The sequence below is a fragment of the Acidobacteriota bacterium genome (genome assembly GCA_018268895.1).
Lineage (GTDB): Bacteria > Acidobacteriota > Terriglobia > Terriglobales > Acidobacteriaceae > Edaphobacter.
Genome location: JAFDVP010000009.1, coordinates 57,672 through 115,342 on the forward strand (window position 1 = coordinate 57,672; position 57,671 = coordinate 115,342).

Genomic DNA, 57,671 nt, shown 5'->3' on the forward strand with positions numbered 1-57,671 from the left:
ATCGAAGGTCAACAAAGTGCCCGCCCAGATACAGCTTGTCAATAACAGCGCCAGGCCGATCCGGGTCTTCTGGATGGATACGGAAGGGAAGAGCAGGGAGGTCGGCGAGCTGGGCCCGTTCAACCGGACGATCCGGGACACATCGTTGTCGCAGGTTTGGATCGTTGAGGACGAGCGCGGGGTGGAGATGGACCGCTTTATCGTGGAAGATCCTGTGAGTGAATATATCGCTGCGGACTGATGCAGGTGAGCGGACGGTATTGTCCCGGCGGCTGCCGCGCCTTTTGCGATTAGAGGCGCCTGGCAGCGATGACCATGCAGAAAATACCCACTGCCTGTAGAAATAAGAGCAGGCGACAAAAAGACTTGTCAGCCGTAGTGTTTTTGTAATAATTTGCAGGGCAGAAATAAAAAGCGTTTTTCATGGTGCGTATGTTGAGACCGGCGTTTTTCTCCAAGCGGCTGGCTTTGAAGGTTCTGTTGCCTTCGGCCTGTGTTTTGATTCTCGTGGGTGTGGCGTATGGGCAGAATCAGGCCCCGGCCAGGCCGAAGGCTACAGTGGGGAGCCAGGGACCTTTGCCTGTGCACGAGGCCTTTTCGGCGGCGGCGATTGATGCTGGCGGTTCGCTGTTTCAGCAGCACTGCGCGTTCTGTCACGGACGCGATGCGGGCGGCGGCGAGACCGGGCCCGACCTGACGCGGTCGAAGATGGTCTTCGACGACAAGAAGGGCGAGAACATCGGGGCCATCATTCGGAACGGGCGCATGGAGAAAGGGATGCCAAAGTTCACGCTCGGCGATACCGAGGTGATGGACCTGGTGGCGTTCGTTCACTCGCAGCAGGACAAGGCGATGTCGCAGACGGGGAACAGGAAGGGCGTCGACACTGCGGACTTGCAGACGGGAAATGTCGACGAGGGCAGGAAGTACTTCAACGGCGCGGGGACGTGCGCGAAGTGCCACTCGGCGACGGGCGACCTGGCCGGGATTGCGTCACGGTATGAGGGGTTGAAGCTGGAGCAGCAGATGCTGTATCCGCGCAACGTGAAGGCGAAGGCGAGCGTGACGACGCGCGACGGAAAGACGAGCACGGGAACGCTGGCGTTTCAGGATGAGTTCACGATCGCTCTGACCGGCGACGACGGCGTGTACCGCTCGTGGCACAAGCGCGATGTGAGCTACAAGGTGGACGCTCCGGCGGAGGCGCACGTGGAGCTGTTCGACAAGTACACGGACGCCGACATTCACAACCTGATGGCTTATATCCAGACACTCCGCTAGCAAGACGTACTGCCGTGAAAGGCCGAGATCGCTATGAAGCTGCTTTATCGTTCGATGATTCGTTTTGGATTTGTTGTTGGCGCTTTGGCATCGGCCCCGGCGCTTGTGGCGCAGGGGGTGAGCACGGAGACGCTGCTGCATCCGCCGAAGGACAGTTGGCCGATCTATCACGGTGACTACTCGGGGAAGCGCCATAGCAGCCTGACGCAGATTACGCCGCAGAATGTGAAGAACATGACGCTGGCGTGGGCGTTTCAGACCAACCAGGCGGCGCAGGTGAAGTCCGCGCCGCTGCTGGTGGATGGCATTCTGTACTTCACGGTGCCGGACAACATATGGGCCGTGGACGCGCGTTCGGGGCGGATGGTGTGGCACCATAACGTTCCGACGACGAAGGGGCTTCACATCGGCCATCGTGGCGTGGCTGTGTACAAGGACAAGCTCTACTACACAACGACGGACGCGCATCTTCAGTGTCTGGATGCGCGCGACGGCAAGGTGAAGTGGGACGTTGAAATCGCCGATGCGAGCAAGGGGCAGTGGGCGACGATGTCTCCGCTGATCGTGGGCAATCACGTGATGGTGGGGGCTTCGGGAGACTTCGACAACTTGCAGGGCTTTATACGGTCGGTCGATCCGGAGACGGGCGCGACGCAGTGGCAGTGGGATGCGACGCCGCCGGTGGGGACTCCGAAGACGACGACGGGAGGCAATGCCTGGCTGACGGGCACCTACGATCCGGAGCTGAACCTGGTGTATTGGGGGACGGGAAATCCGACGCCGGTGCTGAATGGCAAGGTGCGGCCGGGGGACAACCTTTACACGTGCAGCATCGTTGCGTTGAACCCGGAGACGGGCAAGCTGGTGTGGGCGTTTCAGCCTTCGCCGCACGACACGCACGACTGGGACGCGGTGGAGATTCCGGTACTGGTCGATGGCGACTTCCACGGCAAGCCGCGCAAGATGCTGATGCAGGCCTCGCGCAATGGCTACTTCTTCGTGCTGGACCGCACCAACGGCAAGAGCCTGCTGACGACGACGTTCGGGCCGGTGAACTGGACGCTTGGCGTGGATAAGGATGGCCGTCCGATTCCGAATCCCGATAAGGAGCCCGCGCCGGATGGACGTTTGATTGCGCCTGACGAGGGGGGCATGACGAACTATCGCTCGCCGAGCTTCGACCCGAAGACGGGGCTGTTTATCGTGAGCGCGGCTCCGAGCTACAGCCTGTACTTCGCGAAGCCCGCGGATGGAACGTATGGATGGGCCGGTGCGGACTATGGGTTGTGGAAGAAGGGCGTGCTGGAGGCGATCGACTATCAGACGGGAAAGATCCGCTGGTCGCATGAGCTGGGCGAGGGTGGGCCGGGGTCGGGCGTGCTGACGACGGCCTCGGGGCTGGTGTTTTCGGGTGACACTGCCGGAAACTTTCTGGCGCTGGATACGGCGAACGGGAAGACGCTGTGGCACGCGTACTCCGGTAGCGGCATCAACGGCGGGCCCGAGACCTACGAGCTCGACGGCAGGCAGTATGTGCTGATGACGAGCGGCAGCGTGTTGTTTGCGTGGAGTCTGCCCGAGGCGGAGCACGCAGGAGCGGCGCGCGCGGCGAAGTAGCGACGGCTGAAGCTCGATGGCGGGAGTGAGGAGGATTGCGACGATGTTTCGACGATGGTTGTCTGGCACGGCGTTGGTGGCAACGCTTTCCTTGTTGATGGCCGCCGCGCCCGCGATGGCGGCTGAGCGCATCCACGTGATGATTCTGGACGGCGAGAGCGCGGCCTCGTATCACAACTGGAAGGCGGTTACGCCGATCCTGAAGAAGGAGCTGGACGAGACGGGACTGTTTGACGTGGAGGTGGTAACGGCTCCTGTTGCGGGCGCAGACTTCAGCTCGTTCAAGCCGGAGTGGAAGAAGTATCGCGTGGTTGTGTTCAACTACGACGCTCCTGCGGACCGCTGGCCTGCGGAGTTGAAGGAGTCGTTTGAGAGCTACATGAAGGGCGGCGGCGGCATGGTGACGGTCCACGCGGCCGACAATGCCTTCAACGGGTGGACCGCCTTCAACGAGATGATCGGCGTGGGAGGGTGGCGCGGCCGCAACGAGACGTCGGGGCCGCACTGGTACTACAAGGACGGCAAGCTGGTCTCGGACGCCGGCCCCGGCAGAGCGGGATCGCATGGGATGCGGATTCCGTACAAGGTCGCGCTGCAGAATACGGAGCATCCGATCGTGAAGGGTTTGCCGAAGACGTGGATGCACCAGGGCGATGAGCTGTATGCGAACCTGCGCGGGCCGGGAAAGAACATGACGGTGCTGGCGACGGCGTACTCGGACCCCGCGAACCATGGGACGGGATTCGATGAGCCGCAGTTGATGGTTCTCAATTACGGCAAGGGACGGGTGTTCCACATGACGCAGGGGCATGATGGAGATGCGCTGAGTTCGGTCGATAGCGTCGTTGTCTTTCAGCGGGGCGTGGAGTGGGCCGCTACGGGAAAGGTGACGCAGCGCGTGCCGGCGGATTTTCCAACCGCGAATACGGTCAGCTATCGCTCAGACCTTGCGGCGATGGACCCGAACGCCGTGAAGGGGCAGAATCCTTTAGACTTTGCTCTACCGGCTCCGCCTGTGCGGGGAGCGGCGGGGACGCCTCGCCGATAGGACGTTGGTCTTCTGTTGGCGTATTGATTCGTTGAAAGCGAAGGGTAGTGTCGCCACGAGAGAAATACAGGGATTCTTCGCCTTCGGCTCAGAATGACGGCTCGGTTGAAGACCTACGGATCAGAACGACGACCGTTAACATTGATGGCTAGTAGATGTTTGGAAGAAGGTAGAGCAACGATGAAGACGATTAAGGGGCCGGGGATCTTTCTGGCGCAGTTTGCCGGTGATGCGGCTCCGTTCAACAGCCTGGACACGATTGCAGCTTGGGCGGCGGAGCTTGGGTACAAGGGCGTGCAGATTCCTACGTGGGACGCGCGGCTGTTCGACCTGAAGCTTGCTGCCGAGAGCAAGACGTACTGCGACGAGTTGCAAGGAACGCTTGCACGGCATGGGCTGGTGGTGACGGAGCTTTCGACGCACCTACAGGGGCAGTTGGTTGCGGTGCATCCGGCATATGACTCGCTGTTCGACAGCTTTGCTCCGGCGAGCGTGCATGGGAACGCTTCGGCGAGGCAGGCGTGGGCGACCGAGCAGCTACACTTTGCGGCGAAGGCGTCAAAGAACCTTGGACTGAAGGCGCACGCGACGTTTTCGGGCGCGCTGGCGTGGCCTTATCTTTACCCGTGGCCGCAGCGGCCGAACGGACTGGTGGAGGCCGCCTTCACAGAGCTTGCGGCGCGGTGGAGGCCGATCCTCGACGTCTTCGACGAGAACGGCGTCGACGCCTGCTTCGAGGTGCATCCGGGCGAGGACATTCACGATGGCGCGTCCTTTGAGATGTTTCTCGACCGGCTGAAGGAGCATCCGCGCTGCAACCTGCTGTATGATCCGAGCCACTTTGTCTTGCAGCAACTGGACTACCTCGCGTACATCGATCTCTACCATTCGCGTATCAAGATGTTTCACGTGAAGGACGCGGAGTTCAACCCGACGGGCAGGCAGGGAGTTTACGGCGGGTTTCAGTCGTGGGTGAATCGCGCGGGGAGGTTCCGCTCGCTGGGCGATGGACAGGTGGACTTCGGAGGGATCTTCTCGAAGCTGACGCAGTATGGGTACGACGGCTGGGCGGTGATGGAGTGGGAGTGCTGCATCAAGAGCTCGGAGCAGGGCGCGGAGGAGGGAGCGCCGTTCATTGCGTCGCATATTATTCGCGCGGCGGAGCGGGCGTTCGACGACTTTGCGGGAGCGGGAACGGACCAGGAGGCGATCCAGCGGCTGCTTGGCTTGAAGCGCTGAGGCGGATTTGCGCGTTGTGTAGAGGCTGAACAGCAGGAGTATAGAGCGGGCTTTCAGCCCTTGGTTTCATATCGAAACGTGACCTGGGGCTGCGCCCCAGGCTGATATAGTGCGGGCCTTCGGCCCTCGGTGGCTGTCCTCTACACCTTTGTGAAAACAGCTTTAATATACGGCTTAAGGAGAGACGGAATGAGTGAAGCAGTGAAGCTGAAGCGGCGTGTGCGGCTGGGCATGGTGGGCGGCGGTCCGGGCGCGTTTATTGGCGCGGTGCATCGTGCGGCGGCGCGGCTTGACGACCGGTACGAACTGGTGGCGGCGTCGCTGTCGTCGGACCCGGCGAAGTCGATGAAGGCCGCGGAGGAGCTGTTGATTCCGCGCTCGTATTCGAGCTATGCGGAGATGGCGAAGGCCGAGGCAGCACGCGAGGACGGCATCGACGCGGTTGCGATTGTCACCCCGAACCATCTGCACTATCCGATTGCGAAGGCGTTTCTCGAGGCCGGGATCCATGTCATCTGCGACAAGCCGATGACGACGAACGTCGAGGATGCAGTCGAGCTTGCCGCGCTGGTGGAGCGCACGGGCCTGGTCTTTGGGCTCACGCATACGTACACCGGCTATCCGATGATCCGGCAGATGCGCGAGATGGTGCTTGGCGGGGAGCTTGGGCCGGTGCGGATGATCCAGTCGGAGTATGCGCAGGACTGGCTGGCGACTCCACTGGAGGCGAGTGGAGCGAAGCAGGCGGACTGGAGGACAGACCCGGCGCGCAGCGGGCCCGGCGGTTGTCTGGGAGACATCGGCACACACGCGTTCCAGCTTGCGTGCTTTACGACGGGGCTGAGCTGCGAGGCGCTGGCGGCGGAGGTGACGACGTTCGTGCCTGGACGGCGCGTCGACGACAACGTGCAGGTGATGCTGCGGCTTTCGGGCGGGGCGAAGGCCGGCCTGTGGGCCTCGCAGATTGCTGTGGGCAACGAGAACAGCCTTACGCTGCGCATCTACGGTGAGAAGGGCGGTTTGGCGTGGTCGCAGGAGAACCCGAACTATCTCACCTATACGCGCCTGAAGGAGCAGCCACGCACGATCACGCGCGGCGGTCCGGGGGTTGGCGCGGCAGCCGCGCACGCGTCGCGTGTACCTTCGGGGCATCCTGAGGGGTACTTCGAGGCGTTTGCGCAGCTCTACACCGATCTCGCAGACCAGATTGCGGCGCGCATTCTGAAGCAGGATGCTCCGGCGGCGGCGAACCTGGTGCCTGGTGTTGCGGATGGCGTCGAAGGGATGCGTTTTATCGATGCGGTGCTGCGGTCGTCGCGGAATGGGTCGGCGTGGACTTCGCTGCGTCGTTGAGTTGATTTCCTGAGTTTGCGACATTGTTCTATAGAGCAGCAGAAAGGGCGGACCCAAACTTCGGGTCCGCCCTTTCTGCTGCTTCTTGTTTAGAAGTGGAGCCGGAGAACGAACTCCATGGTGCGCGGATCGGTTGCAGCCGTCACCTGACCGAAGGGGTTCTTGAATAATCCGCCTATGTAGTTGGGTTGATAGGTACCGTCGGTCCCTGCGGAACCGAGCGTATTACCGATAGTGAAGGGTGACAGGTGATTGGGAGCGTTGAACATTTCTGCTCGGAACTCCGCCCCGATCTGTTCGTGAATGGTGATGTTCTTTTGCAACGCCACGTCCCAGTTGTTGAATAGAGGTCCCCGAATCGCGTCGTAACCAAGATTTCCGTATGTGCCAGGTGCAGGTACCTGGAAGGCCGCATAGTTCAGATACTGCTTGCCGTCGCCGGTGTGGGCATAGGGATTGCCGACCAGGTTCGGGCGTTGTGGAACATTGTTTGTTGTAACCAGGTTACCGGCGACCGACTGGGCGGAGGGTTGAACAACGTTGATCGGAATGCCACTCGATATACGAGTGATACCTGAGAGTTGCCAGCCACCGATAACCTGCTTATACCATTCGTGCTCATGCTGCCAGAATGGAATGGGATAGACATAGCTGGCTACGAATATCTTTGGTTGGGTATAGTTGGCTGGACCGTAATCAGCGGCGAGGTTGGTGCTGTCCTGCGGCTGATAATCGAAGGTAGAGCCCATGGTCAACGACTTTGCCCACGTGTAGGACACCGTAGCGAGGCCGCCGTTGCTGAAGCGGGTCTGCATGCGCGCCTGCAGCGAGTTGTAGTTAGCATGCGCTCCGTTTGTGTACTGGTAGATTTCGCCATAGCCACGGTAGGGGCGAAGGGCGTTGCGTTGCGTGATCGTCGGGTTCGCCTGCTCGGTGCCTGCCGCCGCCTGGTTCAGGTTCTTGCGATAGGTGAGGTTGGTGGAACGCGAGCCTACATAGTTCACCTCGACTGAGGTGTTGTTGAACAGCTTCTGCTGCACGCCGAAGCTGTAGTTGTGAATCCGCGGTGGCGCAAGGTTCATAGCTGCTGAGTTGCCGATGTTAGTTGGTGTAGCGGCAGTGCCGATGCTGCCCAGACTATCTACATTACCCGCACTGGCGAGCGAAGCCACTGCGACGAACGGCAACTGTGAAGCCGCGCCATAGATGTAGTTACCCTCGACGCGTTCATAGGACATGCCATAGCCGCCATGGAGCACAGTCTCCTGTCGTCCGGTCAGGTCATAGGCGAATCCAACGCGGGGGGCGAAGGTGTTGTAGACGGTCTGAACGATGCCGGGGGGCAAATTCTGGAACAGTGCCTGTACCTGTGGGTTGTTATAGACAGACGGAGCGACGACCTGCTTCGCCTTGTCGGAGAAGCCAGTACCGGGCAGTACAAGGCCATTGAACGGCGATGGGTTGGAGGTGATGGATCCGTTTGAGCCGATCGTCGCGGCCTTCGATTGATCGAACCGCGTTGGATCGAAGAAGGCCGTATTGTTCGGCCAACTTGAGATCGGCGGCATGTACTGCCAGCGCAACCCCAGATTGAGGGTCAACCGACGGTTTACGGTCCAGTCGTCCTGCACGTAGGTTTCGAACTGAAGGAAACGAGCTTGAATCTGCGGGATGTTGCTGCCCTCGGTGTATTGGGAGAAGTTACCCAGCATAAGGTTTGCCAGATTGCTGAATGTGAATTGACCATTCAAAGCAGGCGGAGCAGTCTGGTTTTTGCGCGCGCGCCAGAAGTACGCTCCTGTCTTGATGGAGTGATTGCCAATGACGCGGGAGAAATCGTCTTTCATGGCGTAAATGCGCTGGTAGTTATCGAACGATCTCGGCGTCGCTGAAGGATTGCCGTAGCCCGAGATCGTTATCTGTGGGATGAGCGGCGAAGCGTTATACAAGGTCGCGTAGGTCAGGCCGTAGTCGGAACGGTTGATCTTCCTGCCTACGAATTGTGGGTTTGCACGGATGTTTCCGCCCTCGTTGATGATGTTTCCAGAGTAGGAGGCCGTCGCGGTGTTCACGGTCTTGGAGTTGAAGGTGTGTGTCCAGGACAGGGCACTTGTAAGGCCGGGGATCGTCCGGTCGAAGATGATGTAGTTGGTCGGACTGCCGACATTCAACGTGTTGTCATGCACGAAGTGTCCGCTGATCGTGTTCTTCTCATTCATGTTGTAGTCAATCTTGACCAGGTACTCGGACTGGTTGTTGTTCCCCAGGCTCAGGTAGGAGTAGTTGCCGCTCGGGTCGGTCAAGATTGATGCTGCCAAAGCACGGCCAGTTGCGGTTGACGGAAGGGCTGCAATGTCCGACGGTCTCGGAACCGTCACGTTCGTTTGTGTAGAAGTGCGCAGACGTTTGAACTCCTGGGCGGCAAAGAAGAAGAGCTTTTCACGGTTCTGGTTGAAGACCCCAGGAATCCAGATGGGACCACCGATGGTGTACCCGAAGTCGTTATATCTCAAGGGGGGCTTTACGATCGTTGCGGGCAATCCGGGTGGTGGATAGCTGCTGAGGGCCCGGAACGGGTATGCCTGAATCGCATCGTTGCGGATGTATTCGTAGGCGCTGCCATGGAAGTCGCGTCCACCGCTCTTGATGGCGACAGAGACGGTCGCACCCGAGGTGCCGCCGTAGCTGGCGTCGTAGCTGGAGGCGACGTTACGGAACTGCTGCAACGAGTCCGGCGAGATGTTGACGAAGTTGTTGCCGCCACCGCCGTTGTCCTTGTTGTCGACGCCGTCAATGAAGTAGTTTGCCGAATCTGTGCGGATACCATTGACCGACTGCGAGCTTCCGCTCACGCCATAGGTGCCGAAGAGAGCGAAGCCGCTGGCGATCGTTTGCGAGACACCAGGCTGCAGCGTCAGGAGTTGAATGTAGTTGCGGCCGTTCAACTGGATCTGCGTGGCCTCCTGACTGGTGATGACGCCGCCGATCTCGGCGCTGGTGGTCTGGATGGCAACCACGCCTGCCTGCACTTCGACGGATTCGCTGGCCTGGCCGACGGAGAGCTGTATGGGGACCTCAGGCTTGCCGCCGATATCGACGTGGACCCCTGCAAGGACAAATTTTTTGAAGCCGGGAACCGCTGTCGTAATGGTGTAGACGCCTACCGGAACGTTGAGGACCGTATAGTTGCCGTCCGCATTCGACTTCAGCGTCCGGGTGACGCCGGTGGCCTGGTTGGTGACGACGATATCGGCCTGCGGCACGGCGGCCCCAGTTGAATCGGTGACGGTGCCTGTGATCTGCTGCCTGTCTACTGCCTGAGCGAAGATCAGGCCTGTCGATGAGAGCAAAAAGAGAAGAGCTAAAACTGCACGCCGCATACGACCTCCTTAAAACCTCAAAAAATCTTTCAATCGCGCCACACCTAAGGGCTTGCCGTCTCATGGTTGATATGGGACAAGCCACGTTCCAACGTTAACAGTATTTAATGCGCGACGTGAAATATATGAACGTCAAGGCAGGGCTGTCAACAGGAAAAGTCTTCCTGCGTCGCGATCCTCCTCCGCTTTTCGCGGCATCCGCGCGTAAAAGGCCCTGCGTTCGACGTCATTTGGGGTTTTAGACGGATTTATCCTGCGTGGAGAGCTTATAAGGTGTCGCAGCGGCGGTCTTGTATCTGCCGTATTTCTACAGGTGCCGGACGGTGCAGAGAGGGCTGGATATGTATATGTAAAACATAAGTTCGATAGAGCAAAATATATGGAGAAGTGGAGTTCAGGAGTGCGAGATGGTGCCGGTGCATTCACCGAACCCGATCCGGGGCAGCCCGGGGCTTTGCGTGTAGGCGCGAAAGATGATTTGGTCGCCGTCCTCCAGAAAAATCCGGGTTTCGCCTGTGGGCAGGTTGAGGGGTGACCGGTTGAGCTTCACCTCGAGCAGGCAGCCTTCGGAGCCTGTGTCCGGGCCGGAGATGGTGCCGGTTGCGAGCAGGTCGCCGGGGCGCAGGTTGCAGCCGTTGCTGGCGTGATGGGTGAGCATCTGCGGGAGTGTCCAGTAGAGATTGCGCAGGTTGCCCTGGCTGAGCCGCATGGGTGCGTGCCCGGCCTGGCGCATCGTTGCGGATTGGAGGAAGACCTCGAGGGTGAGGTCGATCGCATCGTGTGCAGCGTGTGGCGTTGCGAGGTAGGGAAGGGGAGCGGGGTCGGTGTCGGGGCGTGGTGGCGCGGGGATGCGGTAGGGGGCGAGCGCTTCGAGCGGGACGATCCACGGAGAGATGGTGGTGGCAAAGTTTTTTGCGAGGAAGGGCCCGAGCGGCTGGTACTCCCACGACTGGATGTCGCGCGCAGACCAGTCGTTGAGCAGGCAGAGGCCGAAGATGTGCTGCTCGGCTTCGGCGATGGGGATGCTGTTGCCGAGGCGGTTGCCGGGGCCGACGAAGACGCCGACCTCGAGCTCATAGTCGAGCGAACGTGTCGGCCCGAAGGCAGGCGATGCTGTTTCGGCCGGCTTGATCTGTCCAGACGGGCGGCGGATCTCTTCTCCGCTTACGACGATGGAGGAGGCGCGGCCGTGGTAGCCGATGGGCAGGTGCTTGTAGTTCGGGAGCAGAGGGCTTTCGGGGCGAAAGAGCTGGCCGACTCGAGTGGCGTGATGGATGGAGGCATAGAAGTCGGTGTAGTCGCCGATATGAGCGGGTAGCTGCATCACTGCTTCGCGCATGGGGACGAGGTGTGGCTCGACGCGGTGTTTCTCTGCGGAGCCGGCAGCGAGAAGAGCGGTGACTTGATGGCGTAGCTGAGTCCATGCGGTTGGGCCGAGGGACATAAGCGGATTCAGCTGATCGGCGCGGCAGGCATCCCTGATCTCTTCGGGGAGCGAAGACAGGAGACTGCTCTCGGCGCAGGTATGGAGGTCGAGGATTCGATCGCCTATGGCGATGCCGATGTGCGTTGCCTCGCGGTGTCGAAAGACCCCGTATGGAAGGTTCTGAAGAGGGAAGTCGCAGGAGGGGTGATTGGCGGACGCGATCCAGCTCTGCTTTGCAGTGGCCATCTACAGCGCCTCCGAGGAGCGAGAATATCGGCTGGACGGCACTCTCATTTGCTCTTCGATCCAGAATTAAAGTGTCGTTTAAGGCCTTGCCAGCACTCGTAGTACTCGTGTTGCAGAATGCTCGTGTTCATGGCGAACTCGGTCGGTCTTACGACGAGTTGGGTCTCGAACATGAAGGCGAGCGTGTTGTCGAGGTATTGAGGTTTCAGTTCGGCTGCCGTGGCGCGCTCAAAGGATTCCGCGTCGGGGCCGTGGCCAGCCATGCAGTTGTGCAGGCTTGCGCCGCCGGGGAGAAAGCCTTCGGCTTTGGCGTCGTAGGCTCCGCGGACGAGACCCATGAACTCGTTCATCAGGTTGCGATGAAACCACGGCGGACGGAAGGTGTGCTCGGCGACCATCCACCGTGGGGGGAAGATGGCGAAGTCGCAGTTTGCCGTACCTGGTATCGCGGACGGCGAGCTGAGTACGGTGTAGATCGATGGGTCGGGGTGGTCGAAGGAGACGGTGTTGATGCAATTGAAGAGCGCGAGGTCGTACTTGTACGGAGTGTAGTTGCCGTGCCAGGCGACGACGTCGAGTGGAGAGTGATCGATGGCGGCGGACCAGAGATGGCCCAGGAACTTTGCGGTGATGTGGAACTCGCCCTCGCGATCGTCGTAAGCCGCGGTGGGGGCTTTGAAGTCGCGCGGGTTGGCGAGTCCGTTTGCGCCGATGGCTCCCAGCTCTGGCAGGCGGAAGGGCTGGCCGTAGTTTTCGCAGATGTAGCCGCGGGCCTGCGCGTCCAGTAACTCCACGCGGAACTTGAGGCCCCTGGGGATGAGGCAGATCTCGCCGGGAGCAGCTTCGAGTATGCCCAGCTCTGTGTGAAGGCGAAGCGAGCCGAGTTGGGGAACAATAAGCAGTTCGCCATCTGCGTTGTAGAAGAAGCGGTCGTTCATCGACGTGTTGGCGCCGTAGAGGTGAATGGCGACGCCGGTCTGCATGGCGGGGTCGCCGTTACCGCCGAGCGTGATGGTGCCATCGACGAAGTCAGTGGGCTGCTCGGAGATGGGCAGCGGGTTCCAGCGCAGCTGATTCGGCGTGGTGACGGGCGAGGTGAACGGCCCGCTGCGTATCAGCCGCGAGGGCTCCGGCTGGTAGGGGTGGTGGGTGACGGAGGGGCGGATGCGGTAGGTCCATGTACGTCGATTGGTCGCGCGCGGCGCGGTGAAGGCGGTTCCGCTGAACTGCTCGGTGTACAGGCCGAGCGGATGTTTTTGCGGCGCGTTCTGACCGGCGGGCAGTGCTCCGGCAACGGCTTCGGTGGCGAACTCGTTACCGAAGCCGGACTGGTATTTGATGTCAGCAGACATGAATCTCCCTTTCTACAAACGGCCGCTTGCAGCCCGACGTTCCGCTTCGTGCATTGCGTCGTATATCTGATTGAAGCTGCTTACGGCGAACAAGAGTTTGTGAAGCTCATCCACTTTGACGGCGGTGTTGAGCACCTCGTCGAGGGTGAAGTCGTGCACGGCGCAGTGGCCGTCGATGACGTTGCGGCATTCGCCGTGAGAGCTGATGAGTCCGCTGCCGTAGACCTTGATGGCCCCGTTCTGGCGGATCAGGCCGAACTCGACGGTGTACCAGAAGATGCGGCCGAGTTTTTCGAGAATCGCCGGGTCGGAGATGGAAACGCAGACACGGCCATAGTGCTCCAGGAAGTTGGCGAAGACAGGATGGGCGTGCATGGGCACATGGCCGAAGACATCGTGAAAGATGTCCGGCTCTGGCGTGTATTCGAGCGAGTCGCGGCTGCGCAGCCAGGTCGTCGTTGGAAAGCGGCGGGTGCCGAGCATCCCAAAAAAGGCCGGGGCTGGAAGGAAGCCGCTTACGGGGGTAGAACTCCAGCCTGTTCTTAGAGCAAGCCGCGCGCTGATCGAGGCAAGGTTCGGCAGCCGGTCGCGCTGGAGACCGATGATCTCGAAGCCGTCGAGGTACTCCTGGGCGGCATGGTTTTCCAGCTCAGGAAGGACGCGGCCGACGAGCTCGGCCCAGGTGTGGTGCTGATCTTCGGTGTAGGCAGCGTAGTCCTGCTGAATGATGTATGGCGCGGCGGCAGAGAGTGTTCCGGTAGCCATGATCGCCCTCCAGGTTACATGTTGCCGCGCGCCTGTTGTTCGCGCTCAATCGCCTCGAAGAGCGCCTTGAAGTTGCCTTTGCCGAAGCTGCGGCTTCCCTTGCGTTGAATGATCTCAAAGAACAGCGTCGGGCGGTCTTCGACGGGGCGGGTGAAGATCTGCAGCATGTAGCCTTCGTCGTCACGGTCGACGAGGATGCCGAGCTTCTCCAGTTCTTCGAGTGGCTCGTCGATCAGGCCGATGCGTTTTTGCAGCTCGGTGTAATACGTGTGCGGAACGTGCAGAAACTCGATGCCCTGTTCGTGAAGCTTGCTCACGGTGTGGAGGATGTCTTTAGTAGCCAGTGCGATGTGCTGCACACCGGGGCCGGCGTAGAAATCGAGATACTCCTCGATCTGCGATTTGCGCTTTCCTTCGGCCGGCTCGTTGATCGGGAATTTGACGTAGCCGTTTCCGTTGGACATGACCTTGGACATGAGCGCGGAGTATTCGGTCGAGATGTCCTTGTCGTCGAAGTGCTGATAAAGGGAGAAGCCCATGACGTTTGAGTAGAACTTCACCCATTCGTCCATCTGGTGCCAGCCTACGTTACCGACCATGTGGTCGATGTGAAGGAGGCCGGTGGGGCGGGCAATGGCGTCGTGTGGCGTGCTGCGAAAGCCGGGTAGAAACGGGCCGTTGTAGGCGCTGCGTTCGACGAAGGTGTGGATGGTGTCGCCGTAGGTGCGGATGCTTGCGAGGACGGCGCGGCCATGCTCGTCGGAGACGACCTGGGGCTCCATGACGCTGGCGGCCCCGCGTTGCACGGTTTCTCGCCAGGCCTGGCGTGCATCGTCGACCCAGAGAGCGATCACGCGCACGGCATCGCCGTGGCGGTGGATGTGTTCGGCGATCGGGTTTCCGCTGCGCAGGGGAGTGGTGAGGACGAAACGTATCTTGCCCTGCTGGACGACATAGGAGGCGCGGTCGCGCTGGCCAGTCTCCGGGCCGGAGTAGGCAACGAGCGACATGCCAAAGGCGGCTCGGTAGAAGTAAGCAGCCTGTTGCGCGTTGCCCACGTAGAACTCAACGTGGTCGGTCCCTTTCAAAGGGAGAAAGTCCGTGGGAGGATGTGTGTTTGCAGGCGCGGGTTCGTGGACGGTACCCATGAGAAGCCCTCATTTCGCCGGAGCGGTACAGGGCCGCATCGACGGCAGGAAGCAGGATAGGCTTCCTGTGCGAAACAGGGAATAGGCGAGCCGATGAAATGAACAAGACTCGACCCCTGGCGGTCCAGTGTTGCTGTATCTATATGTTTATCAATAGATTGCGAAATTGATATCAGCCAGCGAGGAGGGTGTGACTGCGGTTGGTTGCGTGAAGAGAGTACTGCCCGGGGGTGATGCCGAGGATACGTTTGAACTGCCGGGTCAGATGGCTCTGATCGACGAAGCCCGCCCGGACGGCGACTTCGACGACCGGTATGCCAGCGCGCAAGAGGGAGGCAGCGTGTTCGATGCGTAGCTGAGTGATGTAAGCATGAGGCGTGAGCCCGACGGTCTCCCTGAATGTCCTTAGAAAGTGGGAGGCGCTGAAGGAGGAGAGGCTGGCAAGCTCTTTCAGGCTGGGGTTTCGGGTGTAATTGGCTTCGAGATATTGGCGCGCATGGTCGATGCGGGTATTGTCGAAATCGAGCTTTGCACGAGGAGCCTGCATAGTGGAATACCGCTCGGTTAGATGAGAGAAGATCGAGAGGAGTTGAGATTCAAAACGAAGTTTGTCTCCGGGATATTCCAGCTCGAGATGGAGCCTTAAGAGGCTGGAGGCGAGAAGGCTGTCCTGAACAAAGGGTTTGTGAAACCTCAGGTCGCGCACGGCACAGCTTTGTGTGAGCGACGCAAAGAGGTTCACATCCAGATAGAACATACGGAAGCTCCAGCCGCTTGTGCCGGCGGGTGCGGGAGCATGTGTTTCACCGGGATTGAGAAGGATAATCGTACCGGCACCCAGAACGTGGTTGCGGCCGCGGAAGTAGGAGCTCATGGAGCCCGAGTCGACAACTCCAATTGCCGGAACCCGATGGAAGTGCCTGGCGAACTGATAGTTGCGGTACGATCCCTGAAAAACTTCCACGCCTTCGAGGCTGGTGTTTCGCCAGATTCTGGCCTGATCGCCGGGCAAAAGCGGTCTGTCGCTATGGTCGCGCTGAATCTCTGACTCGGAGGCCCTCAGAATCTGTGGGGTACTTGGGCCTGGAGAAGGGTCTCCGGCATCACTGTCCGCGCCGTTCATTCTTCAACAGGATATCAACTTTCCATGCCGAAAAGCGATTTTGTACAAGACAGTGGATTGCATGCCAAACCACAATCTAATGTGTGTGCCGATTGTGTTTACGTCCGCTGTTTTTTCTTTTTCTATCAATCACATCCCTGCCGGCCATGGCGCAGCGCGCCCCGGTCTCGCCGAATACGCCGTGGGTGCCAACGCGCGATCTGTTTGGCGGAAAACCGGCGCCTCTTTACCGGCATGAGGCGGAGCTGAATGAGGACCGTCCTTATACGCTTGGGGAACTGATCGACATTGCCGAAGCAAACAATCCGTCGACCCATGCGGCCTGGGAGCGTGCGCGGGTGGCAGCGGCGTCTGTGGGGATTGCCAGAAGCGAACTTTATCCGACGGTGATTGCGGCGGCAGCAGGACGAACATTTCTGAGTCCGCCGCTGCTGTATCAGACCTTTGTTTTGCAGGACATCGGGGCGTTCGAGGCGACGCTTAAGCTCGATTACACACTGGTGGATTTTGGTGCGAGGCGCGACGAGATTACGGCGGCCAAGGCGCGTCTGCTGGCCTCAAATTTAACATTCAACAACCAGCACCTGGTGCTGATTCAACAGGTTTCGGCGGCGTACTACAACCTGCTCAATGCAACGGGCCTGCGCGAGGCTGCGGAGGTAAACCTTCGCGACGCGCAGGCGGTGGAAGATGCCGTTCGTGACCGGAAGGCCAATGGTCTGGCGACGCTTCCGGATGTGCTGGAGGCCCGCGCCACCACGGCGAAAGCCGACTATGAGCTGCAAAGCGCGCGAGGAGCAGAGCAGACGGCCTTCGGCGATCTGGCGACCATCCTGACCGCTACGCCGACGAAGCCATTCAAGGTGCAGTCGCTCAAAGACCTGCAAATACCGGAGTCGCTGGACCAGAGCGTGGACGAGGCGATTGAAGGCGCCTACAAGACACGCCCCGATCTGCTTGCCGATATTGAGCGCGTGCGCGCCGCGGATGCCGAGGTGAAGTATGCCCGCTCGGCGTATTTTCCCAAGCTGGAGTTCGATGGCTCAAAGGGATGGTTGCGCGCATGGGGCCAGCAGGAGAAGTTTAACGGGACGTATGGAAAGACATACACCTACGATGCGCGGCTGGGGCTTACCTGGACGGTCTTCGATGGCTTCAAGCGAGAGAGTCGTCTGGCGCAGGCAAAGGCCGAGCGTGCGGCGGCTGAAGAAGAGGTGAGAGAGAAGGAAGACGCGATTGCTGACCACGTATGGGGCGACTACGCCAATGCCGTGACGGCGTTGCACGAGCGTCAGGCGGCGACGTCGCTGCTGAACGCGTCCGGCGAGTCCTACTCGGCTGCCGTTGAGTCGTACAAGGATGGTGTGAGGAACATTCTGGATGTGCTCTCTGCGGAGCGGGACCTGGCCCATGCGCGGGCGACCGATGTCACGGCGCGCACACAGGTGCTTCAGAGCTTCATGAACCTCGCGTTCAGAACCGGTGACCTGCTCATGCAACATCCGAAAGGCAATCGTCCATAAACATGCAAAAGAACATGAAACGGCAAATACAACTTGCGAATATGAGGTGTCTGGGGTTGGCAGCAGTTTCGATCGCTGTTGCAGCGCTCAGCGGTTGTTCGCTCTCTCCATCGATCAATGTGATGGGATCGTACTTTCCCGCATGGATCGTCTGCTGCGTGGCAGGGGTTGGCGTGACGGCGCTGGCGCACTATCTGTTCGCGCGATGGAAGCTCTTCGATGAGCTTTGGCCGCTGCCGCTGCTTTATCCCTGCCTGGTTTGCTTTGTGAGCTGCTTTTTGTGGCTCACGCTGTTTCGATAGTGAGGTCTCTGCTTGAACGACGATAGACAACAATTACGCAAGTACACTTTGCGAGGAAACCTGATCAGCGGCTTTATCGTTCTGGGCGCTCTGCTGGCCGGAGCCATGGTGGTTTACACGGTAGCAAGCTATCCGCGTACCGACGACGCTGAAGTGGTAGCGAACCTGATCGGGATGGCGCCCCTGGTCGCCGGGCCGGTGGTCGAGCTTCCTGTCCACGACAACGATTTTGTGAAGAAGGGGAGCCTTCTGTACAAGATCGACGATCGCCCTTACCTGTATGCGTTGCAGGATGCACTGTCTGCGCAGCAGCGTCTTGAGGGAGAGATTGAGAATGAGACGCGGCGCATCTCCGCCGAGCGAAGCAGGGTCGACGTTGCCAGCGCCGGAAGGCAGAGCGCGGTGGCGAATGAGGCAAGGGCGGATGACGAGATCAAGGTGAGCGAGGCAGCGATCGCGCAGGCCGACGCGTCGCTGACGCAGGCCAAGGCCGATGCGGACTACGCGGTGGGAAACCTGCATCGCATTGAGCCGCTGCTGGCGAAGGAGTTTGTCACTCCGGATGATGTGCACCGCGCGAAGTCGCTGGCCGAGGCAAAGACGGCCGCAGTCGCGCAGGCGCAGTCGAGCCTCGCTCTGGCCAAGGCAAAGCTGCTGTCGGCTACGGCGCAGAAGCAACAGGCTGTCGCGCAACTGACGCAGACCGAGGCGCAGGTCAGGGAGTCGTCGCAGGGTGTTCTTGTGCTGGCTCCGCTGATTGCACAGAGGGAGAGCAGGGCCGCGGCCGTTCGTCTTGCGCGCTACAACTACGAGCAGTGCAGCGTGGTGGCGCCGTTCGATGCACGCGTGACCAACCTGACGATCTCGGAGGGTGAGTATGCCAAGGTTGGGCAGCAGATGTTTACGCTCATCGATACGCGCACCTGGTGGGTGCTGGCAAACTTCCGCGAGACACAGATCCACAGCCTTCAGGCCGGCACAAACGCGGATATCTACCTCATGGCGAACCCGAACAAGCGACTGCGCGGGACGGTGGAGAGCGTGGGGTTCGGAGTGACTCCCGACCCCGATGTTGTAGGGAAGTTGTCGCAGGGACTGCCTGATGTGCAGCGGACGCTGAACTGGGTGCGCCTTGCATCGCGCTATCCTGTGCGGATCAGAATTCTCGACCCGCCAGCCGGCGGTTTGAGAGTGGGGGAAGTTGCGATTGTCGGAATGCGGCGGCATAGCTGATGGGCGACACGTTGAGCGCCGGCGCCGCCGTTCTGGCGGAGAGTGAATCGGAGGTATCCAGGTCCGGTTCGCTGTGGTCGTTGCTTCAGGCCGAGTTGAGCCCGTATCCAGGCCGGGGCCTTCTGGCCTTCCGCATGGTGCTCTCATGCACGCTTGTCATGCTCTGGATCATTGTCTTCAAGGTCCCGGGGGCGGCGTTGGGCGCGTACTATCCAATGCTGGTGTCCAGAGACAATCTGCGTTCCACGCGGCGCTCGGCGTTCTGGATAGCGACGGCTGCTGTTCTGGGTACGGTTTCCGTTGTGCTGGGAGCGATGCTGTTTCTCGGCGCTCCCTTGCTGCATCTGGCGTGGGTCTGCATCAGTCTGTGTGCTGTCTTTTATCTTGTCAGCGCGCTCAGGGTATATGAGGCGGCGCTCGCGCTTGGCCTGTTCGTCACGACGGCGATTACGATCTGGGACCAGCGTATCTCGGCCGATCTTCGGTTGCGCCAGACGCTTTTTACGCTGCTCGCCATCCTGATTGGGTGCGCTGTTGCGGTGGCGATCGAGTATCTGTTCTCCCGGACCCATCCGCCGGATGCAGTGATCGGTGGAATCGAGCAGCGGTTGGATATCGCCGTCAAGATTCTGGAAGAGCGCTCCGGCGCAGCATTGGAACGCAGGCGGCTTGTGCATGAGGTGAGGCGCTATTCTCGAAGGGGAACCGGCGCTCTACGCGAACTGATAGCGCAGTCCGACTATGGCTTTCAGGAGCAGCAGCGTCTTTCCACGGCGGTTGGCCTGGTGGGCCGGTTGATTGAACTCTCCTCCACGTTGATTGAAACGGAGCACGTGACCACGGAGAAGGACAGCGAGCGTTGCTTGGCAATTGCGCGGAATATCGTTCTCATCCGCGAGAGCCTTTCACGCGGGGAGATTGCAGAGTGGATCGACATCGATGACGAGCACGAAGCGGTCATGCCGATCCTTATCGAAATGGAACGAACGGTCGACCTGCTTGCGGAGAGTCTGTCGCAACCGATGCGCGAGGGAAGAGAGAAAGGCCGAACTCGACGGTCTCCTGAGCAAACACGGATATTTGTAGCGGACGCTTTTCGCGACAGCCGGCACATCAAGTTCGCGATTCGCGGCGGGGCCAGCGCGATTGCATGCTACATGTTCTACATGAGCGTGGGGTGGGTCGGCCTCAGCGCATCGATTGCCACCTGCGTTCTCACTGCCTTGCCTGTGACGGGAGCATCGAGGCATAAACAACTGCTGCGTTTTGCAGGCGTGGTAGTTGGGGCCTGTGTCATTGGGTTTACAGCGCAGGCGGTCATTCTGCCGCAGATCGATTCCATCTTCAGCTACACGTTGCTCTTTGCCGCGATCGTTTTCCTGGGAGCATGGATTGCCACATCCGGCCCGCGTATTGCCTACTGCGGAGCGCAGATTGTTCTTGCCTATGAGCTGGTGAACCTGAATCGCTTCTCCATCAATCCGTCGCTGGTGCCTGCGCGCGATACCGTGCTGGGGATTCTGCTGGCGATTGTGGCAATGTGGTTGATCTTCGACCACCTCTGGGCGACGACTTCGCTGGAGTCGCTGCGGTCCGTTCTGGTAAGAACAATTCGTGAGATCGCCGAACTGGAGAATGCCCTTGTAAAGGAAGGGCCGGCTGTGGAGGCGCTTCTGGAAGCTCGCACTCATGAGATCATGGGGCGATTCGAGAGGCTCCGCACGCTGATGGATGTATCGGCCTTCGAGGCGTTTCCAAAGGCCGCGCCCGATGAGGAGCTGGTGCAACGCACAAGGGACTACCTGCCGCAGCTGAGAAGCATTCTTCTGATCAAGACCGGTTTGATGCAGCACCGGGTGGTCTCGGGAGACTATTGCAAGAGCGATACCGCGCTTCAAATCCAGAGGCGCTGTTCTGTGTTGCTGATGGATGCTGCCGGCCATATCGAGCAGGATCGGGCTGATAAGAAGCGCGAAGACTCGCCGGGCGATCGCGAGATGCAGACCAGGATACGAACAGAGATTGCGCTTGCACGCAGCGGCGAGCTGAATTGCAACCTGACGGAACTGCGCCTCTGTTCATCGCTCTTCGATGTTGTACGGCATCTATCGGCGACGACTTAGCAGAGGTGCGATTGCAAGACTGTCTCGGGCGGAACTGTAAAATCTCCAGCAGGGACACACCCCAGATAAAGCAGGAGCGCTTCTGCTGGAAAGAAAAAATGTCTATCAATCGGCGTAGTTTCATAGGACTCACCGCTGCTGCTGCCACACAAGCCAGGCCGGCCTTCGGGCTTGGTGAGTCGATCTCTTCGAGCGACAGCAAGCGTCCCAACTTTCTTTTTTTGATTGCGGACGATCTGATGTTTCGAACGATCGGCTCGATCAGTAACCTCGAGGTTCATACGCCGAATATCGATAAGCTGGCGAAAGCGGGCTGTCACTTTACCCACTGCTTTCATCAGGGTTCGTGGACGGGGGCTATCTGCGTTGCCAGCCGGACGATGTTGAACACGGGGCTGACGGCCTTCCATGCCAACCGCGCGGACTCCGCGAACCAGGCAGGGAATACTCCAGTCTGGGGCCAGACGCTACGTGCCGCCGGTTACGACACTTACATCACCGGGAAGTGGCACCTCGATGCGGTGATGCTGCAGCGGTCGTTTTCGGAGATGGGACCTGTTGCGCCGGGCTATCTGCCTTCGACTTCCGACATGTATAACCGGCCCGCGCCGGGCAACCACTGGGATCCGGCGAACCGATCGCTGCTTGGCCACTGGCTGAAGAAGAAGCTCTGGCTCAACAGCAAAGACGATACGATCCAGCATTCAAGTGAACTGTACGCAGATGCAGCGGTGGATCATCTGCGCCGCGCCGTGCCAAAGCGCCAGACGCCCTTCTTTATGTATGTGGGATTCAACGCGCCCCATGACCCGCGGCAGGCTCCGCAAGAGTACCTGGATATGTATCCCGCGGAGAAGATTGCGATTCCGCCGAACTTTCTTCCGGAACACCCCTTCGATCAGGGCGACCACAAGACGCGCGATGAACTGCTTGCGCCTTTTCCACGGACGGAGCAGGATGTGCGAGTGCACCGGCGGGAGTACTACGCCATCATCACGCATATGGATGCGCAAATAGGCCGCATTCTGGATGCGCTGAAGGCCTCAGGCAAAGCGGAGAATACCTATGTGATTCTTACGGCGGACCATGGGCTTGCTGTTGGAGAGCATGGCCTGATGGGGAAGCAGAACCAGTACGAATGCTCCATGCGTATGCCGCTCATCATTGCCGGGCCTGGAATCAAGGCCGGTAAGCAGGTCGATGAGCTGGTGTATCAGCATTCGATGTATGCAACGACATGCGAGCTGGCGAACGTGCCGGTCCCACCGCATGTCGAGTTCCCGTCGCTGGCTCCCATGCTGCATTCCGGCAATCCTGAGCCGGTGAACGATGCCATGTTCGGGTGGCTAAACGTTCTGCAGCGTTCGATACGGACGAAACGGCATAAGCTGATCTTCTATGCGCACTTGAATCGCTATCAGGTGTTCGACCTTGAGAAGGACCCGTGGGAGATGCACGATCTGGTCGAAGACCCGCTGTATGCGCAGGTGAAGACGGAACTTATCGCATTGCTGAAGCAGAAGCAGCGGGAGCTTGGCGATCCGATGGACATCGACCACCCTAAAGCGGTTCCACCGGGAAATGCCTACTGATTTTCGCGCAAGATTGCAGATTGCTCTAATTTTGAGTTGACAGACTGGCGTTCTGCACGGCAACATCGATTCGTTAGCGGCAGAGAATAGAGCGCCGCCCCTGAGACTGTGCGCAGTGCGCGTGCAGGTATGGGGCGGCTCTTGCTTTAACGAAAGAAAGGTGAACGTTGCCGAGCACTTTAGTGGAACACGAGAGCCTTCTTGACCGGATAGGGATACCCTCTGCTCTTTTCTGGGGCTTTGTGGGACTTCTGGTCTTCATGATTGGAGACGGCGTTGAATCGGGATATCTGTCGCCCTACCTCGTGGGTCGCGGAATGGCGATCAACGACGTCGCTTCGATCATGACCGTGTACGGCACGACTGCCGCAATCGCCGGCTGGTTTTCTGGCGCATTGTCGGACGTGTGGGGGCCACGGCGCGTCATCGTTACTGGATGGTTGATCTGGCTGGCGTTTCAGGTTGCGTTCCTGAAGATTGGGCTGCTGCACGCAACGCCATCGGCTGTGATGCTGACGTATGGCCTGCGCGGGTTTGGCTATCCGCTGTTCGCCTTCGGGTTCCTGGTGTGGATTACGGTGGCTGCGCCGAAATACCGTATGGCATCCGCAATGGGCTGGTTCTGGTTTGCGTTTACAGGGGGTCTTCCAACACTTGGATCGCTGGTTGCGCGGTACTCGATTCCAAGGATCGGAGCGTACAACACCTTCTGGATCTCCACGGGACTGGTGATGGCAGGCGGCATCATTCTTCTTGCCGGAGTTCGAGAGACGAGAGGCGCGCGCCGATTGGTTGAAGAAGATAAGCGCCCTGTCGCGGCGCTGCTGCACTCGGTTGCATTGGCGTGGCGCAAGCCGAAGATCGGCATAGCGTGCATCGTCCGCATCATCAATACCGCGCCGGAGTTCGGTTTCTTCATCATCCTGCCGGGATTTTTTGAAGATGTCATCGGGTTCAGCCAGGCGCAGTTCCTTACGCTACTGAGCGCTATCTTCCTGTCGAACATTCTCTGGAATCTCCTGTTCGGTTTGATCGGAGATCGATTTGGCTGGCGGATGACAGTGGCAACCTGTGGAGGGTTCGGTTCGGCGGTAACGACGTTGCTGCTCTTTTACATTCCTTTGGCGACCCACAACTATGTTGCGAGTATTGCCGTTGGGATGCTGTATGGCGCGACGTTGGCAGGCTATGTTCCGTTGTCGGCGCTGATGCCGATGCTGGCCCCGGAGCATCGCGGCGAAGCGCTTTCGATGTTGAACCTCGGCGCGGGAGCAGCTATGCAGGTGGGGCCACTATTGGTCAGGGTGTTCTTCCACCACGTTGGGGTTAAAGGGATGATGTGGATCTTTGCCGGGTTGTACCTTGCGAGCGGGTTGCTCGCGCTGATGCTGACGACAGATGAAGAAATGGTGGAAGCGGTCTAGTGGCCTGGATAGCAATTGACGCGGGAACGTCGGTGATCAAGTCAGTCGCCTTCACTTCGGATGGGAGAGAGTTGGCGCTGGCGCGTGCAAAGACGAAGGTGAGGCATGTACAGCCGAACTTCTCCGAGCAGAATATGGAGGAGGTCTGGCAGGCAGTCGTTGAGACGGTAAGAGATGTGGCCGTGCGTTGTGGCGAAGCGATTGAAGGGCTCGTAACAACGGCGCAGGGCGATGGTTGCTGGCTGGTCGATCGCGAGGGAAACCCGGTCCGAGATGCTGTCCTGTGGAACGATGGCCGCGCGTATGCCGTCGTCGAGCGCTGGAGAACGGAAGGCGTCGTCGACAGAGCCTTTTGCCTCAGCGGATCGGTCGCTTATGCCGGTCTTTCAAGCGCAATTGCAAGCTGGTTGAGTGAGAACGAGGCGGAAACGATGGATCGCGCTGCCTGGATTCTCTCCTGCAACGGCTGGATCTTCTCGCGTATGACGCGACGATTTCTGAGCGACCGTTCGGATGGTTCAAACCCATACAGCGACGTAGAGAAAGGGGAGTATTCGACGGAGCTTTTGCGGCTCTATGGGCGCGAGCCGGATGCGAAGCTGCTTCCAGAGATCGCAAGCGGCAAAAAATTGAGTGCTCCGCTGGACGAAGCAGCAGCTCGCCAGATGGGACTGACGGCGGGAATACCGGCGATCATGGCCCCTTACGACATTGTGTCCACCGCCTACGGTTGCGGCGTGGGATCGGCGGGACAAGCGTGCGTCATCCTGGGAACAACATTGTGCCCTGAGGTCGTTACCGATCGGATCGATCTGAATGAAACGCCTGCGGGAACGACAATTGCTCTGGGTGGTGGGCGCTTTCTGCGTGCGATGCCGACGCTGACAGGATGCGAGGCGTTGGAGTGGGCTGCGCGCATGTTGGGATGCGATGGGCTTCACGGTCTGGAGGAGCTTGCTGCTCGCTCTGAGGCTGCTGGGGCGGCGACCTATTTTCTTCCCTATCTGTCGCCGGCAGGTGAACGTGCTCCCTTTCTGGCTCCGGAAGCGAGCGGCAGTTTTCATGGCATAACGCTGGCGACAACGAGGGAAGAGATTGCATTGAGCGTTTACGAGGGGCTTTCTTTTGTAATCCACGAATGTCTTGAGGAGAGTGCGTCTTATCTGTCAGAGATGCGCGTGACGGGTGGTGGAGCGCGGAGCGATCTCTGGTGCCAGCTGATCGCCGATGTAACTGGATTGCGTGTCTTGCGTCCGGAGGGAAGCGAGCAGGGTGCACAGGGAGCGTTTCTGTTCGCGCAGGCGGTGGAACAAGGGGAATCGATTGAGAGCGTGTTGCAACGAATGCCGATTTCAACCGTAGTGTTTTCTCCTCGCGAAGCACGGCTAAGTGTTCTGAGGCGTCGTTACGAGATATGGAAGAGCCTGCGTGCTGTTGTGGCGCCCGAATGGTCTGCGCTGCGAGGTGAACGTTGAGCGAGCCGGTATATCTCGGTATCGACCTCGGCACGCAGAGCGTGCGAGTGCTCGCGGTTACGGCAGGCGGCGATGTTGCAGCTTCCGCGGCGAATCCTTTGAGGAGCATCCGTGAAGGCGTTCGTCATGAGCAATCGCCGCAGGAATGGTGGTTGGCCGTATCGGAAGGGTGCAGAAAGGTAGTGCGCGATCTGGGCGGCGCTGAGGTCCTCGGGCTTGCGGTATGCGCGACGTCCGGGACGATTCTGCTGATAGATGATGCGGGCGGTCCTTTGACCAACGGATTGATGTATGACGATGCGCGCGCGCAGGCCGAAGCCGCCGCGGTCAACGATGCTGGAGAAGAGTTGTGGTTGCGGATGAGCTATCGCATGCAACCCTCGTGGGCATTGCCGAAACTGTTGTGGCTGGCGCGAGCGGGCGCCGTGCGAAGTGGAGTGCGTGTTGCGCATCAGAACGACTACATCAACATGCGTCTGTCGGGGAGCCTTGTTGCAACGGACTCGAGCCATGCGTTGAAGACGGGCTATGACCTCATCGAGAACCATTGGCCGGGAAAAATTTTGGACAGGCTCAATCTTCCATCCGATATATTTCCATCCGTTGTGCGGCCGGGGACAAAGATCGGCGAAGTTTGCGAAGCCGCAGCCGGGGAAACCGGGATAGCAAAGGGGACACCAATCTATGCGGGAATGACGGACGGGTGTGCGGCACAGATTGCTTCGGGCGCAATCGCCGAGGGGAGCTGGAACAGCGTTATCGGAACAACGCTGGTGATGAAAGGAGTCACCGGCGCACTTCTTCATGACCCCGCCGGGGTGGTCTATTCGCACCGTTCGCCCGATGGCCGATGGTTGCCTGGCGGGGCCTCGAACTGCGGAGCAGGATTGATCGCAAAACAGTTTATGCCGGAAGAGATGGAGTCGCTGAACCGGGCAGCTCTTCGTGCAGACCCTACAGGTGTTGTGGTCTATCCATTGATGGGGACGGGTGAGAGGTATCCATTTTCCGAATCGCGTGCCCATGGGTTCACCGTGGGGCAGGCGCGATCTCGCGAAGAGCAGTACACGGCGACGCTGGAAGGTATTGCCTGCGTGGAGCGTCTTGCTGTCGATGCGCTGCGCATGCTGGGCGCGCCGATGTACGGCGCATACACCATCTCAGGAGGGGCCACGCGCAGCGACGCATTGAACAGCATACGGGCAGCGATGCTGCAACGTACCCTTCATGTTCCGTCGGTGACAGAGAGCGCCTTTGGTATGGCGGTGCTGGCTGCCAGTTCGGGGTCGTCGTTACAGGGGGCGGCAGAAAGCATGGTTCGAGTGGAACGTACCGTTGAGCCTGCATATGGATTTGAACGCTACGCGAATCAATATGCCCGTTTTGTGAGCGAGCTTCAGGGGCGTGGGTGGCTCGACGGCGCGCTTGCCGGCGCGGCATTGCAAGGGGCGTCTGCATGACACGAATCGTGCTGGTGCGGCATGGTGAAACGGTTTGGCACGCGGAGAATCGCTATGCCGGGCGAACCGATGTTGCGTTGACGGAGACTGGTCGAGCGCAAGCCAGACAGCTTGCGATGTGGGCGAAGAGACAGAAGTTCGATGCAGTGTGGAGCTCGCCTCTCTCTCGCGCGCGGCAGACGGCGCAGCCATCCGCGGATGCGCTCGCAGTTCCGCTACAGATTGAGGAGCGGCTGATCGAACTCGACTTTGGCGATGCGGAAGGATTGACCTCCAGCGAGATGCAGCAACAGTTCCCATCGGAACGCAAAGCATTTGAACTCGATCCGGCGGCAAATCCGCTGCCGGGAGGAGAGTCGCCAGGCGCGGCTGCGATGCGTGGAGAGGAGGCGCTTCGTGCAATCGCCTCCCGTTCGCCCGATGGGCGCGTTCTGGTGGTAGCTCACAGCACTCTGTTGAGGCTCATACTTTGCCGCCTGATGGGAATACCGCTATCGCACTATCGCGTTTTGTTTCCGCATTTCGATAACTGCTCGATTACTGAAATTGGCGTGGCGCCGTCAGGAGCTACGGCGCTGTTTACCTTTAACGTTCCTTTGTCACCTTTGCAAATCTAGCTGGAGAGTGTTCGGACTGCGATGTTTAAAGAGAAACTGGTGTTGGTTGGAGATCACTTTATTCTTCCGTCGGTAATGCGGGATGCCCTCGGTAGTCTTGTCGAGCAGTTCGATGTGCAGGAAGCGATGACGCCCTTCCCGCTGGAACCTTTTAGCAATATCGCTGAGGTCCGTGAAGCCTCGGGGTCCGAAGAGATGATGATCGATGCCCTCAAGGGCGCCTCCATCTGCATTGCGCATCATGCGCCACTGACGAAAAGGGTCATCGAGAGCGCGCATGATCTTCGGCTATTTGTTGTGTGCCGCGGGGGGCCGGTCAATGTCAATGTAGCGGCGGCGTCGGAGCGCGGCATCAAGATAGCGTATACGCCCGCGCGCAACGCGGCTGCGACCGCGGAGCATACGATTGCCATGATGATGTGCGCAATCCGGCACATCTCGCAGAGTGATGCCTTACTTCGGCAAGGGCAGTGGAAAGGAGACTACACATGGGAGACTGCCGGATTTGAACTGGAGACTGCGACCGTCGGTTTGATCGGCTATGGAGCGATTGGCCGCATCGTTGCCAGAATTCTGCGGAGCTTTGGAGCGAAGGTCCTCGTCTACGATCCATTTGCCGAAATAAAGGGTGACGATGTCGAGCAGATCCTGCAATTGGATGACCTTCTCGACCGTGTCGATGTCGTTTCGTTGCACGCTCGCGAGACACCCGACACCAAATCGATTCTTGACGAGAAGCAGATCGCTCGCCTGAAGCGAGGTGCGGTAATCGTGAATTGTGCGCGTGGATCGCTGCTCGACTATCAAGCGATGGAGCAGGCGCTCAGGTCGGGTCATCTTTCTGCGGCGGCGGCCGATGTCTTTCCGATGGAGCCTATTCCCGCCGGATCGACACTCCTTACACTTCCAAACTTTGTCATGACGCCACATATCGCAGGCGGCACGCGGCAGGCTGCGATGAAGGCGGCCGCGATCGCGACAGAAGAGCTTCGCCGCTATCTTGCAGGCGAGCCCTTACGATATTGCGCGAATCCCTAAGACAAGATGATTGTGTAGAAATGGCGCAGCCCGCGCGTGCGGCTGCGCCATTGCAGAGATAGATTAATAGCCAACTAGTCTGCGTAGAGATTGCTCCGGAGAAAATCGTTCTGGAATTTTCCTTTCGGATCGTAGGCTTCAACAAGGGCCTTGAAGTCCTTGAGGTGTGAATAGAGCGGCCCCGGCTTCATGGTGAATACCTTTGCCCAGTGTGGTCGTGGAGAAAATGGAGCGAGTTTCGCTTCGATCTGGGAGACGATGGCGGCCACCGCCTCTGGCTCACGCTTCCAGGTAAAGTGCAGGGCCAGCGAGGGGCGCTGATAGGCCATGCTCAGCCAAAGGTCGTCTGCGGCAATTGCGCGGAACTCTGTAGCGTAGAGGTGCGGCGTGATCTTATCGCGCAGGGATTCCACGGCAAGAATCGCATCGTATCCGTGCTCGAAGGGAACGAAGAATTCGCTTTGAATCTCCTCTCCGCTTGATGGAGTGAAGCCCATGCGGAAGTGCGGAAGGCGTTCGTACCAGGTCCCGACCTTGTTCTCCTGCTCGGTGCACGCTTCGGCGGAATGGCCATCCAGCGGATGCAACTTCGTCTTTGCAAGAGTGGCGTTATAGAAGAGTGCGGGAGGTTGCGCGCTTCCACGCTGGTCTACGCGGCGCTTAAGCCAGACTTCGTTCGCGCGATGGTTCTGCCAGTTCGTAAATATCGAGACGCTGTACGCCGAACCCATGATGGCTGGCAGATTGTTCTTCAGTTCGGAGAAGCTGAGATTCTGATAGACAACCTGCGTCATGTCATATCTGGGCTGCACCTTCAAGGTGACTTTTGTCAAAATGCCCAACGCGCCGAGGGCCACAACGGCTCCGGGAAAGCGGTCAGGATTCTCAGCGCGTGAGAGCCGGTGGACACTGCCGTCTGCGGCAACGAATTCGATCGCAACGACTGCTGTGGAGAGGTTTCCGTTGTTAACTCCTGAGCCGTGAGTCGCGGTAGAGATGGCCCCGCCCACAGAGATGTGAGGAAGCGAGGCGAGGTTATGCAAAGCAAACCCGCGCTGGTCCAGCTCTTGGGCGAGGTTTCCATATTTTAATTCCCGCGCCTACTGTAACTGTCCCTGCCGGTGCATTAAGAGAGACGTCGTTGAGCTTTAGCGTTGAAATCTGGGCGACCGACGAGTCTGCAATGCCATTGAAAGAGTGCCTGCTGCCCAGCGCATGTACATTCTTTGCGCTTCGCACTGCATCCTGAACGTCAGCTACGGAGGCGGGCTCAAACAGTTGGGCGGCGTGATAACGATAGTTGCCCGACCAGTTGGTTCGCGGAGATGAAGCGCCTCCGGTGACGGCTTCAGCAAAGTTCGAGGTGGCGACAGTTGCGAGCAATGCAGCAGAACCCTTCAGAAACTCTCGTTTATCCATTTGACGCCTCAGTCCGTTCATTTCGATCCGATTGATATCGTGCTGCGATTGTCCTCAACTCGTAAATTGTTGAACGATGTGGGTGCAGTCTCCATAGGTCCACTCTGGCGTGGCGCCCGGACGGCTTGCGACCAGGGCGCCGGCCGCGTTTGCGAAGCGGGCAATATCTTCAGTGAGCCACTTGGAGTGATATCCATGCAGAAACGCGGCGGCAAATGCGTCGCCCGCTCCCACGGTGTCGTGCACCTCGATGGGAAATCCGCTGTGGGTGTCTACGGAGTTGCTGCTATAGATCAAGCAGCCTTCCGCGCCTAGCGTTACGCACATCGTATCGATGCCGTATTCGGAGGCCCATTGCTGGCAGAACGATCTGAGATCGAAGGTCCGCGATGAGGGACGACCGAGTCCGGACAGTATTTTCGCTTCGTCCAGATTGAGCTTCATTGCATGGCAACGGTGGCTCAATCTCTGCACCAACTCATAGTTCCAATGGCCGGTACGGAGGTTGAGATCGTAGAAGCAACGGGCGTTTGGCCGAGTGCGTATGAGTTCTGCGATGAATGCTTCCATCTCAGGTTCCGTTTGAAGAAGTGTGCCGAAGTAGATCCAATCGATAGGGCCCTGCGCATCTGCGGATATGGAAGGCGCACGAGGGTCGAAGCGATCGAATGCGGCAGGGCGGGGAATATGGAACGTCGTCTCTCCGCGAGGGTTTGATTGGACGAGCGCGATGCCTGTCGCCTCGCCCGCGACGATTTGGACGGCGTCCGTACTCAATCCAAGACGCTTCATTGCATTCGTGGCTCGATGGCCGCGATCGTCTGCGCCGACACCGGTAATCAGCGTGGCCTCGCCGCCGAGACGCTGAATGTTTGCGCTGAAATTAAGCGCAGCTCCGCCGAGAATCTCTGTGCCGTCGAATATGTCCCAGAGGATCTCGCCGACAGCGAGCACGCGCATCCCCTCGTCTGAGGTTTTCCTCATCTATGCGTGGCTCCCTTGCGCGGTCCGGCCTGTTTCGGATTCATTTGGCAGTTTGAGGGTGTAGCTGATGAATGCTGCAAGCAGATACAGGCCGGCAAAGACCCAGATCACGCCTTCAATGCCGAAGCGAGGCAGGCAGAGGCCAACCACTGCGGGGCCAAGCCAGATGCTCATGCCGGAGCCGAGGTTCATGATCGACATGGCCGCTCCGCGCGCTTCAGGCGCCAGGGACGCCATGATTGCGGCGATGGGTACGTAGCCAGCCAGCGCTATGCCGTAGGCCATGCCAGCCAGAGTGACGAGCAGGTAGTTTGGGCCGAAGATGTGCGGCACGTAGTAAAGGCCAAGCGTCGTAAGCGCGCATCCGCACGAGCCCGCGAAGGTGATCGTCTTTCTCCAGCCGATGCGGTCGCCAACGATACCCCAGAAGAGATTGAAGACCACGTTGGTGGCGAACATGACGCTGAGGATGCGTAGCCATTGCGGAAGCGTAAAGCCCACCGTATGCACATAGAAGATCGGCAGGCAGACCAGGAAACCGAATTCGGAGGTGGTCGTAACCGTCGCGACGATTCCTCCAAGTCCGACCTTCGGCTTCTTCCACGCGATGGAGATGCTGGAGAGAACAACCGCGAGAGGGTTTTCACCGCCGTTCGCCGCAGGTCCCGCGCCGCGTTTTTCTCGCACGCCCAGCAGAGCGATGAGTCCGCCTGCAAGAACCAGAACCACGGAGATCCAAAGGCTGCGATAAGGGCCGTATTGAGGAACAGAGTAGCTGGCAAAGAGCGAGCCGAGCGTGGGAAGGCCGCCTGTACGAGCGCACCAGAACCAGCCAACGGCGGTTGCAAGATAACGCTGCGGCGTGATGTGCGTGATCCAGATGAGAAAGCCAAAGGCAAACAGGGGATATCCAAATCCCCGCAACATGTAGCTCACCAGAATCACGGGAAAGTTATGAGCACGGATTCCGAAGAGCAGGAACGGAATTTCGAAAGCGATCCAGATGACGAGTCCCATCCACATGACCCGTTTCGCGCCGAAGATGTCCGACAGTGCGCCGCTCAACCAGGAAGCGATGGCGGCCGTGACGCCATAGAGCGTAAAGATGAGTGCGATGCGCGACTCGCTGAAGTGAAGCTGATCCAGCAGGTATGGGGAAAGGAATCCTGCTTCCACGCCGTCGCCGATCATGAACAGCAGCAGGCCCAGATAGCCGATCGCTAGTCCAGGATGCATACCGAGGCGTTCGAGCCTGGACGTTGGTGATCCTGGTGATTGAACTTCAAGTTCTTGCATGCTTGCGCTCTCCGGAAGGGTATCGAAATTTATGCCTGTATAGAGGTGACCGAGGTTATTCCTGCGTAAACGCCATCTTTGCGTAACCGGTCAAGATGCAGTTGCACGTCGTTGACGAACTGCGTGGACTGAGACGCGATATCGCCAAACACCGAGGTTGCACTGAGCGCGAGCTTTGCATTGCCGCCGCCTTGCACGAGGAATTCGGTGAAGAGATGGGCCGATGCGTCGGCAATCGCAAACGAATTGCCGCGTTCATCCTGGCCCCCCATTGCATGCAGCCAACTCGCGACCACGAAGGGGATGACTCTTGGACGCCGCTGCTGTTCCAGCAACTCCGGGACAGTGGGCATGATAAATTTTGCAATCTTCGCGGATGCCTCCGAGCAGATGCGCATCACCTGGTCGCGAATCGTGGGATTTGCAAATCGGTGCAGGATGCTTGCCTTGTAACTGTTCAGGTCGAGGCCTCCAATATGCGGAACGGCAGGCGTCGTCTCTTCCAGATAAGCCTCGACCAGCCGACGAACCAGCGGGTCGGCGGCAGCGTCAGACACCAGTGTGTGGCCCAACACCGCGGAGACATAGGCCAGCGTGGAGTGACCGCCATTGAGCAATCGCATCTTCGTCATCTCGTAAGGCTTGACGTCGCTGGCGATCTCCGCGCCTGCGAGTTCAAAGCGCGGACGCGCACCGCTGAATGCGTCTTCGATGACCCACTGCCGGAACGGCTCGGTTACGACTGGAGATTGATCCACGACGCCGAAGTCAGTAGCGATGGAATGACGATCTTCCTCCGTTGTTCCCGGAGTGATGCGGTCGACCATGCTGTTGGGGAAGGCGACATTGGCTTCGATCCATGCGCCCAGCTTGTCGTCGCGCAATGTTGCAAACGCCACCAGCGCCTGGCGGGCAATCTCTCCATTGCCTTGCACGTTGTCGCACGACATGACAGTGAATGGCTTGCCGCCGTTGCGCATACGCCGTTCCGCCGCCGAGGCCAGATAGCCGAGAAAGGTCCGCGGCGAAAGGGGGAATTCAAGATCGTGCTGCACATCGGCGTGTTCGCTGCGGAAGCGTCGCGTCGCGTCTTCGATGAAGTATCCGCCTTCCGTAACGGTAAGAGAGACGATCTCGCACGCCGGGGCGCTGAGTCTTTGCAGAACCGCCTCCTGTGCCGCAGGCGCGAAGATGTGCTCGGTCAGTGAGCCGATGATCCTCAGTTCGCGGGTGCCGGCATCACGGGTCAAAACGCTGTAAAGGTAGTCCTGGCTCTTAAGGGCCTGATTGATCTTCAGATCGCCGGGAAGCAGTCCTATGCCGCACTCACCCCATCGTGGCTGGTCCGGATGATGCAGAAGGTCGTCGAGGTAGACAGCGAGGTGCGAGCGATTGAACCCCCCAACGCCAAAGTGAACGATGCCAGGAACGAGCGCGACCCGGTTGTACGTCGGCACCCGGACACGCTGTGGAAACTGGGAGAGGTGCTCCGTACAAAGAGTCATTGGAGGAAGACCGGCAATTTTCATCATTCGTTCAGTTCCCTTGGCCGGTCTTCATGGAAGGCAGCCGTGAAAGAAAGTTCCCTGGGGCGCTCATGGGGGCGGCAAGTTGATATATATCTGGCAACAAGATGTATACGTAATAAGTGGTCATGTTGTCTACATCTGCGTTACAGTCAAGATGCGAGAGCGGCCAGATGATTTCTCATAAACCACGAGCTTGCCCGCCGTTGCTAGATTTATGGAGAGTTCCTTTTGTTGGCTAAACTGCGAAAAGACGGGAATCCATTGCGAGTAGAAGATTCGGACCAGCCGAAGTACAGAATGATTTTTGACGCACTTCGACAGGGTATTGTCTCCGGTGAGTACAAGGAGGGGGCCCGGTTACCCAGCGAGGGAGAGCTGAGCCGGCGTTTTGCTGTCTCGCGTATGACGGTTGTAAAGGCAATGCGCGAGCTGCAGCAACTGGGGCTGGTGGTGCGCCGCGTTGGTTCGGGAACGTATGCGGCTCCGCAGGGCAAGGGAAATGACCTGTTTGGCCTACTGATTCCGGAACTGGGAGAGACGGAGATCTTCGAGCCCATCTGCCAGGGAATGGCGCAGTTTTCCCACGCCAGGCAGCATTCGCTCATCTGGGGCAATCTCCACACTGGCGAAAAGAAGGAGCAGATCGCCGAGGAACTCTGCCATCAGTACATCAAGCGCGGGGTTTCGGGCGTCTTCTTCGCTCCGCTCGAGCTGACGCGCTCCAAGGACCGCATCAATCACAAGATTCTTGCCGCTCTGGATCGCGCGCAGATCCCCGTAGTCTTGCTGGATCGCTGTGTTTCTCCGTATCCTCTGCGCAGCCGTTACGACCTTGTGGGCATTGAAAACCGGCGTACCGCGTATATCGCAACCGAACATCTCATCAACCAGGGCGCGAAAAAGATCGCATTTTTTGCCAAGGAACTCTCCGCTTCCACGGTCGATGCCCGCATCGCGGGGTATCGTGAGGCGCTGACCACGCATCGGCAGAATGGCACGCACGACCTCGCGTTTCGCGGGGAGCCGTCAGATGACGCTCTGATTGCGTCAATTCTAGCGAAGCACAAACCCGACGCATTTCTTGCGGCAAACGACCATACGGCTGCCAACCTGATGCAGAGCCTCATGCGTCTCGGCCGTAGCATCCCCGACGAAATTCGCATCGTAGGCATCGATGACGTTCGCTATGCCAGCCTGCTCCCGATCCCTCTCACCACACAGCATCAGCCCTGTTCGCAAATCGGAATGGTCGCGATGTCCACGATGCTGCAGCGCCTGGAAAGCCCGGACCTTCCGGCGCGCGACATCCTGTTGAGTTGTTCGCTGGTCGTGCGTGAATCCTGCGGCTCCAAGCTTGTGAAATAGCAGATGCCCGCTGGCCCAAAGCCCTCGTACCGCTTGCAGGCGGAAGCCTCCCGTTGTGCGTCGCAATAAATGGTATATACAGATTTGTGGACATATTAATGGCAAATTCATTGACATTGTCTACATCTACTAAGTAGAAATCGTTTTGTTTGTTTGCAGGTCTCAGGAATTTTTCCGAGAAGAAATTGAACAGTGACACGGTCGTTTGGCCGGTGGAGGTCAGTAAGGTGCGTATCTCGTGGTTGAAGCATTTGGTCTATGTCGCGGTCCTCTGCGTCGTCGGGTTTTTCGTTCCCGCTGCGCATGCGCAGAACAGTCAGCTCGTCGGTGTGATTACCGATCCCGATGGTCTCTCGGTCGGTGGTGCCGCTGTCGAAGTTCGAAATGAAGGCACGGGGGTTCTTCATCAGACGACCACAACAAGCTCGGGAGAATACACAGTCCCAGGACTGAGCTCCGGCTCCTACACCGTGCGCGTCGTGCAGAGTGGATTTGAGACGGCGGAGCGCAAGGGCATTACCCTGTTTGTTGCGACGACCACCCGCCTCGACCTTCATCTGTCGATTGGCCAACAGACACAGACCGTCAGCGTAGATGCCGATACGGTGCTGCTCCAGCCGGACAACGCGCAGCTCTCCACCACGGTGACGCGAGAGCAGTATGACGAACTGCCGCTTGTGCAGCAGGGAAGAATCCGCAGCCCAACAGCATTCGTCTACCTTGCGCCCAGTGTTCAAGGCAACTACAACGCCACGGGGTCGGAGAACGTTGCGGCCACGAACTACATCTCTGTCAATGGAAGCCAGATGAAGCAGACTGAGTTCTACCTCAGCGGTCTCTCTTCCGGCCAGATGGCGAATGTCGGTAGCTACAACGAAAGCGCTCCGCCGGTCGACGCCGTGCAGGAGTTCAAGATGATTACGACCATGGTACCCGCGGACTACGGTCACACGGGCGCCGCTGCTGGAGTCTTCGCGATCCGCAATGGCACGAATACCTTGCACGGATCGGTCTACGAGTATTTCCGGAATAACTGGCTCGACGCACGGTCCTGGGGAGCGGTCACGCCGCCGAATACCAAGCAGAATGAGTTTGGCGCAACGATCGGCGGGCCAATCGTGCTGCCAAAGCTCTATGACGGCCGCAACCGCTCCTTCTTCTTCTTCTCGTACGGAGGATCGCGCAAGGCCGGCATGGACACGCTGAAGACCTCGCAGATTCCAACGCCGACTCAGATCCAGGGCGACTTTACGGGAAAGAACATCATCTACGATCCGGCAACGACGCGTCTGAACTCCGCGGGCACGGGCTATATTCGCGATCCTTTCCCGGGAAACAAGATTCCGGTTTCACGCATGGATCCCACCGCTTTGAAGATCGCCTCGTACTATCCGGCTCCAAATGCTTCGGGCACGCTGAACTTCAGAACGTATATCGGTGAAAAGCTGCTGAATCCGGATGTTTACACAGCGCGTGTGGACCATAACCTGACACAGGCGCAGCACCTTTACTTCACCCTGGTGCAGACCCGCATTCCGCGCTACAAGCCGGAAGGCTCGGGATTGCCGCAGCCGCTTTCGACGGTGTACAACCAGTTTCTGAGGGCCACTACGACTCGTATCAATCATGACTGGACGCTGAGCAGCAGGGCGATGAACAGTCTTGCCATTGGCTACTATCGTATCTTCGCGAGAACGAAGGACGGCGGCAGCGAGTTTTCTGTTCCCAACCAGATCTCCTCGTCTCGTCCGAACATCACCTTCAGCAATGGGTATGCCTCGATCTCGACCGATAATGGTCAGAAGACCGCGGAGCATCAGTATCTTCTGGGCGACACGTTCTACTGGACCAAGGGCGCGCACAACTTCCGTTTCGGCGGAGAGTTCCGTCGGGTGCACTTCAATGCCAATGCTCCCAACCCCGGCACGAACACACTGGCCATGTCGAACCTCGAGACGGCCAATCCAACCAGCACGGGCACGACGGGTGACGGGTTCGCCAGCTTCCTGCTGGGACAGGTGCACAGCGGTGCGGTGACCGCGCCTGCCATCAATGGAATGCGCTACTCGTATGGCGGTCTTTTCGCCCAGGACGACTGGAAGATCAGCCATACGCTCACGATGAACCTGGGTGTTCGCTGGGAGTTCGAAACCATTCCTACGGACGCGCATGACAGAAGCAGCTCGGTTGACTTGACCCTGGCAAACCCAGGTGCAGGAAATCTACCCGGCGCTCTCGCGTTTGCCGGCACAGGCGCTGGCCGCACGGGGAGCCATTCCTTTGCATCCACGAAGTACGCCAGCTTCAGTCCGCGTATTGGGCTGTCCTATCAGGTCAATCCGCAGGTCGTGGTTCGCGCCGGCTATGGCATCTTCTATACCGATCTGGGCTGGAACTTCGGCACGGCGATCGATAACAACGGCTTTGCTCCTGCTGCCAGCTTCACCTCAAGCAACAATGGAATCACCCCTGCATTTACACTGGCTTCGGGCTATCCCGGCTCGCCAAGCCTGCAACCCTCCATCTCGCCGACACTGTTGAACGGACAGAGCGCAAACTATCGAGATCGTTCGATTGGCAATATGCCCTACATCCAGCAGTGGAATGGAAGTGTTCAGTACAGCCCGGCCAAATCCTGGATGCTTGAGGTGGCCTATGTGGGGAATACGGGACATCGTCTCCTCGACTCCCAGTTCTCGAACATCAACCAGGTAGATCCGAAGTATCTTTCTCTCGGTTCGTTGCTCACCGTCTCTGCATCTTCCGCAGCGGCGCAGGCGGCTGGGATCAAACTTCCTTACACTGGATTCACAGGTACGGTCGCGCAGGCTCTTCGGCCGTATCCTCAGTACCTGACTCTTACAAGCGTATCGGCGAAGACCGCATACTCGAATTACAACGCGGCGCAGGTGATCGTCAATAAGACCACCAGCTTCGGTCTGCGCTTCTCCGGAAACTATACCTTCGCGAAGAACATGGGCATCAACAGTCCAAGCTGGATGGATGGCACCGCCGACAGCGTTCTTCAGAACTCCTTCGACCCTGGCGCGGAGTATGCCATCAGCCCAATCGATGTGCAGCACGCCCTGGTTCTGAACTACTCGTATGAACTGCCATTCGGGAGAGGAAAGAAGTTCCTGTCCGGAGGAGGATTCACGAACGCGCTGGTAGGCGGATGGAAGGTCTCTGCGATCCAGCGATATCAGAGCGGCTTCCCGCTTCCGATCAAGACCAGCAACTCGCTGCCAATCTTCAATCGCGTCATGCGTCCGAATGTCGTTCCCGGAGTTGATCGTTCGACGCATCTTTCTGCGAACGAATATTTCCCTGGATCGAGCCGCATCATTAACCCGAATGCGTTCACGCAGCCTGGCCAATATAGCTTCGGCAACGCGAAACCGACCTACTCTGACATCAGGGCATTCCCGATCTATAACGAAGACCTTGCTTTCATGAAGGACACTCATATTACAGAGCGTGTGACCTGGACGATTGGCGCAAACTTCTTCAATGCGTTCAATCGCCACCGCTTTACCAGCTTCAATACGACGTGGTCGGATGCCGCTTTCGGTCAGTCAACGGCTGTCAGCGCTCCCCGCTACGTCCAGATCAATACAAGAATCAAGTTCTAGCGACCGAGCACGAACAGTCTCTAGGCTTCAACCTGACGGTGTTTCGAGTCTCATAAACTGAAACACCGTCTTTCTATTTATTCCACGGCAGTTCCGGGAGATATCGATCTTGCTTCGCAACGTAATGTTCCAACTCGCTTTGGCTGCTTCGGTGTCGGCGGTCGCTGTCCAAACAAACGCCGAAGCGCCAAAACGCCATCCTGTACTGATGATCTCAATCGACGGCCTGCGCCCAGACTATGTAACGGAAGCGGACAAGCATGGTATGAAGATCCCCGTCCTGCGCTCGTTTCTGCAAAAAGGCGCGTACGCGGATAGCGTGCAGAACGTATCGCCCACGGTAACTTATCCGAATCATACGACGCTGGTGACCGGCGTTTCACCGAACGAGCACGGCATCTACAACAACACCGTCTTCGATCCCATGGGGAAGGAGCAGGGAGCATGGAACTGGTACGGAGCGCAGGTGAAGGTTCCCACGCTTTGGCAGGCGGCAAAGGCCGCCGGCCTTACCACCGGAAGCGTTCTGTGGCCCGTCACGGTGCACTCCAGAGGAATCGACTACAACGTGCCGGAGTACTGGCGCATCAAGACGGAGTATGACCACTATCTTCTGGAGGCGGTGTCCACGCCATCCGGCTTTCTGGAAGAGGCAGAGAAAGATGCAGGTCCTTTCTACTCAGGCGAGGGCGATCTCGTTCTGGATGAGAAGATCACCAGGACCGCAATCTCCATGATCCAAGCCCACCACCCAGACCTCGTGACGATTCATATCGTCGCACTCGATCATTTGGAGCACGCGCACGGCCCCTTCAGCCCAGAAGCGAACGAGACGCTGGAGCAGATCGACGCGAAGGTCGGCCGGATCATTACCGCGGAGCTGCGAGTCCATCCCGATGCGGACATCGTGATTGCCTCGGACCACGGTTTTTTGCCGGTGACACACAAGATGAATCTGAATGCAGCGTTGGTGAAGGCGGGACTCCTTACGGTGAGCGCGGGGCCGAAGCCTCATGTCACCGCCTGGAAGGCGTTCGCCTGGAGCGCGGATGGAAGCGCTGTGATCGTGCTCAACGACAACAGCGACAAGGCAACAGAGCAGCAAGTTGCGAAGTTGTTGAGTGATCTTGCGAAGGACCCTGCGAACGGATTCAATCAAGTGCTCTCACGCAGCGAGGCTGTCGCTACCGGCGCACCGGAACAGGCAGCTTTCATCGTCGATTGGAAGTCTGGCTATCACATGGGCGCAGGTCTCAGCACGCCCCTTGTAGAAGACACAGCACCTGGAGGCGCTCATGGATACCTGGCAACTCATCCCGAGCTGCATTCGTCGTTCTTTATTGTGGGACCGGATATTGCCAAGGGTAAGAAGTTAGGCGCCATCGACATGCGACAGATTGCTCCAACCCTGGCAAGAGAGTTGGGTGTTTCACTGCCTTCTGCAAAGATGCAACCGCTCGCACTGCGATAAATCAACGCGGGAGAAATGCAAAAAAACGAAGAGCTACGGCCGAAAAGTGAATTCCAGGGCTGTTTTTGTAATTGCTGTGCATGATAAGGTCGTCGTTCATTCTGAGCCGCGGGCGAGGAATCCCTGCATTTTGCTTGTGGCTGCGGGATTCCTTGTCGTCGAGAAGAACCACACCAATACGAAAGACCGCTTTAATCGCCAACGCTTGCTGGGATGGAAGATGCCGGATTGAGGTGCTCCCGGATGGCCTTCGAGATGAGCTTCGGGTCACCTTTCATCAGAGCATCAAACAGGATCTCGTGGGAAGCAGTTGCCAGTTTCTCTCCTGCTGCTCTGCGCGCGAGGCCGACAAAGGCATAAACGGAGACGCAGAGCCGGTCCAGTGTTTTTTCCAGGACGGCATTTCCCGAGGCCTTCCATACAATCTCGTGAAATCTCAGATCGGCCTCCGCGACTCCAAGATGATCGCTGGCCCGGATGCGCTGCTCAAGCTGCTTCAGCCCTGCACGCAGCTCTGCCTCAATCTGTGGCGTCATGTTCTTCGCGGCAAGGCGGAAGGCGAGGTCTTCCAGATGCGAGCGCACGCCGATGAGCTGAACCATCTCAGCACGTGTAAGCTTCGTCACGTGCGTGCCTCTGTCCGGAACTCGTACCACCAGCCCGAGATGCTCCAACTGCAACAAGGCTTCGCGAACCGGGACCTGGCTTACGCTGAGCTGCTTTGCGATGTGCGCTTCCTTGAGGGGGGTGCCCGGCAAGAGCTCTCCCGACCAGATGGCATTCCGCAGCTTTTGAAAGACTTCGGCAGACTTGCTTAGATTTTTAACTGGTGAAAATCCACTGATGACCATTCCATCTCCAAAGCTAGGGGGAAGAGACAACCCACGTCAAGATAATCAACTATCGATCGTTACCTGGGTGCGTTCCTGCTGCCGTCCAGCGATCTTCAGAGAGGCAAGACAAAACGCTCCCAGCAGAATCGAGAGTGCCGAGAGTTGCAGCGCAGGTCCGAGCCCCATTCGATCTTTGAGCAATCCTGCCCCAGCCGCCATGATTCCTCCGGCGATACAGGATGTTGCGTTCAGAATGCCGTATGCGGTGGCTCGTAAACGATCGGGTACGATCTGGCAGAGTACCGGCATCAGGTTGCAGTCAAAGAACCCTCGTCCCAGACCGAAGACGACAAGGCAGGCCAGCAGGGTCCACCACGAAGGAGTGACTCCGGCTACAAACAGTGCAGGCGCGGCCATCAGGAACCCGATCGCCTGCGTCCAGTATCGTGCGCCGCGGCTGGAGCGGGACCACTTATCGGCAAGCCATCCTCCGAAGAAGATTCCAGCGAACGATCCAGCCTGGATGTAAAACGTGGACGAGAAACCTGCCTTCGACAAACTCACATGAAAGCGCTCGAAGAGGAACGTAGCCATCCATCCATAAACGCACCAGAAGGCGATGGAAGCGAAACAGTTAGCGCAGACAACGAGCCAGAACGATGCCCGGGAGGAGAGCTCTGCAAGCGAATGAAGGAAAGGGAGCCTTGCTGAAGAGAGGCTGGCCGCGCCGCGATCCGGCGACTCCTTCAACTGGAAGAAGAGGACCGCCGCGTAAATCACACCGAAGATGCCGAGAACGTAGAAGACCTGGTGCCAGCCATAGTTCTGTCCTATCCAGCCCCCGCCCCACCCGCCGAGGACCACGCCGGCGTAGAGGCCGCTCTGGTGCAGACCCACGGCGCGCGAACGTGTTGCTTCACCGTGATAGTCGGCGATGAGGGCAAGGGCCGCGGGCAGATAGCAGGCTTCGCTGATTCCAAGCAACGCCTGCGCCGCCAGAAGCTGCGGATAGCTCCGCGAAAGTCCAACCATGAACGTCACCGTCGACCAGACTGCGACACTGAGGAGGATGACGGCGCGGCGATTGAAGCGGTCTGCCAGGTACCCGCCGAACGGGCTGCAGATGCCATAGACCCAGAGAAAGGCAGATCCGAGAAAGCCGAGCTGCACGCTGCTCAGGTGCAGTTCGGAGCGCAACAACGGAAACAACGCGAAGATGACCTGCCGGTCAATATAGTTAAGGGCCGCTACCACCCAGAGCAGAGCGACAACGGCCCAGGCATAGGATGATCTCTTCATGACCTCACGGTTGTTGCAAGAAGCATTTGCCCGAGCTCTGTCTCCAGTGCGCGTTTCATCAACTCTGCTTGCTCCGCAGCCGTCAGTTCGCGGCGCGGGAGAATGCAGCTTCCGCAGTCGATTCCTGTCCACGCAAGGATCTGTTTGATGACGGGATTGACGGGATACTTCAAAATGACCTGTAGAAACTCGTTGATCTGCTGCTGGACCTTTCGCGCTTCTTCCCACCGGCCATTGGAAGTGTGGTTGAAGAGCTCAACGTAGCTGCCCGGTATCAGGTTATACGTGCTCCCGATCCCGCCGTTCGCTCCCATCACCAGGCCGGAGATCAGCATCTCGTCGCTGCCATTGAAGACGACAGCACCGGTCTGGCGGATGGCCCACATACGAAAGAAATCGGAGTCCGTGAACTTGAGGCCAATGACATTCGGAATGGCGCATAGCTCCAGGACCTGTTCCGTCGTTCGAATCGCCGGTGCGATGGAAGGAAAGTAGTAGACGAGGAGAGGAAGGTCGGATGCCCGCGCAATCGCCTCGTAGTAGCTGCGGATCTCTTCAAACGAGTAGTTTCCGGCAGGCGGCAGGCTGCTCACCATGTGGGCTCCGCTGCTGGCCGCATGGCGTGCGAGCGCGACTGTGTCCGCCGTGGTCGGCGCGCCGACGTGAACGATGACCTGCGCGTGCTTTGGAGTGTTCTTTACAGCAACCTCGGTCGCTGCGCGGCGGTCGCTGAGCGATAGCTGAAAGCCTTCGCCGGTCTGTCCGCACACGTACACGCCGTTCACTCCGGCGCTGTAGACGCGATCCAGCAATTGTTCGAATGGCTTTTGTTGAAACGCCCCGGCGTCATTGACGGGAGTTACGAGCGCGGGAATGATGCCTTGAATATCCATGCTGTTCTATGTCCTTGTCGAGAGATCCATTGCGGAACGAATAACAGACAGGCCAGCGATGCCGTTCCACGCTTTCTCATCGCTGTAAATTATCTATAATATAATATCTAAAATGGAGCGATGCGATAACTGATTTTGGCCCTGGTTGCTCATCCAACGAAGGGGTGTCCATGTCTTGAGCAATATCTATATATAGAGAGATTCTTCCCCTTCGCTTCGCATCTCAGCGCGCAGGTTCGCGTTTACCAACGATGGGTTGCCGGGAGAGAACACCTCTGAACTTGATGCTCGCCTTGATGGCCAGCTTCAACAGTTCAAGCCTGACTACGTTGTTCTCTTTGCAGGCGCCAACGATGCCCTCAACGATAAGAAGTTCCTGACGGCGAGCGAGACCCAGGCCTATCTTCGATCACCTGTACCGAATTACAAGGGGTGACTACCCTGCGGGCGCGGCCGGTTGCGATCCATAAATTTGCATTGCAAGTGCCAGCAAACTCAATGTAACAGCGCGTAATGTACCGCTCGAAACGTGTCAGGCCTATGCCACAAGTGGCAGCATGTTTGCCATGCCTGGAAAACATTCATTCCTGCTTTGCCTGATCTCCGGTTTTCTATCGCTTCTTCTGTAACCTCAACCGCATCTGCGGCTCCTGTTTCATCGGACCTCGCCGTTTATGGAGGTGCTGCCTCCGGCGCCGTCACGGTATATGCCGCTGCGAAAGAAGGGCTTCACGTGCCTGGCAATTTGTCCCCGGCCAAGTAGCATATACAGTCGCCGATAGCCGGACTGAGGCTTTGGAGGCGGTGGCGTTGATCGCCGCGTCTGAAGCGGCTACGCATAAATGGAAGAGAGGAGATTCCCTGCTCCCACTTTTTCTTGACACTGATTCAGATATTTAGCTAAACTCCGCTACGCAAAAATAAAACAACTTTTTTATATACAAAATAAAAAAAGATGATTTTGCCGATTGTGCGGTGCGCGCTAATTTTCCAGTGATTTCGACAGTAGCGGGTTCATTTTTCCAGTAAAGATCTGTTACAGATCACCTGGGCCGGTAGATGAATACAAGGTACGGAAAGGGACAAGATGGCAACGAAGAGGCGGTTCGAGAGAGGCCGTTGCATGGTGCTGTTGATGGTGTTTTGCATGGCCTTGGCGATGGACGTATTGCCTGTGAGAGCCCAGTTGACATCGGCCTCCGTGAACGGAACAGTACGGGATGCTTCAGAAGCGGCATTGCCGGGAGCGAAGGTTGTGCTGCGCTCGACGACGACGAATGCTTCACGCACAGCCACAACGAACTCGTCGGGCAGCTACGCGTTTGTCGACATCGATCCGGGCAGCTACATGATCGAGGTCTCGATGACGGGATTTTCGACGGTGCGCCAGAGTGCGGTGACGCTAGCGGTGAACCAGACAGCAACCTTCAATTTCCGCATGAATGTGGGCGCGGTCACAGAACAGGTGACGGTTTCGGCGGACCAGGCGCAACTGGAAACGACAGTCTCGAACCTTGGGACGGTGTTCAATCCGCAGGCTGTGAATGAGTTGCCGTTGAATGGACGAAACTTTACGCAATTGCTGACGCTGACGCCGGGAGCAAGTCCGGTGAATACGTCGCAGAACTCAGGTTCCGGCACGCAGTCGATCTTTGTGGGGTCATTGAACTTCCCTTCGGTGAACGGACAGTGGAACCGGAGCAACCTGTATCTGATGGACGGAACGAACGACCAGATGGCGTTTTATAGCCAGTACGCTGTACCCCCGATTGTGGATGCGATTCAAGAGTTCAAGATGCAGTCGCACAACGATCAGGCGCAGTTTGGGGGTGTAATGGGGGGAATTGTGAATGTTGCGACCAAGTATGGCACCAATGCTTTCCATGGCACGGTGTGGGACTTCATTCGCAACGATGGGCTAGATGCGAGCAACCCGTTGCTGGCGAAGAAATCGGAACTGCGCCAGTACGTATATGGGGCCACCATTGGCGGACCGGTACGGCTTCCCTTGTATAACGGTAAGGACCGCACGTTTTTCTTCGGGGCCTATGAAGGAACGAACCGTACAGCAGGTACGGCGACGTTTTACAACGTGCCGACTCCGGCAGAGTTGAATGGGGATTTTAGCGCGGTTTCCAATAAGCTTTACGATCCGTTTACGACAGCGCCGGATCCGGCCCATCCGGGGCAGTATCTACGTACGGCATTTGCCAATAACAACATTGCGAGCAGGTTGGATCCGAATATGGTCAAGTTGGCGAAGGACCTCTTTCCAACGCCGATTGCAACCACCAACGCGGGCACGAATGGGGTCGATACGACGCCGAATGTGATCAACCAGAACAACTACAGCCTGAGGCTTGATCACCACTTCAACCAATCGAACCAGATATGGGGGCGTTTGAGCCAGATCCATGGAACGCAGAAGGGCAGCGGAGGTTATGTGACGCTGTCGCAGGGACAGACCAGCGATGCCCAGAACTGGGCGGCAAACTATGTGCATATCTTTGGCGCTTCTGCCACGTTGCAACTGCAGACAGGTCATGTGTGGCAAAGGTATAAGTCCGTCACCGATCTGGTGAACGTACCCGATTCGATTTATTCGGATAGCGGGTTCAACCAGAATTTCCTGTGCAACTATATCGGCACGCTTCCATGCCAGATCCCGAATATAGGGATATCCGGTTATTTGAGTGGAGGGCAGGCATTCACGGACAATACGGGAAGCGACATTTACGAATACAAGGGCAATTACACAAAGCTGTGGGGGCATCACACGATCGATGCGGGCGCAAGCTTCTCCTATTACTTCAATCGTGTGCAGCAGGCGAACAGCACGCTTACGCTGACGGCCTCGCAGACTTCGAACCTGGAGACCTCGTCGGGCGGCGATGCGATGGCCTCGTTTCTGATTGGGGTGCCGAGCGCGACGGTGAGACGAAACCTGATCAAGAACCTGCAAGGCGGATGGAGCAATGGCTTTTACTTTGAGGACCAGTGGAGGGTTACACCGAAGCTGACGGTCAACTGGGGTTTGCGTTATGACTTTGTGATTCTACAGACGCTGGGTGACAGTCCGACGCTCTCAAACTATACGGGCGCTTACGATCTTCGTACGGGCAAGTACCTTTTGAGCAAGACGGCAGGGAAGACGCCGGCCTGCACGAGTACGAGCGTGGCGCCGTGCATACCTGGAGGTTCGTTACCCGCAAACGTCGTCGTGGCGTCGAGTGACAAGCTCATCAACGACCAGCATGACAATATCCAACCGCGCATTGGGCTGGCCTACCAGGCGGGATTTGGAACGGTGATTCACGTCTCGTACGCGCGTGTGTTTGATACGTGGTCTTCGTTATCGCAGGCGGTGCAGAATGAGGGATCGCTGTGGCCTTCGGTGGGCCAGTTGCAGTCGGGCAATGTGAATACAACGACGGTGACGGTGACATCGGAGAATCCGCTGAACCAGGCAAGCCAGCAACCGAAGGCGAACCCGTTCAGCCAGGTGGCGTTCTTTGTGGCGCCATACATCAAGAACCCATACTCAGACCAATGGCTTGTGGGCTTCCAGAAACAACTGGACAGCACCACGATTCTGACGATGAACTATGTGGGATCGAAGACGCTGCGGCTGCCGTGCTGCGATTATTTCAACACTGCCGTGACGCCGGGACCGGGAACGGTAGCAAGCAGGTCCCCTTATTCGTATATCGCCCCGACGCACTATCAACAGAGCAATGGAGCAAGCAACTACAACGCGCTGCAGGTTCAGTTGATGCGGCAACAGAGCAACAGCCTCGCCTACACGCTCAACTACACATGGTCGAAGACGATTGATGTGGCTTGCGACGGCGCGTTTGGCGCGGAAGGCTGCTTTGTTCGCAATCCATATAATCCGGCGCTGGATCGCAGCGTAGCGGGCTTCGATGTGCCGCAGATGTTTACAGGGATTGTTCAATACAGACTTCCGTTCGGCAAGGGGCAGAGGTTTACCGCCAACAACCGGCCGGTGGATGCGATCGTAGGAGGGTGGCAGATGAATGCAGTGGGGACGCTGCTCTCGGGGACTCCATTTACGGTTACGAGTACGGCAACGAGCATTGCCAATACGGGCAATAACTATCAGGGCGTCGACCTGGTTGGAGATCCAAATCAGATCAGCCATCGCAGTGCGTCGCAGTGGTTCAACACGACTGCGTTTGCTCCTGCGGCGTCGTTTACCTTCGGGAATGCTCCACGCAATCTGCTGCGGTCGCAGGGATATGCAAATATGGATTTCTCGTTGTTCCGCGACTTTGCGATCAAGGATATGAAGATTCAGCTCCGCGGCGAGGCCTTCAATGTGCTGAACCATCCGGTGCTGGGTGTTCCGCAGGCGGTGCAGAATACGACGATTACGTTTGGCAAGGTGCAGAGTATGCGCAGCACGGAGCGGCAGCTTCAACTGGCGGCGAAGTTCTATTTCTAGCCTTCGGTATTCATAAGTGATTTCCAGCATGGGAAGGTCATGAGCGTTGTCAGCAGAAGAAGATTCGCAGGAATGATGGCGGGAGGCTCCTGCATGTTGTCGGCCCCGATGGCCTGGAGTGCATCGGGGAAGGTGCCTCCTCACCTTCGAGACTATAGCGGGCTCTATCAGAATGATCCGCGGGCTGCATCTTTGCAGTGGTTCAAGAAAGCGAAGTTTGGGCTGTTCATGCACTACGGGCTGTACAGCCAGCTTGGGCGCGGCGAATGGGTGATGCTGCGGGAGAAGATTCCTCTGACGCAATACGAGCTCTTGCAGAAGAGCTTCAATCCATCGAAGTTCAACGCGGACGAGATCACAGACTGCGCAATAGCTGCGGGGATGAAGTACGTAAATCTGACCTCGAAGCACCATGAGGGCTTTTGCCTGTTTCGCACGGCGCAGACGAACTACTCGAGCGTGGCTTCGCCGGCGAAGAGGGATCTGGTTGGGGAGCTTGCCGAGGCGTGTCACAGCAAGGGGCTTGGGCTCTTTCTGTATTACTCAGCAGGAGCGGACTGGCACCATCCTTACTTCTGCGATCCGAGCGCGGGATGGGAGTTCTTTCGTCCCGGGTATGCGGAGAGGCCTGCTCAGTACAAGTGGAGGAAGGATTCCGATACCTCGATCTACATCGACTATGTGCGCAGGCAATTGCGAGAACTACTGACGCAGTATGGGCCGATCGCCGGTATCTGGTTTGATCCGGTAATGGGATATTACGCGCGGCCCGATTTGTTTCCGATGGATGAGATCTATCAGGAGATACGAAGCCTCCAGCCTGCGTGCCTGGTCTCCTTTAAGCAGGGCGCGACGGGTGGGGAGGACTTTGCCGCACCGGAGCGGCAGGCAGCAAAAATCGGAGTGCATGACAGTGTGTTGCTGGAAAGGCGGAAGATGGGGGCCGAAACCGCGAAGCATGCGTGGATGAGCAATCGCCTGAAGCCGATGGAGATCTGCGATACGTTTCAGGAAGGGAAGTGGGGATATAACAAGAGCGAGGACGGGAAGCATCGCGGCAGGAAAGAAGTGCTTGCGATGCTCGCAGCTGCGAGAGAGAAGAACGCGAACCTGCTGCTGAATACAGGTCCGCTGCCGGATGGCTCTCTGCCAGAAGAGGATCGCGAGACTCTGCGATCGCTACGGAGCATATGAACGCGGTAAGGCACAGAGCAAAAGTGCAGGCCGAGATCCCACAAGAAGGCTGGTGTCGATGATGGATAGGCGGAAGTTTATTGGGCTCATGGGTACGGGGATTGCTACGGCAGGGAATGCATCAACGCTGGGCGCGCTGCAGGACTCTTCGGCCCGTGCGGGGGGCCGGCCGAATTTCCTCTTCGTTATCTGCGACGATCTGGCCTTTCGGACAATTGGATCATTGAACAATCACGAGGTCCATACCCCGAATCTCGACCGGCTTTCCGCGTCGGGGTGTACGTTCACGCACTGCTTTCATCAGGGATCGTGGAGCGCGGCGGTTTGCGTGCCGAGTCGCACGATGCTGAACAGCGGCCTGGGTGCCTTTCGGGCGCAAGCGGGACTCGACGATGTGCCCACGTGGGGGCAGACACTGGGCAACGCAGGGTATGACACGTACATCTGCGGCAAGTGGCATCTCGACCCCACAGTGCTGCAGCGGAGCTTCAAAGAGATGGGGCCGATAGGGCCGGGAATGTTTGAGTCAACACCGATAAGTGGTGCTGCCTATAATCGTCCGAGCCCAGGCAATACGTGGGAGCCGTGGGATGAAACGCAGAAGGGACACTGGGTCCACACGAGTTTGTGGCGTAACGAGAAGTTGGACCGGATCGAACACGCCGATGTGCTTTATACGGATTACTTTGTCGATCATCTGCTGAACAAGGCTGCGAAGCGTGATGCTCCCTTCTTTATGTACCTCGGACTCAATTCTCCTCATGATCCGCGGCAATCCTTCAAGGAAGATCTTGCGCTGTATCCGCAGGACAAGATCGAGATTCCACCGAATTTTCTGCCTGAGCATCCATTCGACCAGGGTGACAGCAGGATTCGCGATGAGGTGCTTGCGCCATTTCCGCGCACGAAAGAGGCGGTGCAACTGCATCGGCGAGAGTACTACGCACTGATTACATTGCTGGATGCGCAGGTCGGCAGAGTTCTGGATGCGCTGCAGCGCTCAGGAAAAGCGTCGAATACGTATGTGATTTTTACTGCCGACCATGGGCTTGCTGTTGGGGAGCATGGGTTGATGGGCAAGCAGAACCTATATGACTGTAGTGTGCGGATGCCGCTGTTAATCGCGGGGCCGGGAGTTACGCCCGGAAGCCGTGTCGATGAACTGGTGTATCAGCACAGCATGTATGCGACGACGTGCGAGCTGGCGAAGGCGCCAGTGCCGGATGCAGTGCAATTCCCGAGCCTCGTTTCACTGTTGCATGGCAGCAACCGAGCTGTTCACGAGGCGATCTTCTGCTATTACAGGGATTTTCAGCGGATGGTTCGTACAAAGAAATACAAGTTCATCGTGTATCCGAAGATCCAGCGTGTACAGCTCTTCGATGTGGAGAGCGACCCGTGGGAGATGCATGACCTCTCGAATGACTCCGCGCACGCTTCGACGAAACAGGAGATGAGCCAGTTGTTGGTCAGGATGCAGAAGGATCTCGACGATCCTATGCTGCGCGGAAAAAGCACGGCAGGCGCAGAGGGCTGATTCAGGAGAGACAGGCATGACGCAGTCGCGACGCGAGTTTTTGAAAACTGCGATGAACGCAGGTATGGGAGCTGGCCTGGCATCGTTTGCCGATGCTGCCGAGGGGGTAACGCCTGCGCGTCAAGGTCGGGCGACGTCCGAGGCGGAGACGCGAAAGCCGAATATCCTTCTTCTGCTGCCGGACCAATGGCGGTTCGATTGGATGAGCACGAACCGCGAATTGGAGATCAGTACGCCGAATCTCGACCGGCTGCGCTGTATGGGCACATCGTTTCCCAGCGCCTTCGTGGCATCGCCGTTGTGTGCTCCTTCGAGAGCGTGCCTGGCATCAGGTATGGAATACGACAGGGCAATGACACCGAATAACGATTGCGACTATCCGTATGCGGCGCTGCCGACGTTTTACTCGTCGCTGAGGGCGAGCGGATACCACGTGCTTGGTTGCGGTAAATTCGATCTGAACAAGGGCGCGGACTGGTGGGGGCTTGACGGAAAATGGCGCTTGAATGCGCTCGGTTTCTCCGACGGGATTAACAATGCAGGCAAGATCGATCAGTTGATTGGCTATGAGTTGAACAACAACCATCCTGCTGACCCTTATCTCAGCTTTCTCGATCAAAGACGATTGCTTGAGGAACATCTCGACGATTTGAAAAAGAGGATCAAGGGGCACTATGCGGCTACTTATCCGACCCCGCTGCCGGAGGAGGCATACTGCGATAACTGGCTTGCGGGGAATGGACTGAAGCTTCTGGACGAAGCGCCGAAGGATAAGCCCTGGTTTCTACAGGTGAACTGGACGGGACCGCATAATCCGGTGGACATAACGGCGCGGATGGAGACGGGAGCGCGCGGACTAAAAATGCCCAAGGTGAATGGAACGAATGAGTATGATGCCGCAACGAACCAGCGTATCCGGCAGAACTATACGGCGATGTGCAGCAATATTGACCGAATGATCGGGCAGTATCTCGACAAGCTTTCGAGTATGGGGCAGCTTGAGAACACGGTAGTGATCTTCAGCAGCGACCATGGAGACATGCTTGGCGATCAGGGATTGTGGGGGAAGATCGTTCCATACCAGCCTTCGGCTTGTGTGCCGCTGATTGCCGTGGGGCCGGGGATCCGCAAGGGGACAAGTAGCCATGCGTTGGTCAGTATCATGGACTTTGCTGCCACCTTCCTGGATTATGCAGGGCTGAAACCTTCAGCAACGATGGACAGCCGCTCGCTGCGGCCTCTGTTTGAAGGGAAAACGGAGACCCACCGCGAGGTGGTCTACTCGGGGCTGGGGGGATGGAGGATGGTCTGTGACGGCCGATACAAAGCGATTACAGGTTATGACGTGAAGTCGCGACATACGAAGCCAACCTGGACGATTTATTCGCGGGAGGTGAAAGGAACTCCGCCTGCCGTGTTTGATCTTGAGCAGGACCCATCGGAACATGTCGATTTGTATGCCAAAATGCCGATGCGGGCAAAAAGTCTTTTGCAGCTACTCGAAGAACGAAGGACAGCCGCGGTATAGTCGCTCGTTTCAGGCGGAGTGGCCGCTGCCGGGAAAGTGACGGGAGAGCAACCGTCACTTTGCGAGCAATGATCATGCACGTCTGTTCAATCCGTTTCTGCCGGCAATTGCTGCAAACCTCTCAATCAGGCAAACCGTAGCGAAATGTAATTGTCAGGGTGTTTCGTCATTGCCCGTTTGTTGCAGCCTATCCCCGTTTGCAATTCGTTGCTTATAACGATTTTCCGAGTAGAGATTCAGAGCATGGAAATTTTTGATCGTTACAGAACGTCGCTTGATCGTGACCATCCCGTCGTGCTGGAGACGCGCCAGTGCGCGAGAGACGACATCCCGCACGGAGCCGATACGGATCGCGATCTCATGATTGGAGAGGGCTAGCTTAAATGTTGAATGACCGCGTGCATCGACCCCAGCGCTCCTCGCTTCATTCAGCAGGAGCAAGGCAAGCCGTTGACCAACCTCGTGGAAGGACAATGCCTCTACCAGCTGAGCGTGCCGCCTCACTCGTCCTGCCATCAGCGTCAGCGCCTTAAGTGCGAAGGCCGGGTATTCCAGACAGAAAGCATGAATGTCCAGCTTGTTGATAAAGAGGACTTCGGTAGCCTCTTCGGCGATCGCAGAAGCTGGGTATGGCCCATTATCGAACACAGGGACCTCGCCAATGGTTGCGCCGGCGGTATCCACGTGCATGACTTGTTCGCGGCCTTCGGTATTGTGCCGGAAGACGCGCACTTTACCGCTTACAACTGCGAACAGCCCCTTTGCCGCATCACCGGAAAAGAACAGCATCTCCCCGGGTTGAAATTGCATTTCCGTGGCTCGCTGCGCAAGCCTGGCAATCCCTTCGAGATTGACTTCACTGAATAGGGTAGTGCGGCGTAACGCAGCGATCCTTTCCATTTCTCTCTCCTGGCAACGCTTTCCTTGTACGACACAAGTCATAGCACATCTGACGACCGCGGAGTAGTTTCGGTGTCAAAGCGAGAGAAGCAAACAGGCCGGATCTGATAGTGAGGGAATGATGCTCAAGCACAATCTAAACAATTTAATTGAATTCGACACACGCAGATTCAATCCCAAGGTCCTGGCCAACGACCAGGGTTACCGTATGGTGCTCCTGAGCATAAAGGCCGGCCAGTCCGTTCCCGAACACATGACATCGGGAAAGGTTACGGTATATGTCATTCGCGGAAGCATTACCTTCTATGAGCAGAATATCCCCTGCGAGATGCGTTCTGGAGAAGTGATCGGCATCGATGCCGGGGTCAAGCATCGTGTTGAAGCGCACGAAGATTCGGCACTTCTGGTGCTCGCGACGGGAGAAACAAGAAGAGAGCCTGTTGCCCTGGACGATGAGATCGACATCCGCGCGGTGCCGCGCCCGCAACGCCACCCACTCATCTTTGCGAAGTTCGATTCTTTGGCCGTGGGCGGTTCGTTCCGGTTGCTCAACGACCACGATCCCGTGCCCTTAAGTCAGCAGTTCGAGAGTTTCCGGCGTGGGCAAGCAGCGTGGGAATATCTTGAGCGCGGCCCCAATAATTTTCGTATAAGAATTACGAAGATATCTTCTCAGAATACGCCGGACACCTTGCTTGCAAGCGCCCGATCGCCAGCTTGAACCAGAGATCGCGCAGTAGAGCCGTGTCAATCCAAGTCATAAGGGGAAGTGATGGCAACGACACCAGTAATAGCGTCAGCCCTACCGGCAAGAAATTATCTCAATAACGGATTTGGTCTTAAATCATGGCTACTTACGCAAGACCATAAGCGTATCGCCATTCTCTATGTCCTCACGACGAGCTTTTTCTTCACTATTGGAGGACTGGCCGCAGCCCTGATCCGGTTGGAATTGCTGACTCCCGCAGGCGACCTTATGGCTGCCGACACCTATAACAAGCTGTTCTCCATTCACGGCATCATCATGGTCTTTTTCTTCCTGGTGCCGGTGGCGCCGGCGGTGCTGGGAAATTTTCTGATACCTCTGATGATTGGCGCTCGGGATGTCGCCTTCCCGAAGATCAATCTTCTGAGCTGGTATCTCTTCGTTATTGGAGGCAGCATTGAACTATGTTCGATGGTCACCGGCGGCGTGGATACGGGGTGGACCTTCACTACTCCCCTCAGTACGCATTACCTGAACAGTAATGTCGTCAGCGCGGCCATGGGGATCTTTGTTGCAGGATTTTCTTCCATACTGACTGGCGTCAATTTCATCGTTACGATTCACCGAATGCGCGCCCCGGGAATGACCTGGTTCCGGTTGCCGCTCTTCGTCTGGTCCTATTACGCGACGTCGATTATCTTCGTTCTTGGAACGCCGGTCGTCGCGATAACGTTAGTGCTGGTTGTGTTGGAACGTGTCTTTGGAATAGGCGTTTTCAACCCTGCGTTGGGGGGAGACCCACTCCTGTTCCAGCATCTGTTCTGGTTCTATTCCCATCCCGCCGTATACATCATGATCTTGCCGGGAATGGGAATCATGTCCGAGGTGATTGCGTGCTTCTGCAGGAAGCGTGTCTTCGGCTATACCGCAGTCGCATTTTCATCGGTCGCTATCGCTATCTTTAGCTTCTTCGTGTGGGCTCACCATATGTTCATTATGGGCATATCGAACTATTCGGCTTTGATGTTTTCGCTGATGAGTATGCTGGTCGCCATCCCTTCCGCAATCAAAGTGTTTAACTGGTCGGCGACGATGTACCGGGGCTCCATCAGCTTTACCACTCCCATGCTCTATGCTTTTGGTTTCATCGGACTTTTTACGATGGGCGGCATGACAGGGGTGATGCTCGCCTCTCTGGGCATGGATATCCAACTGACCGAGACCTATTTCATTGTGGCCCATTTCCACTACGTCATGGTGGGCGGCATGATCAGCGCTTACATGGCCGGGTTGCATTTCTGGTGGCCAAAGATGACAGGAAGAATGTATTCAGAGCAGTTGGGGAAGCTCGCTGCCAGCACGCTTTTTATCGGCTTCAACCTGACATTCTTTCCGCAGTTTGTTCTTGGCTATCTTGGCATGCCTCGGCGCTATCATTCCTATCCGCCGGAGTTCCAGGTGCTGAACGCCCTTTCAACTGCCGGCGCATCGATCCTCGCTATTGGTTATCTGTTGCCCGCGGTCTATCTCCTCTGGTCGTTGAAGTACGGAAAGATAGCAGGGAGCAATCCATGGCGAGCGGCAGGGCTGGAATGGACAGTGCAATCGCCCCCCGTCACCGAAAACTTCCTGCAAACCCCGGTTGTTACAAGGGAGGCTTACGACTATGCAGAGATTGACAATCCAACCGTGGTAGCCAGTGAGTCGATCGCAGCGTCCTGAGTAATGTCAGGCTACAGACGGGAGAAGGGTAAATCTATGGCATTTGTTATCGCCGAGCCATGCATTGGGACAAAAGACACCGCATGTGTCGATGCGTGCCCGGTAGACTGCATTCACCCGAAGAAGAGCGAAGAAGACTTTGGCGAAAGCCCCATGCTGTTCATCAATCCTGTTGAATGTATCGACTGCGGTGCCTGCGTACCTGCCTGCCCAGTAGCGGCGATCTATGCCGAAGGCGATGTGCCCGATCGATGGGAAAAGTATGTGCGGATCAATGCAGAGCACTATGTAACAAAGTAGATGGAGTGCCCGCGCTACCATCGACACTGAGACGCCCGGCACCAGCGTCTCCTCCACAATCCGGCAACGTCCTCCGGCGTACGAAAGCTCCGTGCTCGCTCCGGCCGCGCGCTTGCTGCAACATCCAACTCCACCCTAAATCCCTCCACCGAAACGGCAACCACGCCATCCCTCATGAGGAGACCGCCTGAACAATGCATCCCCGCCTATACGGCCTTCGTTGACGCTTACAGTTAAGAGTGAGGTTTTTACTGTCCGATTCGTTGGATGAGCTCCTCGCATCGATGGGTCGCAGGTTCCGCATTGCGTTTTACACTGGCGTTCTCCATGGCTTGGAGGTCATGGGCTTTTGGGAGACACCATGCGAGGAACAATCGTTCTAATGGTATTTGTGAGTGCGAGCCTGACTTGGGGCCAGCAGGCGACGCAGTTGCCCGCCGAATGGGATGACCGGGGTAAGCCCAGATATGAGAATGGCAGTCGACCAGCAACATGTTCGTTCCTCCGATGCATCGAATAGCCAATACTCTAGAGGTTGGTCACTGCCTCTGCATCGTTTCGAAGCTAAGCTTGCGTCAGCCTGTCCGAATAATCGGATGCTGTATATCTCATCAAGCCCATATCGGGCTAAGCTACAAAAAGAGTCAGCACTGCCATATTGAGAGAAGGTTGGGATGTCAAAGGTTCGCGTCGCGGGATTTAGCGTTTCATTGGATGGTTTCGGCGCTGGGATCGAACAGAGCCTAAACGATCCGCTGGGTAAGCGGGGGACTGAGCTTTTTCAGTGGTACTTTCACACGAAGACCTTTTGCTCCATGCTCGGGCGGGAGGGGGGAACCACAGGGGATGTGGACGATATGTTCGCTCACCGGGCGATGGAGAACTTCGGCGCCTTCATCCTCGGCCGCAATATGTTCGGTCCGGTGCGAGGCCCTTGGCCGGACGATTCATGGAAGGGCTGGTGGGGTGACAATCCGCCGTACCACGCATCTACCTTCGTTCTCACGCACTACAAGCGTGAACCTCTGGTGATGGAAGGGGGAACGACCTTCCACTTTGTCACGGGCGGATTCGAGGAAGCGCTGGTCCTTGCGAAGAAGGCTGCCGGAAGCAAAGACATCAAGATCGGAGGCGGCGCGGCAACAGTGCGGCAATATCTAAGAGCTGGCCTGATCGACTCTCTCCACATCGCTTCGGTACCCGTTCTCCTCGGTCAAGGAGAACCGCTGTTCAATGGCCTGGACCTTCATGCGTTGGGGTTTTCGTTAGCCGAACGCGAAACTTCGGAATCCGCGACCCATCTTGTGTTCGAGAGGGCGTAGAGACAGGGCTTCCGGCAACGGCCGCGTGCAGAATGGTCATATTTGAAGGCGTTGGATGCACCTGAGAATACTATGGGCTTGGTCTGATGACGGTGAAGCCGGCTTGGGATGCAGCTTCGCAAAGCCGTACATCTCCCGCGATGAAGGTTCGGCGGGCAGGTTTTTGCTGACACCAAACCATCGCGGCGGCGAGTTGCAAACTGTCGGCAGCTCGCATGGAATACGTGTCGAGCAAGCTCTCTGCTTGATCGCGCAGCTTGTCGCTTGGGAGAATTTCACGCCACCCGTGGCTAATGACGAGTAGTCGATCGAGCGCAGCTTGTTTAGAAGCATCGTTCAAACCGCCACCGCGATGCAGACGTGTTATGGCACTGTGGATCTCAACCGCGGTGGCCCACCAGACGACAGGCGCAAACTGCTTCGCAAGAGTACGGGCAGGGTTACTGGTCTGCTCCTGAACGCAAAGCGGGATCAGGGCGCTTGAATCCCAAAAGGCAGTAGTTTGTTTCAC

42 protein-coding genes and 1 pseudogene (2 of these 43 cut by a window edge) are annotated in these 57,671 nt (G+C 57.8%); 27 read left to right on the top strand and 16 right to left on the bottom strand.

Going from position 1 to position 57,671, the window contains the following annotated elements; translation table 11 throughout:
* The 6 genes from JSS95_12130 to JSS95_12155 all read left to right on the top strand — a co-directional run.
* A protein-coding gene (locus tag JSS95_12130) for a hypothetical protein (protein ID MBS1800559.1) crosses the window boundary here: on the top strand, positions 1-241 show its 3' end. 662 nt of this gene lie to the left of the window's left edge; the window shows 241 of its 903 coding nt (coding positions 663-903); its start codon lies beyond the left edge, outside the window; the stop codon is at positions 239-241.
* A gap of 191 nt (positions 242-432) precedes the next feature.
* Positions 433-1,281, top strand: a complete 849-nt coding sequence (locus JSS95_12135) for a c-type cytochrome (GenBank protein MBS1800560.1) — start codon at positions 433-435, stop codon at positions 1,279-1,281.
* A gap of 33 nt (positions 1,282-1,314) precedes the next feature.
* A complete protein-coding gene (locus JSS95_12140) occupies positions 1,315-2,898 on the top strand; it encodes an acido-empty-quinoprotein group A (protein MBS1800561.1) in 1,584 nt (527 codons plus the stop codon).
* Positions 2,899-2,941: 43 nt separating this feature from the next.
* The gene (locus JSS95_12145) at positions 2,942-3,946 is read left to right on the top strand and encodes a ThuA domain-containing protein (protein ID MBS1800562.1); all 1,005 of its coding nucleotides are present in this window, start codon (positions 2,942-2,944) and stop codon (positions 3,944-3,946) included.
* Between the two features lie 180 nt (positions 3,947-4,126).
* Positions 4,127-5,185, top strand: coding sequence for a sugar phosphate isomerase/epimerase (locus JSS95_12150; protein ID MBS1800563.1), 1,059 nt, complete (start codon positions 4,127-4,129; stop codon positions 5,183-5,185).
* Between the two features lie 189 nt (positions 5,186-5,374).
* Positions 5,375-6,538 carry a Gfo/Idh/MocA family oxidoreductase gene (locus JSS95_12155; GenBank protein ID MBS1800564.1) on the top strand — a complete coding sequence of 388 codons (1,164 nt, stop codon included), beginning with the start codon at positions 5,375-5,377 and terminating at the stop codon, positions 6,536-6,538.
* Positions 6,539-6,627: 89 nt separating this feature from the next.
* Here JSS95_12155 and JSS95_12160 read toward each other — a convergent pair whose 3' ends face one another.
* From JSS95_12160 to JSS95_12185, 6 genes are all read right to left on the bottom strand, one after another.
* Positions 6,628-9,918, bottom strand: a complete 3,291-nt coding sequence (locus tag JSS95_12160; GenBank protein MBS1800565.1) for a carboxypeptidase regulatory-like domain-containing protein — start codon at positions 9,916-9,918, stop codon at positions 6,628-6,630.
* Positions 9,919-10,312: 394 nt separating this feature from the next.
* Entirely contained in the window at positions 10,313-11,590 is a 1,278-nt protein-coding gene (gene fahA / locus JSS95_12165) for a fumarylacetoacetase (protein MBS1800566.1), read from the bottom strand.
* Between the two features lie 44 nt (positions 11,591-11,634).
* Entirely contained in the window at positions 11,635-12,942 is a 1,308-nt protein-coding gene (locus JSS95_12170) for a homogentisate 1,2-dioxygenase (GenBank protein ID MBS1800567.1), read from the bottom strand.
* 12 nt (positions 12,943-12,954) lie between these two features.
* Entirely contained in the window at positions 12,955-13,707 is a 753-nt protein-coding gene (locus JSS95_12175; protein MBS1800568.1) for a phenylalanine 4-monooxygenase, read from the bottom strand.
* Positions 13,708-13,721: 14 nt separating this feature from the next.
* Positions 13,722-14,855 carry a 4-hydroxyphenylpyruvate dioxygenase gene (gene hppD / locus JSS95_12180; GenBank protein ID MBS1800569.1) on the bottom strand — a complete coding sequence of 378 codons (1,134 nt, stop codon included), beginning with the start codon at positions 14,853-14,855 and terminating at the stop codon, positions 13,722-13,724.
* Between the two features lie 172 nt (positions 14,856-15,027).
* A complete protein-coding gene (locus JSS95_12185) occupies positions 15,028-15,819 on the bottom strand; it encodes an AraC family transcriptional regulator (GenBank protein ID MBS1800570.1) in 792 nt (263 codons plus the stop codon).
* A gap of 305 nt (positions 15,820-16,124) precedes the next feature.
* Here JSS95_12185 and JSS95_12190 point away from each other — a divergent pair, with 305 nt between their 5' ends.
* From JSS95_12190 to JSS95_12235, 10 genes are all read left to right on the top strand, one after another.
* On the top strand, positions 16,125-17,501 hold the full coding sequence (locus JSS95_12190) for a TolC family protein (protein MBS1800571.1): 1,377 nt from the start codon (positions 16,125-16,127) through the stop codon (positions 17,499-17,501).
* A gap of 56 nt (positions 17,502-17,557) precedes the next feature.
* Positions 17,558-17,803: a hypothetical protein gene (locus JSS95_12195; protein ID MBS1800572.1), complete on the top strand. Its 246-nt coding sequence runs from the start codon at positions 17,558-17,560 to the stop codon at positions 17,801-17,803.
* A 12-nt stretch (positions 17,804-17,815) separates the two neighbouring features.
* Positions 17,816-19,036 carry an efflux RND transporter periplasmic adaptor subunit gene (locus JSS95_12200; protein MBS1800573.1) on the top strand — a complete coding sequence of 407 codons (1,221 nt, stop codon included), beginning with the start codon at positions 17,816-17,818 and terminating at the stop codon, positions 19,034-19,036.
* The gene (locus JSS95_12205) at positions 19,036-21,159 is read left to right on the top strand and encodes an FUSC family protein (GenBank protein MBS1800574.1); all 2,124 of its coding nucleotides are present in this window, start codon (positions 19,036-19,038) and stop codon (positions 21,157-21,159) included. Before JSS95_12200 ends, JSS95_12205 begins: the two co-directional genes overlap by 1 nt.
* A gap of 104 nt (positions 21,160-21,263) precedes the next feature.
* A complete protein-coding gene (locus JSS95_12210) occupies positions 21,264-22,751 on the top strand; it encodes a sulfatase-like hydrolase/transferase (GenBank protein ID MBS1800575.1) in 1,488 nt (495 codons plus the stop codon).
* A 260-nt stretch (positions 22,752-23,011) separates the two neighbouring features.
* A complete protein-coding gene (locus JSS95_12215) occupies positions 23,012-24,175 on the top strand; it encodes an MFS transporter (GenBank protein ID MBS1800576.1) in 1,164 nt (387 codons plus the stop codon).
* Positions 24,175-25,650, top strand: coding sequence for a carbohydrate kinase (locus JSS95_12220; protein MBS1800577.1), 1,476 nt, complete (start codon positions 24,175-24,177; stop codon positions 25,648-25,650). Before JSS95_12215 ends, JSS95_12220 begins: the two co-directional genes overlap by 1 nt.
* The gene (locus JSS95_12225; protein MBS1800578.1) at positions 25,647-27,110 is read left to right on the top strand and encodes a carbohydrate kinase; all 1,464 of its coding nucleotides are present in this window, start codon (positions 25,647-25,649) and stop codon (positions 27,108-27,110) included. The genes JSS95_12220 and JSS95_12225 overlap by 4 nt, the downstream gene beginning before the upstream one ends.
* A complete protein-coding gene (locus JSS95_12230; GenBank protein ID MBS1800579.1) occupies positions 27,107-27,727 on the top strand; it encodes a histidine phosphatase family protein in 621 nt (206 codons plus the stop codon). The genes JSS95_12225 and JSS95_12230 overlap by 4 nt, the downstream gene beginning before the upstream one ends.
* A 21-nt stretch (positions 27,728-27,748) precedes the next feature.
* Positions 27,749-28,765, top strand: a complete 1,017-nt coding sequence (locus JSS95_12235; GenBank protein MBS1800580.1) for a 2-hydroxyacid dehydrogenase — start codon at positions 27,749-27,751, stop codon at positions 28,763-28,765.
* A 74-nt stretch (positions 28,766-28,839) separates the two neighbouring features.
* On the opposite strand, the pseudogene JSS95_12240 reads toward JSS95_12235, so the two are convergent.
* The 4 genes and pseudogenes from JSS95_12240 to JSS95_12255 all read right to left on the bottom strand — a co-directional run bounded on the left by JSS95_12240 (position 28,840) and on the right by JSS95_12255 (position 33,996).
* Positions 28,840-30,184, bottom strand: a pseudogene (locus tag JSS95_12240) (FAD-binding protein).
* Between the two features lie 54 nt (positions 30,185-30,238).
* A complete protein-coding gene (locus JSS95_12245) occupies positions 30,239-31,168 on the bottom strand; it encodes a hypothetical protein (protein MBS1800581.1) in 930 nt (309 codons plus the stop codon).
* On the bottom strand, positions 31,169-32,464 hold the full coding sequence (locus JSS95_12250) for an MFS transporter (protein ID MBS1800582.1): 1,296 nt from the start codon (positions 32,462-32,464) through the stop codon (positions 31,169-31,171).
* A 29-nt stretch (positions 32,465-32,493) separates the two neighbouring features.
* Entirely contained in the window at positions 32,494-33,996 is a 1,503-nt protein-coding gene (locus JSS95_12255) for a mannitol dehydrogenase family protein (GenBank protein MBS1800583.1), read from the bottom strand.
* Positions 33,997-34,290: 294 nt separating this feature from the next.
* Here JSS95_12255 and JSS95_12260 point away from each other — a divergent pair, with 294 nt between their 5' ends.
* The 3 genes from JSS95_12260 (at position 34,291) to JSS95_12270 (ending at position 40,461) form a co-directional block, all read left to right on the top strand.
* Positions 34,291-35,358 carry a GntR family transcriptional regulator gene (locus JSS95_12260; GenBank protein ID MBS1800584.1) on the top strand — a complete coding sequence of 356 codons (1,068 nt, stop codon included), beginning with the start codon at positions 34,291-34,293 and terminating at the stop codon, positions 35,356-35,358.
* A gap of 227 nt (positions 35,359-35,585) precedes the next feature.
* Positions 35,586-38,990 carry a TonB-dependent receptor gene (locus JSS95_12265; protein ID MBS1800585.1) on the top strand — a complete coding sequence of 1,135 codons (3,405 nt, stop codon included), beginning with the start codon at positions 35,586-35,588 and terminating at the stop codon, positions 38,988-38,990.
* Positions 38,991-39,099: 109 nt separating this feature from the next.
* Entirely contained in the window at positions 39,100-40,461 is a 1,362-nt protein-coding gene (locus JSS95_12270) for an alkaline phosphatase family protein (GenBank protein ID MBS1800586.1), read from the top strand.
* 191 nt (positions 40,462-40,652) lie between these two features.
* On the opposite strand, the gene JSS95_12275 is transcribed toward JSS95_12270, so the two are convergent.
* Genes JSS95_12275 through JSS95_12285 form a run of 3 tightly spaced genes read right to left on the bottom strand, consistent with a single transcriptional unit; the run spans position 40,653 to position 43,486 of the window.
* Positions 40,653-41,312 carry a GntR family transcriptional regulator gene (locus tag JSS95_12275; GenBank protein ID MBS1800587.1) on the bottom strand — a complete coding sequence of 220 codons (660 nt, stop codon included), beginning with the start codon at positions 41,310-41,312 and terminating at the stop codon, positions 40,653-40,655.
* A gap of 45 nt (positions 41,313-41,357) precedes the next feature.
* Positions 41,358-42,593 carry an MFS transporter gene (locus tag JSS95_12280; protein MBS1800588.1) on the bottom strand — a complete coding sequence of 412 codons (1,236 nt, stop codon included), beginning with the start codon at positions 42,591-42,593 and terminating at the stop codon, positions 41,358-41,360.
* Positions 42,590-43,486: a dihydrodipicolinate synthase family protein gene (locus JSS95_12285; GenBank protein MBS1800589.1), complete on the bottom strand. Its 897-nt coding sequence runs from the start codon at positions 43,484-43,486 to the stop codon at positions 42,590-42,592. Before JSS95_12285 ends, JSS95_12280 begins: the two co-directional genes overlap by 4 nt.
* 1,087 nt (positions 43,487-44,573) lie before the next feature.
* Between JSS95_12285 and JSS95_12290 the strand changes: the two genes are divergently transcribed.
* The 4 genes from JSS95_12290 (at position 44,574) to JSS95_12305 (ending at position 52,210) form a co-directional block, all read left to right on the top strand.
* A complete protein-coding gene (locus tag JSS95_12290) occupies positions 44,574-47,951 on the top strand; it encodes a TonB-dependent receptor (protein MBS1800590.1) in 3,378 nt (1,125 codons plus the stop codon).
* 93 nt (positions 47,952-48,044) lie between these two features.
* Positions 48,045-49,145, top strand: a complete 1,101-nt coding sequence (locus tag JSS95_12295) for an alpha-L-fucosidase (GenBank protein MBS1800591.1) — start codon at positions 48,045-48,047, stop codon at positions 49,143-49,145.
* 88 nt (positions 49,146-49,233) lie between these two features.
* Positions 49,234-50,682, top strand: a complete 1,449-nt coding sequence (locus JSS95_12300; protein ID MBS1800592.1) for a sulfatase-like hydrolase/transferase — start codon at positions 49,234-49,236, stop codon at positions 50,680-50,682.
* A 16-nt stretch (positions 50,683-50,698) separates the two neighbouring features.
* Positions 50,699-52,210: a sulfatase-like hydrolase/transferase gene (locus tag JSS95_12305; protein ID MBS1800593.1), complete on the top strand. Its 1,512-nt coding sequence runs from the start codon at positions 50,699-50,701 to the stop codon at positions 52,208-52,210.
* Positions 52,211-52,363: 153 nt separating this feature from the next.
* On the opposite strand, the gene JSS95_12310 is transcribed toward JSS95_12305, so the two are convergent.
* Positions 52,364-53,110, bottom strand: coding sequence for a Crp/Fnr family transcriptional regulator (locus tag JSS95_12310; protein MBS1800594.1), 747 nt, complete (start codon positions 53,108-53,110; stop codon positions 52,364-52,366).
* Between the two features lie 328 nt (positions 53,111-53,438).
* Between JSS95_12310 and JSS95_12315 the strand changes: the two genes are divergently transcribed.
* The 4 genes from JSS95_12315 (at position 53,439) to JSS95_12330 (ending at position 57,160) form a co-directional block, all read left to right on the top strand.
* On the top strand, positions 53,439-53,831 hold the full coding sequence (locus tag JSS95_12315) for a DUF2249 domain-containing protein (protein ID MBS1800595.1): 393 nt from the start codon (positions 53,439-53,441) through the stop codon (positions 53,829-53,831).
* Positions 53,832-53,882: 51 nt separating this feature from the next.
* Positions 53,883-55,538, top strand: coding sequence for a cytochrome c oxidase subunit I (gene ctaD / locus JSS95_12320; GenBank protein ID MBS1800596.1), 1,656 nt, complete (start codon positions 53,883-53,885; stop codon positions 55,536-55,538).
* A gap of 36 nt (positions 55,539-55,574) precedes the next feature.
* The gene (locus JSS95_12325; GenBank protein ID MBS1800597.1) at positions 55,575-55,838 is read left to right on the top strand and encodes a ferredoxin family protein; all 264 of its coding nucleotides are present in this window, start codon (positions 55,575-55,577) and stop codon (positions 55,836-55,838) included.
* A gap of 674 nt (positions 55,839-56,512) precedes the next feature.
* The gene (locus JSS95_12330; protein MBS1800598.1) at positions 56,513-57,160 is read left to right on the top strand and encodes a dihydrofolate reductase; all 648 of its coding nucleotides are present in this window, start codon (positions 56,513-56,515) and stop codon (positions 57,158-57,160) included.
* A 70-nt stretch (positions 57,161-57,230) separates the two neighbouring features.
* Here the strand turns inward: JSS95_12330 and JSS95_12335 are convergent, their stop codons facing one another.
* Positions 57,231-57,671, bottom strand: coding sequence for a type II toxin-antitoxin system VapC family toxin (locus JSS95_12335; GenBank protein ID MBS1800599.1), 441 nt, complete (start codon positions 57,669-57,671; stop codon positions 57,231-57,233).
* On the bottom strand, positions 57,668-57,671 hold the 3' end of the coding sequence (locus tag JSS95_12340; GenBank protein ID MBS1800600.1) for a type II toxin-antitoxin system prevent-host-death family antitoxin. The gene runs 335 nt beyond the window's last position; 4 of the gene's 339 nt are visible here — the last part of the coding sequence; its start codon lies off the right edge, out of view; the stop codon is at positions 57,668-57,670. The genes JSS95_12335 and JSS95_12340 overlap by 4 nt, the downstream gene beginning before the upstream one ends.

Bases quoted from the DNA above. Each gene is read 5' to 3' on its own strand.
- JSS95_12135 (MBS1800560.1), top strand. From the start codon at position 433: ATGTTGAGACCGGCGTTTTTCTCCAAGCGGCTGGCTTTGAAGGTTCTG.
- JSS95_12140 (MBS1800561.1), top strand. From the start codon at position 1,315: ATGAAGCTGCTTTATCGTTCGATGATTCGTTTTGGATTTGTTGTTGGC.
- JSS95_12145 (MBS1800562.1), top strand. From the start codon at position 2,942: ATGTTTCGACGATGGTTGTCTGGCACGGCGTTGGTGGCAACGCTTTCC.
- JSS95_12150 (MBS1800563.1), top strand. From the start codon at position 4,127: ATGAAGACGATTAAGGGGCCGGGGATCTTTCTGGCGCAGTTTGCCGGT.
- JSS95_12155 (MBS1800564.1), top strand. From the start codon at position 5,375: ATGAGTGAAGCAGTGAAGCTGAAGCGGCGTGTGCGGCTGGGCATGGTG.
- JSS95_12160 (MBS1800565.1), bottom strand. From the start codon at position 9,918: ATGCGGCGTGCAGTTTTAGCTCTTCTCTTTTTGCTCTCATCGACAGGC.
- fahA (MBS1800566.1), bottom strand. From the start codon at position 11,590: ATGGCCACTGCAAAGCAGAGCTGGATCGCGTCCGCCAATCACCCCTCC.
- JSS95_12170 (MBS1800567.1), bottom strand. From the start codon at position 12,942: ATGTCTGCTGACATCAAATACCAGTCCGGCTTCGGTAACGAGTTCGCC.
- JSS95_12175 (MBS1800568.1), bottom strand. From the start codon at position 13,707: ATGGCTACCGGAACACTCTCTGCCGCCGCGCCATACATCATTCAGCAG.
- hppD (MBS1800569.1), bottom strand. From the start codon at position 14,855: ATGGGTACCGTCCACGAACCCGCGCCTGCAAACACACATCCTCCCACG.
- JSS95_12190 (MBS1800571.1), top strand. From the start codon at position 16,125: ATGGCGCAGCGCGCCCCGGTCTCGCCGAATACGCCGTGGGTGCCAACG.
- JSS95_12205 (MBS1800574.1), top strand. From the start codon at position 19,036: ATGGGCGACACGTTGAGCGCCGGCGCCGCCGTTCTGGCGGAGAGTGAA.
- JSS95_12215 (MBS1800576.1), top strand. From the start codon at position 23,012: ATGATTGGAGACGGCGTTGAATCGGGATATCTGTCGCCCTACCTCGTG.
- JSS95_12230 (MBS1800579.1), top strand. From the start codon at position 27,107: ATGACACGAATCGTGCTGGTGCGGCATGGTGAAACGGTTTGGCACGCG.
- JSS95_12235 (MBS1800580.1), top strand. From the start codon at position 27,749: ATGTTTAAAGAGAAACTGGTGTTGGTTGGAGATCACTTTATTCTTCCG.
- JSS95_12245 (MBS1800581.1), bottom strand. From the start codon at position 31,168: ATGAGGAAAACCTCAGACGAGGGGATGCGCGTGCTCGCTGTCGGCGAG.
- JSS95_12250 (MBS1800582.1), bottom strand. From the start codon at position 32,464: ATGCAAGAACTTGAAGTTCAATCACCAGGATCACCAACGTCCAGGCTC.
- JSS95_12255 (MBS1800583.1), bottom strand. From the start codon at position 33,996: ATGATGAAAATTGCCGGTCTTCCTCCAATGACTCTTTGTACGGAGCAC.
- JSS95_12260 (MBS1800584.1), top strand. From the start codon at position 34,291: ATGATTTTTGACGCACTTCGACAGGGTATTGTCTCCGGTGAGTACAAG.
- JSS95_12275 (MBS1800587.1), bottom strand. From the start codon at position 41,312: ATGGTCATCAGTGGATTTTCACCAGTTAAAAATCTAAGCAAGTCTGCC.
- JSS95_12280 (MBS1800588.1), bottom strand. From the start codon at position 42,593: ATGAAGAGATCATCCTATGCCTGGGCCGTTGTCGCTCTGCTCTGGGTG.
- JSS95_12285 (MBS1800589.1), bottom strand. From the start codon at position 43,486: ATGGATATTCAAGGCATCATTCCCGCGCTCGTAACTCCCGTCAATGAC.
- JSS95_12290 (MBS1800590.1), top strand. From the start codon at position 44,574: ATGGCAACGAAGAGGCGGTTCGAGAGAGGCCGTTGCATGGTGCTGTTG.
- JSS95_12295 (MBS1800591.1), top strand. From the start codon at position 48,045: ATGTTGTCGGCCCCGATGGCCTGGAGTGCATCGGGGAAGGTGCCTCCT.
- JSS95_12300 (MBS1800592.1), top strand. From the start codon at position 49,234: ATGGGTACGGGGATTGCTACGGCAGGGAATGCATCAACGCTGGGCGCG.
- JSS95_12305 (MBS1800593.1), top strand. From the start codon at position 50,699: ATGACGCAGTCGCGACGCGAGTTTTTGAAAACTGCGATGAACGCAGGT.
- JSS95_12310 (MBS1800594.1), bottom strand. From the start codon at position 53,110: ATGGAAAGGATCGCTGCGTTACGCCGCACTACCCTATTCAGTGAAGTC.
- JSS95_12315 (MBS1800595.1), top strand. From the start codon at position 53,439: ATGCGTTCTGGAGAAGTGATCGGCATCGATGCCGGGGTCAAGCATCGT.
- ctaD (MBS1800596.1), top strand. From the start codon at position 53,883: ATGGCAACGACACCAGTAATAGCGTCAGCCCTACCGGCAAGAAATTAT.
- JSS95_12325 (MBS1800597.1), top strand. From the start codon at position 55,575: ATGGCATTTGTTATCGCCGAGCCATGCATTGGGACAAAAGACACCGCA.
- JSS95_12330 (MBS1800598.1), top strand. From the start codon at position 56,513: ATGTCAAAGGTTCGCGTCGCGGGATTTAGCGTTTCATTGGATGGTTTC.